Origin of the sequence: Sphingomonas vulcanisoli (assembly GCF_011761305.1) — a bacterium.
GTDB classification, from domain to species: Bacteria; Pseudomonadota; Alphaproteobacteria; order Sphingomonadales; family Sphingomonadaceae; genus Sphingomonas_I; species Sphingomonas_I vulcanisoli.
Window position 1 is genome coordinate 397687 of the sequence record NZ_JAAOZC010000001.1, and the last position, 56279, is coordinate 453965.

53 protein-coding genes, 1 tRNA gene and 2 pseudogenes (2 of these 56 only partly in view) are annotated in these 56279 nt (G+C 64.6%); 27 read left to right on the top strand and 29 right to left on the bottom strand.

Translation table 11 applies throughout. The annotated features are described in order from the left end of the window. From FHS31_RS01835 to FHS31_RS01885, 11 genes and pseudogenes are all read left to right on the top strand, one after another. On the top strand, window positions 1-655 hold the 3' end of the coding sequence (locus tag FHS31_RS01835; RefSeq protein ID WP_167071435.1) for a glycosyltransferase family 39 protein. 941 nt of this gene lie to the left of the window's left edge; only the last 655 of its 1596 coding nucleotides appear in the window; its start codon lies beyond the left edge, outside the window; the stop codon is at window positions 653-655. Then, window positions 652-1779, top strand: coding sequence for a glycosyltransferase (locus FHS31_RS01840; RefSeq protein ID WP_167071436.1), 1128 nt, complete (start codon window positions 652-654; stop codon window positions 1777-1779). Before FHS31_RS01835 ends, FHS31_RS01840 begins: the two co-directional genes overlap by 4 nt. 176 nt (window positions 1780-1955) lie before the next feature. After that, a complete protein-coding gene (gene mdh, locus FHS31_RS01845) occupies window positions 1956-2918 on the top strand; it encodes a malate dehydrogenase (RefSeq protein ID WP_167071438.1) in 963 nt (320 codons plus the stop codon). A 26-nt stretch (window positions 2919-2944) separates the two neighbouring features. Continuing rightward, window positions 2945-3406, top strand: a complete 462-nt coding sequence (locus FHS31_RS01850) for a hypothetical protein (protein WP_167071440.1) — start codon at window positions 2945-2947, stop codon at window positions 3404-3406. Window positions 3407-3409: 3 nt separating this feature from the next. Continuing rightward, window positions 3410-4300: a succinate--CoA ligase subunit alpha gene (gene sucD, locus FHS31_RS01855; RefSeq protein WP_167071442.1), complete on the top strand. Its 891-nt coding sequence runs from the start codon at window positions 3410-3412 to the stop codon at window positions 4298-4300. Window positions 4301-4446: 146 nt separating this feature from the next. Then, entirely contained in the window at window positions 4447-7344 is a 2898-nt protein-coding gene (locus FHS31_RS01860) for a 2-oxoglutarate dehydrogenase E1 component (protein ID WP_167071444.1), read from the top strand. Window positions 7345-7360: 16 nt separating this feature from the next. After that, complete coding sequence (odhB, locus tag FHS31_RS01865; protein WP_167071446.1) at window positions 7361-8653, top strand: 2-oxoglutarate dehydrogenase complex dihydrolipoyllysine-residue succinyltransferase; 1293 nt, start codon at window positions 7361-7363, stop codon at window positions 8651-8653. 51 nt (window positions 8654-8704) lie between these two features. After that, a pseudogene (locus FHS31_RS01870) lies at window positions 8705-8987 on the top strand (GIY-YIG nuclease family protein). Between the two features lie 93 nt (window positions 8988-9080). Then, on the top strand, window positions 9081-10475 hold the full coding sequence (lpdA, locus tag FHS31_RS01875; protein ID WP_167071448.1) for a dihydrolipoyl dehydrogenase: 1395 nt from the start codon (window positions 9081-9083) through the stop codon (window positions 10473-10475). A 97-nt stretch (window positions 10476-10572) separates the two neighbouring features. Then, window positions 10573-13203: a M1 family metallopeptidase gene (locus FHS31_RS01880; protein WP_167071449.1), complete on the top strand. Its 2631-nt coding sequence runs from the start codon at window positions 10573-10575 to the stop codon at window positions 13201-13203. A gap of 87 nt (window positions 13204-13290) precedes the next feature. Next, window positions 13291-13365 (top strand) — tRNA-Glu (locus FHS31_RS01885). A 53-nt stretch (window positions 13366-13418) separates the two neighbouring features. On the opposite strand, the gene FHS31_RS01890 is transcribed toward FHS31_RS01885, so the two are convergent. From FHS31_RS01890 to FHS31_RS01900, 3 genes are all read right to left on the bottom strand, one after another. Then, window positions 13419-13796: a c-type cytochrome gene (locus FHS31_RS01890; RefSeq protein WP_167071451.1), complete on the bottom strand. Its 378-nt coding sequence runs from the start codon at window positions 13794-13796 to the stop codon at window positions 13419-13421. 10 nt (window positions 13797-13806) lie between these two features. Further along, the gene (locus FHS31_RS01895) at window positions 13807-15375 is read right to left on the bottom strand and encodes a flavin monoamine oxidase family protein (protein ID WP_208408486.1); all 1569 of its coding nucleotides are present in this window, start codon (window positions 15373-15375) and stop codon (window positions 13807-13809) included. A gap of 102 nt (window positions 15376-15477) precedes the next feature. Next, entirely contained in the window at window positions 15478-16002 is a 525-nt protein-coding gene (locus FHS31_RS01900) for an acyloxyacyl hydrolase (RefSeq protein ID WP_167071455.1), read from the bottom strand. A gap of 318 nt (window positions 16003-16320) precedes the next feature. Between FHS31_RS01900 and FHS31_RS01905 the strand changes: the two genes are divergently transcribed. Beyond that, complete coding sequence (locus FHS31_RS01905; protein WP_341786261.1) at window positions 16321-17439, top strand: sensor histidine kinase; 1119 nt, start codon at window positions 16321-16323, stop codon at window positions 17437-17439. After that, complete coding sequence (locus tag FHS31_RS01910; protein WP_167071457.1) at window positions 17429-18172, top strand: LytR/AlgR family response regulator transcription factor; 744 nt, start codon at window positions 17429-17431, stop codon at window positions 18170-18172. The genes FHS31_RS01905 and FHS31_RS01910 overlap by 11 nt, the downstream gene beginning before the upstream one ends. 40 nt (window positions 18173-18212) lie before the next feature. Here the strand turns inward: FHS31_RS01910 and FHS31_RS16235 are convergent, their stop codons facing one another. The 5 genes from FHS31_RS16235 to FHS31_RS01935 form a co-directional block, all read right to left on the bottom strand. Next, window positions 18213-18920, bottom strand: a complete 708-nt coding sequence (locus FHS31_RS16235) for a hypothetical protein (RefSeq protein ID WP_208408487.1) — start codon at window positions 18918-18920, stop codon at window positions 18213-18215. A gap of 204 nt (window positions 18921-19124) precedes the next feature. Further along, window positions 19125-19496 (bottom strand): UrcA family protein, encoded by a 372-nt coding sequence (locus FHS31_RS01920; protein ID WP_167071459.1) that lies wholly within the window; start codon window positions 19494-19496, stop codon window positions 19125-19127. Window positions 19497-19816: 320 nt separating this feature from the next. Then, on the bottom strand, window positions 19817-20209 hold the full coding sequence (locus tag FHS31_RS01925) for a hypothetical protein (RefSeq protein ID WP_167071461.1): 393 nt from the start codon (window positions 20207-20209) through the stop codon (window positions 19817-19819). Window positions 20210-20259: 50 nt separating this feature from the next. After that, window positions 20260-21387, bottom strand: coding sequence for a GGDEF domain-containing protein (locus FHS31_RS01930; protein WP_167071463.1), 1128 nt, complete (start codon window positions 21385-21387; stop codon window positions 20260-20262). A gap of 2 nt (window positions 21388-21389) precedes the next feature. After that, on the bottom strand, window positions 21390-22751 hold the full coding sequence (locus FHS31_RS01935) for an HD-GYP domain-containing protein (RefSeq protein ID WP_167071465.1): 1362 nt from the start codon (window positions 22749-22751) through the stop codon (window positions 21390-21392). A gap of 116 nt (window positions 22752-22867) precedes the next feature. On the opposite strand from FHS31_RS01935, the gene FHS31_RS01940 reads away from it, so the two are divergent. After that, the gene (locus FHS31_RS01940) at window positions 22868-23494 is read left to right on the top strand and encodes a methyltransferase domain-containing protein (protein ID WP_167071467.1); all 627 of its coding nucleotides are present in this window, start codon (window positions 22868-22870) and stop codon (window positions 23492-23494) included. On the opposite strand, the gene FHS31_RS01945 is transcribed toward FHS31_RS01940, so the two are convergent. Continuing rightward, entirely contained in the window at window positions 23491-24714 is a 1224-nt protein-coding gene (locus tag FHS31_RS01945; RefSeq protein WP_167071469.1) for a hypothetical protein, read from the bottom strand. The genes FHS31_RS01940 and FHS31_RS01945 overlap by 4 nt on opposite strands. 151 nt (window positions 24715-24865) lie before the next feature. On the opposite strand from FHS31_RS01945, the gene FHS31_RS01950 reads away from it, so the two are divergent. Next, a complete protein-coding gene (locus FHS31_RS01950) occupies window positions 24866-25666 on the top strand; it encodes a glycosyltransferase family 2 protein (RefSeq protein ID WP_167071471.1) in 801 nt (266 codons plus the stop codon). On the opposite strand, the gene wrbA is transcribed toward FHS31_RS01950, so the two are convergent. From wrbA to FHS31_RS01975, 5 genes are all read right to left on the bottom strand, one after another. Next, window positions 25650-26249, bottom strand: coding sequence for an NAD(P)H:quinone oxidoreductase (gene wrbA, locus FHS31_RS01955; RefSeq protein WP_167071473.1), 600 nt, complete (start codon window positions 26247-26249; stop codon window positions 25650-25652). The two genes, FHS31_RS01950 and wrbA, sit on opposite strands and share 17 nt — an antisense overlap. Window positions 26250-26397: 148 nt before the next feature. After that, window positions 26398-27612, bottom strand: a complete 1215-nt coding sequence (gene hemA, locus FHS31_RS01960) for a 5-aminolevulinate synthase (RefSeq protein ID WP_167071475.1) — start codon at window positions 27610-27612, stop codon at window positions 26398-26400. 232 nt (window positions 27613-27844) lie between these two features. Continuing rightward, entirely contained in the window at window positions 27845-28642 is a 798-nt protein-coding gene (murI, locus tag FHS31_RS01965) for a glutamate racemase (protein ID WP_167071476.1), read from the bottom strand. Between the two features lie 2 nt (window positions 28643-28644). Continuing rightward, window positions 28645-29151 (bottom strand): DUF1993 domain-containing protein, encoded by a 507-nt coding sequence (locus FHS31_RS01970; RefSeq protein WP_167071478.1) that lies wholly within the window; start codon window positions 29149-29151, stop codon window positions 28645-28647. A 152-nt stretch (window positions 29152-29303) separates the two neighbouring features. Further along, window positions 29304-30074: a hypothetical protein gene (locus tag FHS31_RS01975; RefSeq protein ID WP_243843203.1), complete on the bottom strand. Its 771-nt coding sequence runs from the start codon at window positions 30072-30074 to the stop codon at window positions 29304-29306. A 135-nt stretch (window positions 30075-30209) separates the two neighbouring features. On the opposite strand from FHS31_RS01975, the gene FHS31_RS01980 reads away from it, so the two are divergent. The 4 genes from FHS31_RS01980 (at window position 30210) to leuC (ending at window position 34983) form a co-directional block, all read left to right on the top strand. Next, window positions 30210-31496, top strand: coding sequence for a serine hydrolase (locus tag FHS31_RS01980; protein ID WP_167071480.1), 1287 nt, complete (start codon window positions 30210-30212; stop codon window positions 31494-31496). 137 nt (window positions 31497-31633) lie between these two features. Beyond that, window positions 31634-31888 (top strand): hypothetical protein, encoded by a 255-nt coding sequence (locus FHS31_RS01985; protein ID WP_341786262.1) that lies wholly within the window; start codon window positions 31634-31636, stop codon window positions 31886-31888. After that, a complete protein-coding gene (locus FHS31_RS01990; protein ID WP_167071482.1) occupies window positions 31885-33501 on the top strand; it encodes a methyl-accepting chemotaxis protein in 1617 nt (538 codons plus the stop codon). Before FHS31_RS01985 ends, FHS31_RS01990 begins: the two co-directional genes overlap by 4 nt. Window positions 33502-33552: 51 nt before the next feature. Further along, entirely contained in the window at window positions 33553-34983 is a 1431-nt protein-coding gene (gene leuC / locus FHS31_RS01995; RefSeq protein WP_208408489.1) for a 3-isopropylmalate dehydratase large subunit, read from the top strand. Here leuC and FHS31_RS02000 read toward each other — a convergent pair. The 3 genes from FHS31_RS02000 to FHS31_RS02010 all read right to left on the bottom strand — a co-directional run bounded on the left by FHS31_RS02000 (window position 34980) and on the right by FHS31_RS02010 (window position 37831). Further along, the gene (locus FHS31_RS02000) at window positions 34980-35408 is read right to left on the bottom strand and encodes an MAPEG family protein (RefSeq protein WP_167071484.1); all 429 of its coding nucleotides are present in this window, start codon (window positions 35406-35408) and stop codon (window positions 34980-34982) included. The genes leuC and FHS31_RS02000 overlap by 4 nt on opposite strands. A gap of 44 nt (window positions 35409-35452) precedes the next feature. Continuing rightward, window positions 35453-36502 carry a 1,9-bis(guanidino)-5-aza-nonane synthase gene (locus FHS31_RS02005; protein WP_167071486.1) on the bottom strand — a complete coding sequence of 350 codons (1050 nt, stop codon included), beginning with the start codon at window positions 36500-36502 and terminating at the stop codon, window positions 35453-35455. A 141-nt stretch (window positions 36503-36643) separates the two neighbouring features. Then, window positions 36644-37831, bottom strand: coding sequence for a type III PLP-dependent enzyme (locus FHS31_RS02010; RefSeq protein ID WP_167071487.1), 1188 nt, complete (start codon window positions 37829-37831; stop codon window positions 36644-36646). Between the two features lie 241 nt (window positions 37832-38072). Here FHS31_RS02010 and FHS31_RS02015 point away from each other — a divergent pair, with 241 nt between their 5' ends. After that, window positions 38073-38963 carry a threonine ammonia-lyase gene (locus FHS31_RS02015; protein ID WP_341786280.1) on the top strand — a complete coding sequence of 297 codons (891 nt, stop codon included), beginning with the start codon at window positions 38073-38075 and terminating at the stop codon, window positions 38961-38963. Window positions 38964-39060: 97 nt separating this feature from the next. Continuing rightward, the gene (locus FHS31_RS02020) at window positions 39061-39855 is read left to right on the top strand and encodes a DUF72 domain-containing protein (protein ID WP_167071489.1); all 795 of its coding nucleotides are present in this window, start codon (window positions 39061-39063) and stop codon (window positions 39853-39855) included. 25 nt (window positions 39856-39880) lie between these two features. Here FHS31_RS02020 and FHS31_RS02025 read toward each other — a convergent pair whose 3' ends face one another. The 9 genes from FHS31_RS02025 to FHS31_RS02065 form a co-directional block, all read right to left on the bottom strand. Further along, the gene (locus tag FHS31_RS02025) at window positions 39881-40126 is read right to left on the bottom strand and encodes a hypothetical protein (RefSeq protein WP_167071491.1); all 246 of its coding nucleotides are present in this window, start codon (window positions 40124-40126) and stop codon (window positions 39881-39883) included. A 65-nt stretch (window positions 40127-40191) separates the two neighbouring features. After that, entirely contained in the window at window positions 40192-41106 is a 915-nt protein-coding gene (cysK, locus tag FHS31_RS02030; protein WP_167071493.1) for a cysteine synthase A, read from the bottom strand. Between the two features lie 5 nt (window positions 41107-41111). Continuing rightward, window positions 41112-42368: an MFS transporter gene (locus FHS31_RS02035; protein ID WP_167071495.1), complete on the bottom strand. Its 1257-nt coding sequence runs from the start codon at window positions 42366-42368 to the stop codon at window positions 41112-41114. Window positions 42369-42454: 86 nt separating this feature from the next. After that, complete coding sequence (locus tag FHS31_RS02040; RefSeq protein ID WP_167071497.1) at window positions 42455-42934, bottom strand: hypothetical protein; 480 nt, start codon at window positions 42932-42934, stop codon at window positions 42455-42457. A 69-nt stretch (window positions 42935-43003) separates the two neighbouring features. Continuing rightward, entirely contained in the window at window positions 43004-43927 is a 924-nt protein-coding gene (locus FHS31_RS02045; RefSeq protein ID WP_167071499.1) for a methyltransferase domain-containing protein, read from the bottom strand. 86 nt (window positions 43928-44013) lie between these two features. After that, window positions 44014-46065, bottom strand: coding sequence for an RNA polymerase sigma factor RpoD (gene rpoD, locus FHS31_RS02050; RefSeq protein WP_167071501.1), 2052 nt, complete (start codon window positions 46063-46065; stop codon window positions 44014-44016). A 17-nt stretch (window positions 46066-46082) separates the two neighbouring features. Then, window positions 46083-47945 (bottom strand): DNA primase, encoded by a 1863-nt coding sequence (dnaG, locus tag FHS31_RS02055; protein WP_167071503.1) that lies wholly within the window; start codon window positions 47943-47945, stop codon window positions 46083-46085. Then, complete coding sequence (locus FHS31_RS02060; protein ID WP_167071504.1) at window positions 47942-48334, bottom strand: GIY-YIG nuclease family protein; 393 nt, start codon at window positions 48332-48334, stop codon at window positions 47942-47944. Before FHS31_RS02060 ends, dnaG begins: the two co-directional genes overlap by 4 nt. Before the next feature lie 65 nt (window positions 48335-48399). Then, window positions 48400-48855, bottom strand: coding sequence for a GatB/YqeY domain-containing protein (locus tag FHS31_RS02065; protein ID WP_167071506.1), 456 nt, complete (start codon window positions 48853-48855; stop codon window positions 48400-48402). Window positions 48856-48991: 136 nt separating this feature from the next. Between FHS31_RS02065 and carA the strand changes: the two genes are divergently transcribed. The 3 genes and pseudogenes from carA to FHS31_RS16825 form a co-directional block, all read left to right on the top strand. Next, on the top strand, window positions 48992-50245 hold the full coding sequence (gene carA, locus FHS31_RS02070; protein ID WP_167071514.1) for a glutamine-hydrolyzing carbamoyl-phosphate synthase small subunit: 1254 nt from the start codon (window positions 48992-48994) through the stop codon (window positions 50243-50245). Window positions 50246-50265: 20 nt separating this feature from the next. Beyond that, a complete protein-coding gene (locus FHS31_RS02075; RefSeq protein ID WP_167071516.1) occupies window positions 50266-50550 on the top strand; it encodes a hypothetical protein in 285 nt (94 codons plus the stop codon). A 43-nt stretch (window positions 50551-50593) separates the two neighbouring features. Further along, window positions 50594-50731, top strand: a pseudogene (locus FHS31_RS16825) (carbamoyl phosphate synthase preATP-grasp domain-containing protein); the annotation flags it as partial. Window positions 50732-50749: 18 nt separating this feature from the next. Here the strand turns inward: FHS31_RS16825 and FHS31_RS02085 are convergent. Both FHS31_RS02085 and FHS31_RS02090 read right to left on the bottom strand, forming a co-directional pair. Continuing rightward, window positions 50750-51163 (bottom strand): type II toxin-antitoxin system VapC family toxin, encoded by a 414-nt coding sequence (locus tag FHS31_RS02085; RefSeq protein WP_167071520.1) that lies wholly within the window; start codon window positions 51161-51163, stop codon window positions 50750-50752. Next, on the bottom strand, window positions 51160-51405 hold the full coding sequence (locus FHS31_RS02090) for a FitA-like ribbon-helix-helix domain-containing protein (RefSeq protein ID WP_167071522.1): 246 nt from the start codon (window positions 51403-51405) through the stop codon (window positions 51160-51162). Before FHS31_RS02090 ends, FHS31_RS02085 begins: the two co-directional genes overlap by 4 nt. Window positions 51406-51462: 57 nt before the next feature. On the opposite strand from FHS31_RS02090, the gene carB reads away from it, so the two are divergent. The 3 genes from carB (at window position 51463) to FHS31_RS02105 (ending at window position 56115) form a co-directional block, all read left to right on the top strand. Beyond that, window positions 51463-54789: a carbamoyl-phosphate synthase large subunit gene (gene carB / locus FHS31_RS02095; RefSeq protein WP_167071531.1), complete on the top strand. Its 3327-nt coding sequence runs from the start codon at window positions 51463-51465 to the stop codon at window positions 54787-54789. Window positions 54790-54864: 75 nt separating this feature from the next. Continuing rightward, a complete protein-coding gene (greA, locus tag FHS31_RS02100) occupies window positions 54865-55341 on the top strand; it encodes a transcription elongation factor GreA (RefSeq protein WP_167071533.1) in 477 nt (158 codons plus the stop codon). Window positions 55342-55488: 147 nt separating this feature from the next. Beyond that, window positions 55489-56115, top strand: a complete 627-nt coding sequence (locus FHS31_RS02105; protein WP_341786263.1) for a rhomboid family intramembrane serine protease — start codon at window positions 55489-55491, stop codon at window positions 56113-56115. Between the two features lie 30 nt (window positions 56116-56145). Here the strand turns inward: FHS31_RS02105 and FHS31_RS02110 are convergent, their stop codons facing one another. Beyond that, a protein-coding gene (locus FHS31_RS02110; protein ID WP_167071537.1) for a DUF4170 domain-containing protein crosses the window boundary here: on the bottom strand, window positions 56146-56279 show its 3' portion. Its footprint extends 85 nt past the window's final position; 134 of the gene's 219 nt are visible here — the last part of the coding sequence; its start codon lies beyond the right edge, outside the window; it ends in the stop codon at window positions 56146-56148.

The following is a 56279-nucleotide window of genomic DNA, read 5'->3' on the forward strand; positions in this document are numbered from 1 at the left end:
GGCTTTGGCCGCGGGGCTGACGGTGACGGTGCTGGCGGCGTTCGTGATCCATGGCTTCAATCCGCTGAAGACCAGCTACAGCATCTGGATGCTGCCGCTCATCGCGCTGCTGATCGGCGCGGCCTGCGCGGGACGCTGGCGGGTGCCGGCGATGGCCGCAGGGGCGCTGCTGATCGCCGCGCTGGTGCCGATGACCGCGCAGTTCGAGGCGCACGGCGACTGGTTCGTCCATGGCCCCGAGCGCGCGATCGGTGAACAGATCGATGCGCCAGGCAGGACCGCAATCGTCTATATCGATGACAATTGGCCCTACGGCTTCTTCCCCTTAGTCTATCGCTATCATGGGCAGCTCGCGCAATATTCGCTGTGGCCCGATGGCAAGCTGCGGCGGATCGGCATGGGCGGCGATCCGCATACGCCGCCGCTCTCGCCGGCCGAACTGCGCCGCTACGATCGGCTGCTGCTCGTGGGCATCGAACTCACGACCTATCATGAGCTTCGCGCGGTCGACGAGGGCGCCGTCGACTCCACGCCACCGCCAAGCGGTGACCTGCTCGGCCCGGCGGCGGGTGGTTGGAATTCGCTTAACACCGTCATAAGATCCGGCGTCTATTGGCTGCGGATGACCCGTTTGCAGAGGACCGACGCCCCTTGAACGCTCCCCTCCGATCGCACGGCGACGTCGGCGAAGGCCTGCCCGCCGAACTCGCGATCGTCGTTCCCGCCTATAACGAGAAATCGAACGTGCCGCTGCTGGTCGAGGCGGTGGCGGCGGCGCTGCCCGATGTGCGCTGGGAGATCGTGTTCGTCGACGATGATTCGCCCGATGGCACTGCGACGGAGGTGCGTCGGCTCGCGCTCGCCGATCCGCGCGTGCGGGTGATCCACCGCTATGGACGGCGCGGCCTGTCCTCGGCCTGCGTCGAGGGCATCATGGCCACTGCGGCGCCGGTCGTCGCGGTGATGGACGCCGATCTCCAGCATGACGAGCGCATCCTGGGCGCGATGTTCGCGCGGCTGGGGCAGGGCGATGTCGATCTGGTCGTCGGCAGCCGCTATGTCGAGGGCGGCGGCATGGGCGAATGGAGCAAGCGCCGCGTCGCGATGAGCCGGTTTGCCACCGCGCTTTCGCAGCGGCTGACACGCACTCCGATCGGCGATCCTATGAGCGGTTTCTTCATGCTCCGCCGCGATATCTTCCTGTCGGCGCTGCCTAATCTATCTTCGGTGGGGTTCAAGATCCTCCTCGATATCGCCGCCTCCACGCCGGAGCCGCTGCGCGTGGCGGAGGTGCCCTACACCTTCCGCACTCGCCAGCACGGCGAGAGTAAGATGGATGCGCTGGTGCTGTGGGAATATCTCCAGCTGCTGCTCGATAAGATGTTCGGCCACATCATCCCGCCGCGCTTCATCGGTTTCGTGATGGTCGGCACGACGGGCGTTATCGTCCACTTCGCGACGTTGTTGCTGCTACGCGAGTTGACCGGCGACAATTTCCGCACAGCGCAGACGATCGCAACCTTGGTCGCGACCTCGAGCAACTTCTTCCTCAACAACATACTGACCTATCGCGATCAGCGATTGAAGGGGATACAGCTCGCGATTGGCTGGCTGACGTTCAACATCGTGTGCAGTGTCGGCGCCCTGACCAACGTAAACATCGCAACCTACCTGTTTGCCAACCATCATACGCTGTGGGTCTCGGCACTGGCCGGGATCGCGGTGACGACGGTATGGAATTACGCGATGTCCTCGATCTTCACCTGGCGGAAGAAGTAGCCGCGCGGCAGTGCGGCATGTTTACTGCCGAGTAGCTTTTTCGGCCAAAGGCGGTTGCCCCTTCGCACTTGCGGCGTTAAGCGGGCGCCGCTGATCCGTGGCCGCGCCTATGTGGCCGCATCCTGACAGTTTTCCCGGCACGATCCGGGGAAGGGTAAACCAGGAAAGGGGGCCAAGTGGCTCGGAAGAAGATCGCGCTGATCGGCGCGGGGAATATCGGTGGCACGCTGGCGCATCTCGCCGCTCTCAAGGAGCTCGGCGATGTCGTGCTGTTTGACGTGGTCGAGGGCGTGCCGCAGGGCAAGGCGCTGGATCTGAGCCAGTGCGGCCCGGTCGAGCGGTTCGATGCCAAGATCACCGGCACCAACGATTATGCCGATATCCAGGGGTCCGACGTCATCATCGTCACCGCCGGCGTCGCCCGCAAGCCGGGCATGAGCCGCGACGATCTGCTCGGCATCAATCTTAAGGTGATGAAGGCGGTGGGCGAGGGCATCAAGGCCAACGCGCCCGACGCTTTCGTGATCTGCATCACCAACCCGCTCGATGCGATGGTGTGGGCGCTGCGCGAATTCTCCGGCCTGCCACACCAGAAGATCGTCGGCATGGCGGGCGTGCTGGATAGCGCGCGCTTCAGCCATTTCCTCGCCGACGAGTTCAACGTCTCGGTCAAGGACGTCAACACCTTCGTGCTGGGCGGCCATGGCGATACGATGGTGCCGGTGCTCGAATATTCGACGATCTCTGGCATCCCCGTCAGCGATCTGATCGCGATGGGGCTTTCCACCCAGGAAAAGATCGACGCGATCGTCAAGCGTACGCGCGGCGGCGGTGGCGAGATCGTGGCGCTGCTCAAGACCGGCTCGGCCTTTTATGCCCCCGCGACCTCGGCAATCGCGATGGCCGAGGCCTACCTCCGCGATCAGAAGCGCATCCTGCCCGCAGCGGCTTACCTGACCGGCCAGTACGGCATCGACGATCTGTATGTCGGCGTGCCCGTGCTGTTCGGCGCGGGCGGCGTCGAGAAGATCATCGAAGTCAGGCTTTCGGACGAAGCCAAGGGCAACCTTCAGGTCTCGGTCGATGCGGTCAAGGAACTGCTGGTGGCGTGCAAGGGCATCGATAGCTCGCTGGCGTGATGAGCGGGTCAGCCTTGCTTGCTTTCATGGCGTTGGCTGCTGGACAACCTATGTCCGGGAGTGAGGTCGGTGACATTCCGGCGAGCGAGACGGCCATTGTCGCGGGTAGCAAAGCCTGCATTGGCGCTACCGTCGATCCAGATGGAGAAGACGGGCGACTGGCCGGCTGGCAAGCCGTGCCGGTGCCGCCCGACGCTCATCCTTTTGGCACCGTCCTGACTCGTGACAATGTACTGCTTTCGGTCAAGAAGGGCGTCGACGGCGGCTGTTTTGTGATGGCAAAGGTCGATGCCGCTTTCGACAAGACCAGATTTCTGTCCCACCTCGGTCAAATCGCTGGGGTGCCGGTGGATGGTCGTCAGCCCGTCAATCTCTCTAACGGCGAACTGATGACGGTGCAGGCCGACCCCGCGCAGGCAGGCGGCTACGTAATGGTCATCATGTTCAATCAGCATAGCAAGCTTTTCATGCATTCTCAGGGGAACTGACGCGTGAGCATCCTCGTCGACAAGAACACCAAGGTCATCACGCAAGGGATGACCGGCAAGACCGGCAGCTTCCACACCCGGGCGGCGCTGGATTATGGCACGCAGATGGTCGGCGGGGTAACGCCGGGCAAGGGCGGCACCATGCATGAGGAGCTCGGGCTGCCGAACTTCGATACGGTGGCCGAGGCCGTTGCCGCGACCGGCGCAACCGCGTCGGTCGTGTACGTGCCGCCGCCCTTCGCCGCGGACTCGATCCTCGAAGCGATCGATGCGCAGGTGCCGCTGATCGTCTGCATCACCGAAGGCATTCCCGTGCTCGATATGGTCCGCGTCAAGCGCGCGCTTTCGGGCTCGAACAGCCGTCTGATCGGCCCGAACTGTCCGGGTGTGCTGACGCCGGGCCAGTGCAAGATCGGCATCATGCCGGGCAGCATCTTCTCGAAGGGCTCGGTCGGCGTCGTGTCGCGGTCGGGTACGCTCACCTATGAGGCGGTGTTCCAGACGACCAACGCGGGCCTGGGCCAGACCACCGCGGTGGGCATCGGCGGCGATCCGGTCAACGGCACCAACTTCATCGATGTGCTGGAGCTGTTCCTGGCCGATGACGAGACCAAATCGATCATCATGATCGGCGAGATCGGCGGCGATGCCGAGGAGCAGGCCGCGCAATTCCTGATCGATGAGGCCAAAAAAGGCCGCAAGAAGCCGATGGCGGGCTTCATCGCAGGCCGCACCGCGCCTCCGGGCCGTCGCATGGGCCATGCCGGTGCGATCGTTTCGGGTGGCAAGGGCGATGCCGAAAGCAAGATCGCGGCGATGGAGGCGGCGGGCATCCGCGTCTCCCCCAGCCCCTCCTTGCTCGGTGAGACCCTGGTCGAGGTGCTGAAAGGCTGATTCCAAGACAGTTACCCCCCGCAAATCCGCGCATTTTATCAGCGCGGTAGAGGGTTGATTAACCATATGGTCGGGCGCACCTGTTAAGCGCGCCGGACAGAACCGGGCGGAAGCGCGCTCCGGGCGCATGAAGTTAGGATTGTGCGATGGGTTTCGAAGGCATGAGCTTCGACGAGCTGGAAGGGGTCAGCCCTTCGTTCGCGGAGGCGCTGTATCGGCAGTTCAAGGCCGATCCGGCGAGTGTCGAGGCCGGCTGGCGCGACTATTTCTCCAGCCTCGAGACCAATGTCTCCGGGCCGAGCTGGGCGCGCAGCAACTGGCCACCGTCGGAAACCGATGCGCTGACCGCCGGGCTGGATCCCACGCAGATGATGCCCGCCGCCAAGCCGGCAAAGGCGCCCAAGGAGGTCGAAGGCGTCAAGACTGCCCCGGTCGCGACCGATGGCAAGACTGTCGAAGCCGCCGCACTGGATTCGATCCGCGCCTCCGCGCTGATCCGCACCTATCGCGTCCGCGGTCACCTGCTCGCCAATCTCGATCCGCTGGGCCTCGCGCATCAGCCCGAGCCCGCCGATCTCAGCCCCGAATATCATGGCTTTACGCCTGCCGACATGGATCGGCCGATCTATCTCGGCGGCCAGCTCGGGTTCGAGCGCGCGACGGTCCATGAGATCATCGCCGTCCTCCGCAAGAATTACTGCGGCAAGGTCGGCCTCGAATATATGCACATTCAGGACGTGGAGGAGCGCCGCTTCCTCCAGGAGCGGATGGAGGGCAAGGATAAGGAGATCAACTTCACGCCGGAAGGCAAGAAGGCGATCCTTACCAAGGTGATCGAGGCGGAGCAGTGGGAGAAATTCTGCGCCCGCAAGTTCGTCGGCACCAAGCGTTTCGGCCTGGACGGCGGCGAAAGCATGATCCCCGCGCTGGAAGCGGTGATCAAATATGCCGGCGCTGCAGGCGCGAAGGAAGTCGTGCTCGGCATGGCGCATCGCGGGCGCCTCAACGTGCTCGTCAACGTCATGCAGAAGCCGTACCGCATTCTCTTCCATGAATTTGCGGGCGGCTCCTCGAACCCCGAGGATGTCGGCGGTTCGGGCGACGTCAAATATCACCTCGGCACCTCGACCGATCGCGAGTTCGACGGCAACCAGATCCATCTGAGCCTCGCGCCCAATCCGTCGCACCTCGAATGCGTCGATCCGGTCGTGCTCGGCAAATCGCGCGCCAAGCAGACCCAGCTTAACGATAATGAGCGCAGCCAGGTGCTGCCGATCCTGATCCATGGCGATGCCGCCTTCGCGGGGCAGGGCGTGATCATGGAATGCTTCGGCTTCTCGGGTATCCGCGGCTACAACACCGGCGGCTGCGTCCATTTCGTGATCAACAATCAGGTGGGCTTCACCACCAGCCCGCAGTTCGCGCGCTCCTCACCCTATTCCACTGACATCGCCAAGATGGTCCAGGCGCCGATCCTGCACGTCAACGGCGATGATCCCGAGGCGGTGACCTTCGCCTGCAAGGTCGCCACCGAATATCGCAGCCGCTTCAAGCGCGATGTGGTGATCGATATGTGGTGCTATCGCCGCTTCGGCCACAATGAGGGCGACGAGCCGGGTTTCACGCAGCCCTTGATGTATGACGAAATCCGCAAGCATGCCGACGTCTCCAGGCTGTACGGCGATCGCCTCATCGCCGAGGGGCAGGTCAGCCAAGAATGGATCGATCAGCAGCAAAGCGCTTTCATCGCCAAGCTGGAAGACGAGTTCGAGGCGGGCAAGAGCTTCAAGGCCAACCGCGCCGAATGGTTCGGCGGGGAATGGTCCGGCCTCACCGCGCCGACCGAGGCGATCTTCGAGCGCCGCGCGGCGGCTTCGGGCGTTTCCGCCGACGCTTTGCAGGCGGTCGGCAAGGTACTGACCACGATCCCCGAAGATCTCACCGTCCACAAGACGCTGACGCGCATTCTCGATGCCAAGAAAGCGATGTTCGAAACCGGGCAGGGCTTCGATTGGGCGACCGGCGAGGCGCTGGCGTTCGGCACATTGCTCACGGAAGGCTATGGCGTTCGCCTCTCGGGCCAGGATGTCGGCCGCGGCACCTTCAGCCAGCGCCATGCGGTGTGGACCGATCAGAAGGACGGCCACCGCTACTTCCCGCTCTCGACGATCGATCGCGGCTTTCAGGTGCTGGATAGCGCGCTCTCGGAATTCGGCGTGCTCGGCTTTGAATATGGCTATGCCGGCCAGGCGCCCAAGACTTTGGTGATGTGGGAAGCGCAGTTCGGCGATTTCGCCAATGGCGCGCAGGTGATCATCGATCAGTTCATTGCGGCTGGCGAAGCAAAATGGTTGCGTGCCAATGGTTTGGTGATGCTTCTTCCCCATGGTTATGAAGGGCAGGGGCCGGAGCATTCGTCCGCGCGGCTGGAGCGCTATCTGCAGCTCTGCGCCGAGGATAATATCCAGGTCGCCAACTGCACGACACCGGCCAATTACTTCCACATCCTGCGCCGCCAGATGCTGCGCAACTTCCGCAAGCCGCTGGTGATCGTCACGCCGAAATCGCTGCTCCGCCACAAAGCGGCGGTCTCGTCGGTCGAGGATTTCCTCGAGACCAGCTATTTCCACCGCGTGCTGCCCGATCCCAAGGCGGGCGCTGACAAGGATGTGAAGCGGCTGATCCTCTGCTCGGGCAAGGTTTTCTACGATCTCGCCGAGGCGCGCGATGCGGCGGGCGATACCTCGACGCAGATCCTGCGCGTCGAGCAGCTCTATCCCTTCCCCGCCGATGCGCTGGCCGAACGGATCGCCAAGATGACCCATGTCGAGACGGTCGTCTGGGCGCAGGAAGAGCCCAAGAACAACGGTGCCTGGTCCTTCGTCGAGCCGCTGCTGGAGGACGTTCTCGCCACCGCCGGCGTCGCTCCGAAGCGTGCCGTCTATGCCGGCCGCGCGGCGTCCGCCGCCACCGCGACAGGCCTCGCCAAGACCCATGCCAAGCAACAGGCGGCGCTCGTCGCCGCCGCGCTCGGCCACGATTGATCAATAAGGAAGACTGATGGCCACCGACGTTCTCGTTCCCACGCTAGGCGAATCGATCACCGAAGCGACGCTGGGCCAGTGGCTCAAGCAGCCGGGCGAAGCGGTGAAGGCCGATGAGCCGATCGCCAGCCTGGAGACCGACAAGGTTTCGGTCGAGGTGCCTGCGCCCGTCGCCGGCGTGATGGGCGAGCTGGTGGTGGCCGAGGGCGCCACGGTCGAGGTCGGCGCAGTCATCGCGCGGATCGCGGCGGGCGCCGAAGCGCCGACCGCCGCCACCCCCGCGGTCGAGAACCGCACCGCGGTCGGTCAGGCCGAAGCCGCCGCGCCGCCGGAGCCCGCCGCCGCGCCCGCCGCTTATGGCAATCATGGCGAGGCCGAAGAGGGCGGCGAGGGTGGCGGAAGCCCGACGCTGTCGCCCTCCGTGCGCCGCGCCGTGCTCGAAAGCCGCGTCGATCCCTCCAGGATCAAGGGCACCGGCAAGGATGGCCGCATCACCAAGGATGACGTCCTGCTCGCCGCCAAGGCCGGGCAGGCCGAAGCGCGCGTCGCCGCGCCCGCTGCAAGTGCGCCGCAAGCCTCAACTTCCTCAACTTCGGCAGTGTCTGATGGCCGCAAGGAAGAGCGCGTCCGCATGTCGCGCCTGCGCCAGACGGTCGCGCGCCGGCTGAAGGAAGCGCAGAACACCGCCGCGATGCTCACGACGTTCAACGACGTCGATATGACCGCCGTGATGGAAGCGCGGAGCAAATATAAGGATCTGTTCGAGAAGAAGCACGGTGTCCGCCTGGGCTTCATGGGCTTTTTCGTGAAAGCGGCGTGCATGGCGCTGCGCGACGTGCCTTCGGTCAACGGATCGATCGAGGGCGAGGAGATCGTCTATCACGATTACGCCGATATCTCGGTGGCGGTCTCCGCGCCGAACGGCCTGGTCGTGCCGGTGATCCGCGACGCGCAGACGATGTCGGTGGCCGAGATCGAGAAGACGATCGGCGATTTCGGCAAGCGCGCCAAGGATGGCACGCTCAAAATGGACGAGATGAAGGGCGGCACCTTCACCATCTCCAACGGCGGCGTGTTCGGCTCGCTGATGTCCACCCCGATCATCAACCCGCCGCAATCGGGCGTGCTTGGCCTGCACCGCATCGAGGAGCGGCCCGTGGTGCGCGATGGCCAGGTCGTCGTCCGCCCGATGATGTATCTGGCGCTCAGCTACGATCACCGCCTGATCGATGGCCGTGAGGCTGTCACCTTCCTGGTGTCGCTGAAGAATGCTATCGAGGATCCGACCCGGCTGCTGATCGATCTGTAAGGCTTAGCGACATTGTGCTCCGGCGCAGGCCGGAGCGTTGGATGGAGTAAGATGAAGCCCGGCTGGGTGTACCTGATTGCCAATCATCGCCGCGGGCAAACCTATCTAGGCGTGACGAGCAACCTCCCACAGCGGGCGTGGCAGCATCGCAACGGCATGATGGACGGGCACGCTAAAGATAAGCGTCTTGCTCGTTTGGTATGAAACGTTCGATGATCTGCAAGAGGCAAGGGCCAGCGAATATCGGATGAAGAAATGGCGGCGGGCCTGGAAGTTGCGCTTGATCGAGGAGCGTAATCCTGAATGGCGCGACCTATATGAGACGTTGTTCTGAGCGGTGCTCCGGCGAAGGCCGGAGCTTTGGCGGCAAGCGATGCACCCTGCTCTCCAACGCTCCGGCCTTCGCCGGAGCACATTGAGGCAAAAAATGGCTGACTTTGATTTCGACGTTTTGGTGATCGGTGCGGGGCCCGGCGGTTATGTCGCGGCGATCCGGGCGGCGCAGTTGGGGATGAAGGTCGCTTGCGCCGAGAGCCGGACGACGCTGGGCGGCACCTGCCTGAACGTCGGCTGCATTCCGTCGAAGGCACTGCTCCACGCTTCCGAGCTGTATGCAGAAGCGCAGAGCGGCGCGCTGGCCAAACTGGGTGTCAAGATCGAGAGCATGAGTCTCGATCTCGATACGATGCACGGCCAGCGCAAGGATGCAGTGACGCAGCTCACCGGCGGCATCGAATATTTGTTCAAGAAGAATAAGGTCGAGTGGCTCAAGGGCCTCGCCAGCTTCACTGGCAAGGATAGCGTGCAGGTCGGCGATCGCACCGTGCGCGTGAAGAATATCGTCATCGCCACCGGCTCGTCGGTGACACCGCTGCCTGGCGTGACGGTCGATCAGAAGGTCGTGGTCGATAGCACGGGCGCGCTGGAACTGCCCAAGGTGCCAGAGCATCTCGTCGTGATCGGCGGCGGCGTGATCGGGCTGGAGCTGGGCTCGGTATGGAAGCGGCTCGGCGCCAAGGTGACCGTCGTTGAGTTCCTCGATCAGATCCTGCCCGGCATGGATGGCGAGGTCCGCAAGGAAGCCAACAAGATCTTCAAGAAGCAGGGCATGGAGCTCAGGCTTTCGACCAAGGTGACTGGCGTCACCGTCTCGGGCGATAAAGCGACGCTGACCGTCGAGCCCTCCGCCGGCGGTGCAGCCGAGACGATCGCGGCCGATGCCGTGCTCGTCGCGATCGGGCGCCGCGCCAATACCGATGGCCTCTCGCTCGACAAGGCGGGTCTCACGCTCAACCAGCGTGGCCAGATCGAGATCGATCATGATTTCGCCACCGCGGTGCCCGGCATCTGGGCGATCGGTGATGTCGTCCCCGGCCCGATGCTCGCGCACAAGGCCGAGGACGAGGGCATTGCCGTCGCCGAGAATATCGCGGGCCTCACCGGCATCGTGAACCATGATGTGATCCCGAGCGTGGTCTACACCGCGCCTGAGATCGCGGGCGTGGGCCTTACCGAAGAGCAGGCGAAGGCGGCGGGCGAGATCAAGGTCGGCAAATTCCCGATGCTCGCCAACAGCCGCGCCAAGACCAATCACGAGCCCGATGGCTTCGTGAAAGTGATCGCCGATGCCAAGACCGACAAGGTGCTGGGCGTATGGATGATCGCCAGCGTCGCGGGCAGCATGATCGCGCAGGCCGCGCAGGCGATGGAATTCGGCGCGACCAGCGAGGACATCGCCTACACCTGCCACGCGCATCCCACCCACGCCGAGGCCTTCAAGGAAGCGGCGATGGCGGTGACGGGCAAGCCGATCCACATCTGATCTTCTGGGCTCCGCCTGGAGCCCAGCATTTCCCTGGTTGCTTGGAAAAGCCGCAAAAGAGCGTATCGCCGGGGGCATAAGCCTTCCGGAGAGATGAATGCGTTCCCTGCTGCTTGCCTGCCTTTGCACCGTTTCCACCGCAGCGATCGCCGCCGATAGTGATCCCGCCGCGCCCAAGGGCCTGCTGCCCGACGCGGCCACGCCCAGCGCCTATCGCCTGACCTTCACGATCGATCCCGATCAACCGCGCTTCTCCGGTCATGCCGAGATCGACGCAACGGTGAAGGCCGCGACGCCCAAGCTCTACATGCACGGGCGCGATCTCCATGTGGCGGACGTCTACGCTACAGTCGGCGGCAAGCGCATCCCCGCGCACTACGCACAGGTCGATCCCACCGGGGTCGTCCGCCTCGATTTCCCGCAGCCGCTGCCCGCGGGCAAGGTGACGCTGACCTTCGATTATGATGCCGCCTTCGGGGACACCGCGGCGGGCCTCTACCGCATCAAGGTCGCGGATAGCTGGTATAGCTGGACGCAATTCGAATCGATCGACGCGCGCTCGGCTTTCCCCGGTTTCGATCAGCCAGGGTACAAGACGCCGTTTGAGATCAAGGTGCTGACCACGCCTGCCAATATCGTCGTCAGCAATGCGCGCGAAGTGTCCAGCAAGAGCGTCGCCGGTGCAAAGCCGATGACCTTGCACACATTCGAGTCGACTAAGCCGCTGCCCACCTATCTCGTCGCGCTCGTCACCGGGCCGTTCCTGCACCCAACCTCGTCTATCCCGGCCGATCCCCAGCGCGCTGCGCCGCTGCCGCTCGGCGCGGTCGCCACCAAGGCGCAGGCGGGCAAGACCGACTACGTCCTCGCCGAGACGCCGCGCATCGTCCAGCTGCTTGAAGATTATTTCGGCCAGCCGTTCCCCTTCCCGAAGCTCGATCAGATCGGATCGCCGATCATGCCGGGCGCGATGGAGAATGCGGGCGCCGATATCTACGGCGACGGCATCATCCTGCTCGATGCCAACGCCTCGACGCGCCAGAAGCAGAGCTTCGGCATGGTCGTCGCGCATGAGCTGGCACACCAATGGTTCGGCGATCTCGTCTCACCCGTCTGGTGGGAGGATATCTGGCTCAACGAGAGCTTCGCCAACTGGATGGGCTACCGCATCGGCAACGCATGGCGGCCCGAGCTCAACATCGGCGTCAATGCGGTCAACGAGGCCTTCACCGCGATGAACACCGATGCGCTGGAGGTCGGCCGCCCGATCCACCAGCCGATCACGCAGAACAACCGGATCGATGCCGCCTTCGATACGATCACCTATGGCAAGGGCGGGCAGGTGATCGCGATGATTGCCGCTTATCTGGGGGATGAGAAATTCCGCGATGGCGTCCGGCTGCATATCTCGCGCCACATGTACGGCAACGCCAGCACCACCGATTTCTTCCAGGCACTCGCCGATGCCGCCAGGGATCCGCGGATCGTGCCGGCGATGCAGAGCTTCGTCGATCAGCAGGGTGTCCCCGTGGTGACCTTTGCGCGGCAGGGCGGCACGCTGGTGGCGACGCAGAAGCGCTACGCCTTCCTCGGCAGCAATCCCGCGCCGTTACATTGGACGATCCCGCTCTGCATGCGGCAGGGCGATGCCAAGAGCTGCCGCCTGCTCGATAAGGACAGCATAGCGGTCCCGGCGACGGGCGGCGTGATCATGCCCAACCTCAACGGCCAGGGCTATTACCGCTTCGATCTCGCCCCCGCCGATTGGCGGGCGCTGATCGCCTCCTCCGCAAGCCTTTCGGGCAGCGAAGCACTGGCGATGGACGATAGCCTCTGGGCCGATTTCCGCGCGGGCACGGTCCCGGCGTCCAGCCTGATCACCGCCGCGAAAACAATGGCGGCCAATCCCGAATCCAACGCCAGTGTCGATGCCGTCGCGCGCTTCGGCTATCTGCGCAGCCACGGCATCATCCCCGAAGGCGCGATGGGCGATTATCGCAAGCTGATGGCGGGCATCTATGGCCCGCGCCTTGCCGCGCTCGGCTTCGATCCGGCGGCGGGCGCCTTCCGCAGCGACGATCCCGATCGCCAGAAGCTGCGCGATTCCCTGGTCAGCGCGATGGCCAACGATGCGCACGATCCGGCGATCCGCGCCAAACTCGCCGCAGCGGGGGATGCCTATCTCGGCGGCGACAAGAAGGCGCTGAGCCCCACCTTCCTGGGCACGGCGCTGGCCGTGATCGTCGAGCGCGACGGCCTGCCGCGCGCCAAGACGCTGATGGAGGCGGCCCTGTCGAGCGAGGATGCGATCTTCCGCAGTGCCGCGCTGCGCGCTGTCGCCGCGAGCGGCAGGCCGGAGGTCGCCGATTGGCTGCTGAGCTTCGATGACAAGCGCCTGCGCGTGCCCGAACGGCTGACGCTCGTCCGCGGCATCGTTGATTCGCCGAAGACGCGGGAGAAGGGCATGGCTTGGGTCACCGCCAATTACGATCGCCTCGCCGCCAGCAACGGCATCTTCTTCGGCAGTCGTTTGCCTGAGATGTTCGCGGTCGAATGTTCGGCGCAAGCCGCGGATGCGATCGAGGCCGGCTTCGGGCCGAAGGTCGCCAAGCTCGGCTTCGGCGAACTCTCGTTCCGTCGCATGGTCGAAAATGTCCGCCATTGCGGCGCGCTGAAGGAGGCCAAGAAGGCCGAGGTCGCCGCGGCGCTCAAGGCAGCGGTAAGCTAAGGGAGGGCAGGGGGCGGGCGCTCTCCGCCCCGCCTTCCCGCTTGACGCCCGCGCCGCGCCCGATTAGTCGCGCGCTTCCGCCAGCACGGCCCCTTCGTCTAGCGGTTAGGACGTCGCCCTCTCACGGCGAAAACACGAGTTCGATTCTCGTAGGGGTCACCAGGCCGGCACTGCCGCCTGACGGTGCTATTTGGAAAGCGAGCTTCGCTTCCCGCTCAATGCCCCGGTGTCGGCTTCGCGGGCACCGGCACGGCGCCGTTGCGGATGGCGGTGAAGGTTTTGGGCGGGATTGGTGGGGCGGTGTTGCCCCAGCTTGATCGCACAGTGCTGATGATCGCCGAAAGCTCATCGTCCTTCAGTTGATCCTTGAAGCTCGGCATGCCGCCACGACCGTTGAGGAGAGTTTCTGCGACGGCCTTGGGATCGCCCTGCACGAAGGCGTTGCCGGCCAGCTTGGGGAAAGCGCCCTCGATGCCCTCGCCATGTGCCTGATGGCAGGCCGAGCAATTGTTGGCGAACAGGCTGGCCCCGTCGGGCGCGGCCAGCGCGGGGGCGGCGAGGAGCAGGGCGGGGGCGAGCAGAGAGAGGCGCATTTCCAATCCTTTACGCTACGGAGGCGCGCTTGTGGAGAGCGGCGATCTGCATCCAGGCGCTTTCGATCCCGCCCGCCTGCCAGCCGCCGATATAGCTGAGATGCTCGCCCGCCAGATAGATGCGGTCGTCGGGCTCCAGCAGCACGGGATAATCCCTGGCGCGGCTCTCATCGCTCCACATCGCCCAGCCGCCGAGATTATATTTGACGCGATGCCAGGCGACCGAGAAGCTCGTCTCGAAGCTATCGCGATATTCGGGGAATACCTTTTCCCCGAAACTGAGCGCGAAATCGGTGCGCTGCGCGTGGGTCAGCGCGCTGACCTTGGCGGCGTTGGCGAAGAATTGATAATAGCCCAGCAACACGCCCTTCGGCCCGAGCCAGCCGGTGGACGGCAGCGAGACTGAGACAATGTCCATATCATCGGTGTAGATATGGCCGCCGTAGATCCAGTGGTTCTCCTCCCAGAAGCGACGCTTCATCTGGAGGCCGATCTTGCCGACCGGCGCATAGGCCGCGCCGTTCATCGCGGTCTGTTTGGGCGCGGATAGCCCGTTGTCGATCGATTTGAGCACCGAAAGCGGAATGGTGCAGATGCAGTAATCGCCGCTGACCACGCTGCGCTGCCCCGTGCCATCGACGACCGAGACATCCACTGTCCTGCCGTTCTGGCGGATCTTTTCGACCACGGTGGAGAAACGGATCTTGTCGCCGACGCCGCCCTTGGTAACGAAGCCGGTGGGGATCATGTACATCCCGCCCTTGGGCTGGAACATCGTGCGCTGCTGATCCCATTCGGACACCGACGCCAACACCCGCCACGCGCCTGAATCGAGCACATCGGTAAAGGCATAGGGCTTCGAGGGTACGCCGGGGTGGAGGCCCGCGCCGGGCTTGGAAATCCAGCCGCGCCCCTCGGTGCCGCGATAGGCATAATCCTTGCCCTCGAGATAGCCTTCGGTCTTGAGATATTCGAGGAACAGCGCCTTGTCGTCGGCGCCGAATTGCTTGTCGAGCGCGCCCGATTGCGTGACCTTGGCGAGGATTTCGGCGGCATTGCCGCGCGCATCGGCGGCCACTTCCATCTTGCGCAGCGGCTTGCGCGCCAGCGGGCCCTTGCCCTGCGTGGTGTAGATATAGCTGTTGTCGTTATCGTTGTTGAACAGCTCCACCTCGATCCCGAACTGCTTGACGTAATGCAGCGTCGATCGGTGATGGAAGGGGATCCGCCACGGGCCGTGGTTGATGTAATAGCCGTCATCGAACTGGCAGGTCTGGGTTTCGCCGCCGAGTTCGGTGAGCTGAAAGCCCTTGCGCGCGGTCTGCGATCGGCCGCCGGCGAAGCTGCGCGCCTCGATTACGGTGACGTCATAGCCCGCGCGGCCCAGCTCATAGGCCGACGTCAGCCCCGCGACGCCCGCGCCGAGGATGATGACCTTCTTGCCCTTGCCGCCGCCCTGCAGCGGCGGTGGCGCGGTCTGCGCCGAAGCGATGCCCATGCCGAACGCCTCCATGCCGGCAAGCAGGAGGCTGGTGCCGCCGATCTGGCCGAGGCCTTCCAAGAAAGACCGCCGCGTCATGTCCATCGCCGATTCCCCTTTTGCTCTTGCAACGCAGCATGGAGGGCGCGGCAAGCGGCGGTCAAGGTGTCTATCTTCCCCCCTTGACGTGAGGAAAAGGGGTCAAAGCTTCAGGTTCACCCGCACGCCGAGATTATCGATGCCGGGGTTCTGCTGGCTGAAGATCTGCGCATGGCTGAGATGCGTGAAGCTCGCTTCGACCCCGATGCGCGGCGCGACCCGGAAGCCGAGCGCAAGCTCCGGTTCGAATACGACGCGGCTGCCGAGATCGGTGCGGATGCCCGCGCTATCGTAACGGCGGTGCGGCCCATCGTGGATCGCGATACCGAGGCCGGGGCGGATATAGAGGCGATGGCCGATCTTGTAGCCCAGGCCCGCGGCGGCAAAATCGGTGCCGCCCCGGCTGTTCACCGATCCGACGACATAGGGTTGCAGGCCGCGGATCGGCCCGGTCGTGAACAGGTGGTTCCAGCGATAGCCGAATTCAAAATCGGCGCCCCCTTCGTGGATGTCCTTCGTGAAGAGCAGGAGATCGTGCCTATAGACGCCGCCGAAAAGATCGTTGGCCGAAGCCGGCACGGCCAGCATGATGGCTGCTGCAGCCGCCGAGCCCCAAACACTGTTCATACGCACTCCCAACGCTTACGCTGATCTACTCTCGCGCATCGCACTTAACTATGGCGGGGTGCGAAGCCCATTAAGGGGCAACGCTAGGGATCGGTGGTGCTCAACCTTGCTGTTCGATGAACGGTCGACGCGGTTCGACGGAACGACGATAGGCGGATTGTGGCTTTGCGGGTGGTCGCGCATGGGAAAGGATCATTTTCGATCTTTCGGAGGCTTGGCTTTTGACGTTGAGATCACGACCGGAAGGGGACGTGCGTGGCCGTGGCTGAGTCGGAGCATTCGGGCCCGGATGACGCCCGGACTGGGGTTTCCGCATGGGTGGCTATCGCATCGATCGTCGGCTTCTGGACGCTCTATTTCGCGATCCTGACGACGCGCGCGCTGGTGATCTACCAGGATCACGCCGGCACGGGATCGCGGGCGATCGTCTCGATCGCGTCGGTGATGATCACCATCCTTTTCTATCTGGCGTTGCGCTGGATCGGCACGACCAAGCTCTGGACCAGCATCATCGTCGCCGCCGTGCTCGCGGCGCCAGCGGCGATCTCCTATGCGGCGATCAACTGGTATGTGTTCAGCCATAGCTGGGTGCAGCCGCAGCCCCGCCGGGTGGTCGTCATGGCCGGGGAGGGCGGGCCGGGGACGGGCCATGCGCCGACGATGATCACCGTCGGCAAGATGAGTTCGGACGACAATATGGCGCCCGTCACCGCGATCGCGGACCAGGCGGCGAACGGCTATTTCTTCTTCGTCTGCTGGGCGGCGCTGTATCTTGCGCTCTGCTACGCCGCCGAGATCGGCGCGCTGGAGCGGCGGGCGGCGGCGCTGAAGCGCGCGGCGCAATCGGCGGAGCTTCGCGCGCTGCGCTATCAGGTCAATCCGCACTTCCTGTTCAACACGCTCAATTCGCTCTCTTCGCTGGTGATGACAGATCGCAAGGCGGCGGCGGAGCGGATGATCGTCAATCTTTCGACCTTCTTCCGCAACAGCCTGACCGCCGATCCGACCGAGGACGTGCCGCTGGACGACGAGATCCGGCTGCAACAACTCTATCTGGACATAGAGGCCGAGCGGTTTCCGGAGCGGCTGGCCGTGCGGATCGATGTCGACGAGGATGTCCGCAAGGCGTGCGTGCCCGGCTTGATCCTGCAGCCCCTGGTGGAAAATGCGGTGAAGCACGGCGTTTCGCGCGCCCGCACTCCGGTCACGCTCCGCATCCGCGCCTATCGCGAGGGGGTCAATCTGGTGGTGCTGGTCGATAATGACGGCGATACGCGCGGTGTCGCACCGGCGCAGGGCACGGGCGTGGGGCTGCGCAACGTGCGCGAGCGGCTGGCGGCTCGCTTCGGCGATGAGGCCAAGGCGAGCTGGGCGACGATCCCCGGCGGCGGCTTCGCGGTACGGCTCGAGATGCCGTTGATCCACAATGACTGCTGAGACCGCTCCGCTCCGCACCTTGATCGTGGATGATGAGCCGCTGGCGATCGAGCGGCTGCAGATCCTGTGCGCGGGAGAGCCGCAGATCGCGCTGGTAGGCACCGCGAGCGATGGCGAGGCGGCGCTGCGGCTGATCGAGGCTTTGACCCCCGATCTGGTCTTGCTCGACATATCGATGCCCGGCCTCGATGGGATGGACGTCGCGCGCGCGGTGGACGGCAAGGCGGCGGCGCCGGCGATCATCTTCTGCACGGCGTTCGATCATTATGCGGTGGCGGCGTTCGATGTCGCGGCGGTGGGCTATCTGCTCAAGCCGGTGACGCCCGATCAGCTTGCCAAGGCGGTGAAGCGCGTCGCGCGGGTGCGGAGCGAGGCGGCGGCGGAGGCGGAGGCAGTGCCCGACTATCTCGACGAATTCTGGGTGACGCAGCGTTCGGAGGTGATCCGCATCGCGGCGACCGATATCGACCGGATCGAGGCCGAGCGCGATTATATGCGGCTGCACGTCGGCCAGCGCAGCTTTCTGCTCCACCAGACGATCAGCGAGCTGGAGCGGCGGCTCGATCCCGCGAAATTTCTGCGGTTGCACCGCTCGACGATCGTCCGGCGCGATGCGATCGCCAAGATGCGCCACAACGGTCTCGGCACCTGGTTCGCCTGCCTGACGGACGGCACGGAGCTACGGATCGGCCGCAGCTATCAGACGGCGGCCAAGGCGGCGGCTAAACTATAACATCCCGTTCGCCCTGCTCAGCACGAGCAGTGGAATTAGATCACCAATGGCGTCGGCGGCCGTAACCCCCGCGCGGGCCATAGCCATAGCCGTAATGGCGGTAATAATAATTGTGATAGGGATAGGGTCGGTAGTTCCAGCGTCCGTCAATAAAGATCCACGGACGATACCATTCGGGCGCGGCGTAATAATAAGGCCCCTGGTCGTAATAGAAGGCCGGCGCACCGCCGCGCGTGACATAGCCGGGCGGGCAGCCAGGGCTGGTGGCGCGCCCGTCAGTGCTGCCGATCGCCGCGCCGCCGGCCGCGCCCGCAATACCGCCGATCACCGCGCCGCCGCCGCGATCATGACGGCCGGCGACGCTGGAGCCGAGCAACGCACCGAACAGCCCGCCGATCACCGCGCCGGCACCGGCGTTGCCGCCCGATTTGACGCAATACCGCTGTGCCCAATCCTCAGCATAAGCCTCGTAATGCCGATCCTGATCGGGGTTGGGCGCGTAGCTGGGATCGGGCTGATAGCCGGGCGGCGGGGGTGGGGGTTGTGATCCGTCATAGCCCGGCGGCGGCGGCGGTGCCTGATAATTGTCGGGCTGCTGGGCATAGCCCTGCGGCGGATAGCCTTGCTGCCCGTAACCTTGCTGCGCCGGTGGCGCGCCATAGGGCTGCTGATAGCCTTGGGGCGGGGGATAATCCTGCGCCAGAACCGCCGTTGCAGGAATGGCTACTGCAACAACGCCTGTCGTCATTTTAAGGGCCAGGGCACGCCACTTCGCTGTCATCGGACCAATCCTCGTCACTCTGTTCTGCCGTCGTTCTACCGGTCGGAGCGTGAACGGCGACTGACGGGAGCGTGTTCCTGCGAATGCGCTCAATGGAGCGTGGCGCGAAAAAAGAGGGCCTTCGGGAGTACCGAAGGCCCTCAAGAGGCACCGAAGGTCATCAGCCCGGGGTCACGAGCCGCTTGCGGTGTTGGGGGCAGCCGATTGCGTCTTGGCTTCGGCGTAGTGCGGTGCGCTACGGGCCATGGCATCGGCGATCTGGGCCTTGGCGCCCTGCATCGCCGCCTGACGGCAGCGGCCATTTTCGAAATTGTCGGGGACGTCGTTGAGGCTGCACACCTCGCCGACCGCATGGTTTACGCGGTTCTGGAGTTTGCGCTGATCAGCGGCGCTGGCGAGATTGAGATCGGTGGTCTGGACGTGCATCTGACGGACGATCGCCGCATTGGTGTCGGACACCGTGATGACGGGAGCGGCGGAAACGGCGGCCGGGGCGATCGCCGTACCGGCGGCCAGCAGAGCGAGCATGCGAGAAACGAACATCGGAAACTCTCCTTGAAAGCCTTGGGGTGGCCTGGTCGATCAGCGGTCAACCGCGACCGCCTCACTCTTCTAGGAGGGTGATTTCGGGTCCGCGCGCCCGGCTCGACCGACGTCACCCAGGTCTCGACATTCCGCCGATCGCACCGACGAACGGTCTAATCGTTTCGGCGAACGACGTGATTAACGGGTGAGTGGCGCGCGAATCGAAGTTGCCGCGTTCCGACGCAGGCCGGAGCGTTGGGTATTTGCGTGCAATGCTGAGTGTTTCAGCGCTCCGGCTTGCGCCGGAGCACGGCGCTCCGAGTGTGCGCTAGGTGCGATTACTTGTCTTTGTCCGGGCGCGGGGGGCGCGCGCCGCCGGGGCGGGGGCCCTTGGGCCTATCGCCGGCGGGATGACGCGGGCGGGTATGCGCAGGCGGTCGGTTGCCGCCGGGGCGCGGACCGGTCGGGCGCGGAGGCGGCGGCGATAAGCCAAGCGGAGTGACCGAATAGCCTTCTTTCTGCAATCGCTGGAAGGCGGTGCGCACGCTTGCCTCGATCGCCTGCTGCAGTTCGGCGGGGACATCCGCATAAGCGGCGTTGACGTGCAGCGCGCCCAGATCGCGCAGCAGATTGTTGGGCAGGCCCTTGGAAGCCTTCTTCAGCGCCTCCACCGCGTCCATCACCGCGGCGAAAAGAATGTGTTGCATCACGTCGGTGGCGGATTTGGTCATGGCTGGGCGCCCTTAGCGCCCCTCCGCGCCGAACGGAAGCGACTCCAGTGTCAGGCGGCGACGCAGGTGCGGCCGCGTCCGGCATTTTTCGCGGCATAGAGCGCCGTATCCGCGCGCTCGATCGTGGCATGGACATCGGCAAGATCGTCCAGTTCGGCGATACCCGCAGAGAAGTTCACCTGCCCCAGCGGCCGGCCGCTATCCTTATCGACCAGCTTGCGTTCCAGCAGTCCGGTGCGGATGCGATCGATCTCCGCTGCGGCTTCCTCCATACTGGTATCCTGAAACAGCAGCACGAATTCCTCGCCGCCGAAGCGTGCCGCAAAACAAAAGTCGCCGGCAATTTCCTGGAACTGCTTGGCGATCAGCTTGAGCACGCGATCGCCCGTGGCATGGCCGTGCGCGTCGTTGATCTTCTTGAAATGATCGATGTCGCACATCGCCAGTACCGGCTTCTGCGAACGCGGCACGGCGGCGGTGAGATCGCGGATATGCTTTTCGAATGCGCGGCGGTTGGGCAGATTGGTAAGGTGATCGAGGTTGGCGACACGGTTCGCGGTGCGCAACGTCGAGCGCAGCGTCTGCGCCTGCTCGCGCCGCTCGCGCAGCTCCTGATCGACCGACCGCGTCTGCGCGACCATCTTGCGTGTCAGCTCGACAACGCGGGACAGCGTCTGCGCCGGCGTGGTTTCCAGCGTGGCGATCTCGCTGGTCAGCGCATCGCCGAATTCCTTCTGCGCGGTGCCCGATTGGCCGATCAAGGCTATGCAGCGGCCGAGCTCGGCCTCGACCGAATTGGCGATATCCTCGAGCTTGCCCGAACCCAGGCCATCCTCCGGCCGCTCACCGTAGAAGCGCTCGATCCAGGCATTGGAGATCGGCTCGCCTTCGAGCAGCGACTTGGAAACGGCGTTGATCAGTTCCTGGTTGATGTCACCGACGACGTCATGCGCCGCGCCGAAGTTGAGTGGGGTCAGCTCCAGCGAATGGCGGAAAAGGAAATCGCCGATGCGATCGTAAAGCCGGCGCGCCGAGCTCACCGTCGCCGGCCGTGGGGGGGCGGGCGCGGCGGCGGGCTCAGCCTCGGCACTCGTTCGGCCAAACCGCGACAGCGCGCCGATCAGACCGGAACGGCGCTGCGGTTCGACATCTTCCGGCGGCGTGTGGACAGTCGCCATTCTCAAGCGCTCCATAGGCTCGGTTGTGGGGCATCATTCTCGAACGGGTGACCGGCCGAGGCGGCGACAAGCAGCCGCGGATCGGGCATGCGCCCGTCAAGGACCAGCGCGCGCAGCACGCTCCAGCCGGTTCCGAACCAGGCTTCACCCGATTCGACGCCGACGATGTTGTCGCCGCGCAAACTCAGCGAACAGGTAAGCTCCTCGAACCGCACAAGTTCGCGTTCGGTGGTCGAATAGAAGGCGCGGACCTTGGGCAGCAGCGGATCGGCGGGGTTGCCGCCGGTGACGATGCCGAGCCGGTTGGTCCGCAGCCGCACCAGCGCGCCGACGGGATAGATGCCGATGCTGTGGATGAACGCTTGCAGGATTGCGGGGTCAAAGTGGCCGTCCCAATCGAGCATTTTCGAAAGCGCATCGGTCGGTTGCCAGCCCGCTTTGTACGGGCGGTTCGAGGTGATCGCATCGTAGACGTCGCACACCGCACCCATCCGCGCATGCAGCGACAATCGTTCGCCGGAGAGACCGAAGGGATAGCCCTTGCCGTCGATCCGCTCATGGTGATGGAGGCAGACATCGAGCGCGATCGGCGGTGCGCCTTCTGCCTCCGCAAGCAAAGCGTGGCCCGCGGCGGGATGATTGCGGATCAAATCGAATTCGTCGCTGGTCAGCGATCCCGGCTTTTCGAGGATCGCGTCCGGCACCGCCATCTTGCCGATATCGTGAAGGAGCCCGGCCATGCCGATATCGTGCGTCGACGAATCGTCCAGGCCGAGCTCGCGGCCCAGGTTGATCATCAGCGCGCAGACCGCGACCGAATGCAGATAGGTGTATTCGTTCTTGTTCTTAAGCCGCGTCACCTTGAGCATGGCGGAGGCATCGCGCTCCACCGATGCCGCAATTTCCTCGACCAGCGGCGCGACATCGTTCGGCCGGATCGCGCGGCCGAGGCGCGCATCCCGGAACATCGCCATCACTGCCTGCTTCGATCGCCGTACCGTTTCGGTTGCGCGCGCGATCTCGCCGGCATCCCCGGGAGCCGACACCCCGCGGACGGTGCGCTTGGGCGTCAGCATCGCCCGCAGCGTTTCGTCGGGTGCCCGCTTCGGCAAGGGGGATGCCGCGCCGATCGGCTGGGGCGCATCGAGTTCCGCGATCGGGCGATCCTGTGACGGATCGGGACCAAGCCCGCGCTCGTCATCGATGAGCACGGCATCGACTTCGGAGTCGGCAATCCGGCGCAACAGCTCCTCATCGTGGACGACGAAGCCCTTGCGCCAGAACGGATGCTTCAGCCACGAGCCTTCGAAGCCCACGACATACATGCCCATCCGTAGCTGGTGGAGTTCGATCCGCCGCTTCATGTCGTGTGAGCCCGCATGGAGGCTCAAATAACGGGACAAGATTAAGAAGCCGTTTCGGCCCCAGCGATTACTTCTCTCCGGTTGCGGTGCGCGGGGAAAGCCCGCAAGGAATGGTGGTGCCTCGGCTCTCCCACTTTCTCGGCATCCCCAATATCAAGCAGCGGCTGAAGGCTCCGCTGGACGAATTGTGGGATCGCCGGTTCGGTGTGCATACCTTCGGCTTCCATCCGGCCAAGGGCGCATACGGGGATCCCGATTGGGGATCGCACTTCGTGCCGCTCGGCTGGCGGGATATCTTCGCCGTGCTGGATGCCGCGGAGTTGGGGCCGGACGACGTCTTCACCGATCTCGGCTGCGGTACGGGCCGGGCGGTGTTTGCCGCCGCACATCGTGGCGTGCAGCGCGCCGTGGGCGTCGAATATGTGCCGTGGCTGGCCAAGGTGGCCGAGGAAAACCGGAAGCGGTTCCCAGGCAAGGACATTGCCATCGTAGAAGGCGATGCGCGCGATGTTTCGCTGGCCGATAGTACGATCGTGTATATGTTCCACGCACTCGGCACCGGCGTGCTGCAGGATGTGCTCGATCGCGCCGAACGCGATCGCGCGGCGGCAGGGTCGGGGCGGTTGCGGATCTGCTACGTCAATCCGGTCTTTGCCGAGATGCTGGATCGCACGGCCTGGCTGAAGCCCTTCACATCACTGCCCGGCGGGGCTTATCCCACGCGCATCTGGGAAAGCCGTTAGGCCCAGAGCGGAGCGCGGGGGCCGAGGAGCGTCGATCGCCGCAGCAGGCCGAACACGCACGCCGCGAGCAACGCAATCAGCCACCACCACAGCGCCTCGCGCGCCATCCATCCCAACAGCGCGACGAACGGGCGGGAATCGGGGCCGATCAGCTTGGCCACATAGAGCAGGCCGCGCCGCCAGCAATCGCTCCACAAAAGCGCGAGGACCAGCGCTGGCGCAGGGTAGAAAAGCTTCGACCCGCCACCCCGCAGCGCAAGCAGCGCGGGCAGCGTCAGCAGCAGGTGGATCGCGCGGTAACCGATGTTCTGCGCCGTGAAGAAGCAGCCCAGCGTGAGCAATCCCCCGGCGAGCAGGAAGGCCCTTTCGCGCAAGGGGAGCGCCGCGATGGCCTCCACCGTCGTGACGCGAAACGAGAGCCGGGCGCCGAGGCCGAGGGCCGCCGCGCTCATCGTCCAGCGGATCAGCGGGATGAGCGGGGGCGCGCCATCGATCAGCGTGCTGATCCCGCCCGCAACCTGGATCGAACCGAACATGCCGCCGAAATAGTCGCCGGTCGGGATCAGGCCTAGCGCGCGCGTGAGATCGCCCCAGGCAAGCGTCACGAACAGCGCGGTCGGCAGGATCGCGGCCGCCGTGATCGCCGCCAGGCGTGCCGGGCGCTCGCGTGCCGCCAGCGCCATCAAGGCCAGCGGATAATATTTGAGCAGGCCCGCAAGTAGCGCAAAGCAATAGCCCAAAATCCTGAACGCCGGCGATCGGCAGGCAAGCGCTGCCGCACATGCGGCGAGCGTAAAAAGCACGACGTCGTTGTTGCCGCGCTCCACCGCGAATGCGGCCACCGTCGATACCGCGCCTAGTGTCATCGCCAGGACGTGCCGTGGCGCGCGCGCTGCTGGGAGCAACGCCACCGCGCCGCAGTAGAGCAGAGCGATCGCGATGCCGATCGGCGTGCCCCATGCGATCGTCACGGGCGCGCGGGCGATCAGCATCCACAGCGGCGAATAATCGTAGACCCGCCCCAGCGTATCACAGGGGTTGGCGACATAGACATCGATCCCCGCCCTCAGGCAGCGCGCGCCTGAAAGCATTGTCTCGGTATCGAGGAACGGGAAATCGAACACATCGACCCCCCAGATGATCAGAATCCGGCGATAGGCACCGGTTGAACGCGCGGCCCACAGCAGCCCCAGCAGGACAGACAGGGTGAAAGCTGCCAAAGCCGGGGCGAACCGCGATAGAGGGGGTTGTCGCATTACGGTCATTTACTGTCATGTGCCGGCATAAAGCGGCGTTCATAAGGAGAGGGCGTTAGCACGATAGCAAGTTTGGTGTGGCAACCTCACCATAAAGGTAAGGGTTAGATGACCGATGATCGACGGTAAAAAGGTTGCAGTGGTATTACCGGCGTACAATGCCGCGCGGACCCTGCGGCAAACCTATCAGGAAATTCCGCACGACATCGTCGATGATGTGATCCTTACCGACGATTGCAGCAAGGACGATACCTTGCTGATCGCGCGCTCGCTCAACATCCACACGCTGCGCCATGAGGAAAACCGCGGCTATGGCGGCAACCAGAAGAGCTGCTACCAGGCGGCGCTGGAGCGCGGCGCGGACATCGTGGTGATGCTGCACCCCGATTATCAATATACGCCCAAACTGGTAACCGCGATGGCAAGCATGATCGCCTCGGGCCACTACGACGCCGTGCTGGCAAGCCGCATCCTCGGTCGCGGCGCGCTGGAGGGCGGGATGCCGCGCTACAAATATATCGCCAACCGCGCGCTGACCTTTTTTCAAAACGTGCTGCTCGGCCAGAAACTCTCCGAATATCATTCAGGCTATCGCGCCTTCAGCCGGGAACTGCTGGAGAAGCTGCCGCTGCTCGCCTGCTCCGAGGATTTCGTCTTCGATAATCAGATGTTGGCGCAGGCGCGGTGGTTCGGCTTCACTACCGGCGAGATCAGCTGCCCGACCAAATATTTCGCCGAAGCCTCCAGCATCAATTTCCGCCGCAGCTGCACCTATGGCCTCGGCGTGCTGGGGACGAGCTTCGCCTATCGCTTGAACAAGCTGGGCCTGAAGCGTTCGGCGATCTTCCACGATCTCGAAGCGCGGCTGCGCACCGAGACCGTGGTCCCAATCGCAAAGATCAAGCAGCGAGCTTGATCGCCAGCCTGGCGACAATCTCGCCCTGGTGGCGCGCGCCTTCGAGTTCGGTTTCCGAAGGCTGGCGGGTGCCATCGCCATTGGCGATCGTCGTAGCGCCATAAGGTGATCCGCCGACCACCTCGTCGTTCCGCATCATGCCGGTATGGCTGTACGGCAGGCCTGCGATCACCATGCCGAAGTGGAGCATGTTGGTGATCAGCGAGAAGAGCGTCGTCTCCTGCCCGCCGTGCTGCGTGGCAGAGGAGGTGAAGGCGCTGCCGATCTTGCCGTTTAGCGCGCCCTTCGCCCAAAGCCCGCCCGCCTGATCGAGGAAGGCCGCCATCTGCGAACTGATCCGGCCGAAGCGCGTGCCCGTGCCGATGATGATCGCGTCATAGTCGGCGAGGTCGTTTACAACCGCGATCGGCGCGGCCTGATCGAGCTTGAAGTGCCCGGCCTGCGCGATCTCGAGCGGCACCGTCTCGGGCACGCGCTTGATATCCACCTCAGCGCCCGCCGCCCGCGCACCCTCGGCGATCGCGCCCGCCATCGTCTCGATATGTCCGTAAGTCGAATAATAGAGCACTAGAACTTTAGCCATTGGTCACTCCTTTGCGTTAAGAGCGGGGATGGCGGGGACGAGGCAGTGGAGCCAGCCGTAAAGTCTAGTCCGAATCGTTCGATAAAGTTGAATGCACACCCGGCGCTTGTAATGGTGAGCGCGTTGCGTCCGATTGATAACCCTGAAGCTAAGCCGCCTGACGCAGTTCCATCCGGCCCCAGATCTCCACCAGCGCTCCCACGAGCTCCTGCATCATCTCCACCGTATGGCTAGGCCCCGGAGTAAACCGAAGGCGTTCGGTGCCGCGGGGGACGGTGGGATAGTTGATCGGCTGGACGTAGACGCCGTATTCGGCGAGCAATATGTCGCTGATCCGCTTGGCCTTGACCGGATCGCCGACCATCAGCGGCACGATATGCGTGACCGACGGCATCACCGGCAGGCCGGCCTCGGCCATCAGCCCTTTGAGCATCGCGGCGGCGGCCTGCTGGCCGTCGCGCTCCTCGGACGATCCCTTGAGATGCTTCACGCTGGCCAGCGCGCCCGCCACCAATACCGGCGATAGGCTGGTGGTGAAGATGAAGCCCGGCGCATAGCTGCGAATCACATCGATGATCGTGCGATCGGTGGCGATATAGCCGCCCATCACGCCGAACGCCTTGCCGAGCGTGCCTTCGATGATCGTGATCCGCGATGCCGCCTCGTCCCGATCCGAAATGCCGCCGCCGCGCGGGCCGTACATGCCGACGGCATGGACCTCGTCGCAATAGGTCAGCGCGTTATATTTATCGGCAAGGTCGCAGATGGCGTGGATGGGCGCGACGTCGCCATCCATCGAATAGACGCTCTCGAAGGCGATCAGCTTGGGCGCTTCCGCATCCTCTGCCGCCAGCAATTCCTCGAGATGCTCGAGATCGTTGTGCCGCCACACCCTTTTCTCGCAGCCCGCATTGCGGATGCCCGCGATCATCGAGGCGTGGTTGAGCTCATCGGAAAAGACGATGCAGCCGGGCAGCACCTTGGCGAGCGTCGACAGCGTCGCATCGTTCGAGACATAGCCCGAGGTGAACAGCAGCGCCGCTTCCTTGCCGTGCAAATCGGCGAGTTCGGCTTCCAGATCGATGTGATAATGGGTGTTGCCGCCGATGTTGCGCGTACCGCCCGATCCGGCGCCGACATCGTGCAGCGCCTCTTCCATCGCTGCGATCACCTTGGGATGCTGGCCCATCGCGAGGTAATCGTTCGAGCACCAGACGGTGATCGGCTTCGGCCCGTTATGCCCGGCGAAGCAGCGCGCGTTGGGGAACATGCCCTTGTTGCGCAGGATATCGATGAACACCCGATAGCGGCCCTCGGCATGAAGGCGATCGATCGCTTGGGTGAAAACGCGGCTGTAATCCAAGACTCTAACCCTTCCGCGGGACCGCGCCCAATACCGATAAGTGTGGAGGGTTTCCAGCGCCATTCCTCGATCAGTCAGATCGAAGCCCGATACCTCTCCCGCCTTCGCGGGAGAGGAGGGGCCCGCTCGCGCAGCGAGTGGGAGGTGAGGGTCTTCTTCTGCCGATCGGGCCGAAAAGAAAAAGACCCTCACCCAATCCTCTCCCGCGAAAGCGGGAGAGGGCTTGAGGGCGTCAAAGCTGCTCGATCCTAGGCAATCCGCGCGCGGCTAGTGAGTCTACAAGGGCGGTCGGTATATCGAGCGAGGCGGTAAACACGATGCTCCCGCCTGTCGGTTCAACGGGCCAATCCTGATCGCGGGTGAGGGTGGCGATGCGCCGCGCGATCCCTGGTGCCCCATCGACGAAGGCAAGCGGACGCGGCGCGATGGCGGCGAGGCGATCGGCGACCAGCGGGAAATGGGTGCAGGCCAGCACCACAATATCCATCGCCTCCCCGCCGGGCTGGGCGAGCAGGCCGGCGAGCGCCTCGGCATAATCGGCATCGGCGGTGGCCTCGCCGCGCAGGCTCTGCTCGGCCAGTTCGACCAGCCGCGCCGATCCGTGGCGCAGCACTGTGCAATCGGCGGCGAAGCGCGCTGAAAGATCGTCGACATAAGGCTGGCGGACGGTCGCCTCGGTGCCGAGCACGCCGATCACGCGCGTTTTTGAGGCCTCGGCGGCTGGTTTGATCGCGGGCACCGTGCCGACGATCGGCAGATCGAGCGCGGCGCGCACCGCCGCCAGCGCGATCGTCGAGGCGGTGTTGCAGGCGATGGTGATCAGTCGCGGCCGATAGCGCTCCGCCAGCCGCCCCAGCAGAGCCGGCACGCGCGCGGCGATCTCGGCTTCGCTCTTGGTGCCATAAGGAAAGCCGCCGTTATCGGCGACATAGATGATCGGCGCCTGCGGCAGGGCTTTACGCACCTCCGCAAGTACCGATAGCCCGCCGACGCCCGAATCAAACAGCAGGAGCGGGCGGCTATCCACCAAGATCAAACACCGCCGAGAAAATCCCGCTTGCCGAGCGGCACACCCTTGTTGCGCAGGATCGCATAGGCCGCGGTCGCGTGGAAGAAGACGTTGGGAAGCACGAAGCCCAGCAGGTAGGCCTGCCCTTTGAAGGGCATTTCGTTACCTGCGATTTTCAGAACGATATCGCGCTCTTCGCTGCCATCGATATCGGTGGCGGAAAGCGTGTTGAGATAAGCGACCGTCTTGGCGATCCGCTCGCGCAGTTGGGCGAAACTGGTCTCGTCATCGGCATAGGCCGGGGCTTCCTGGCCGGCGAGACGGGCGCCGCCGCCCTTGGCCATGTCGGTCATGATCTGGATCTGGCGCGGGAAGGCGAGCATGTCGGGTGCGAGCTTGCCATCGAGCAGCTCCTGCGCATCCAAACCCTGCTCCTCGGCATAGTCCTCGGCCTTGCCCAGGAAGGCGGATACGGCCTCCAGCTGCCTGATCAGTACCGGTACGCTCGCCTGATACATGGAAATCGTCATCGTATGATCCTCCCGGCGCGGACTGGATCGCCGGATGGCGGCCGCGTGACCGTCAATTGGGTGCATTGCCCCGGTTTCGCCAGCCCCTTATTCGCTCAAAATCCTAAACGAGGATCGCAGATCGCAGCGCGTATCGGCGCGCCTTCCAGCATTTAATGCGGGGGGAAAGGCGGAAAGGCGAGGGGTGGAACATTGGCTCCAGGCGATCCAGCAGCCACCGCATTGTAGATGCCGACGCCGACCGCGCTGAAGGTGATCAGGTTGATTGTGAACTGCATCGCCGCGATCGTTGCCAGCCCCCACCACCAGGCAGGGTGAACCCGCCCGGTCACGCGCAGATCGCGGATCACGCCGGCGATTGGAAAAAGGATTACCAGAGCGAATACGGCCTCCCCCGCATAAGGGATCAGGAGAGGCATCGGGATCAGGCGGCCGACGCCGGGGCCGAGCAGGATTGCCATGCCGCAGAACATCAGCCGGCGATGCCATTGCGTCTGGCGCCGCTTGACGATCGCCGCGGCTGCCAGGCCCGCGAACGTAAAGACGGAGAGCGGATCCATGATCAGGAAGTAGCCGGGCTGGAAGAAGAAGGGCGTGTGGCCAAGGCGGACCAGTAATACGGTGACATAAGTCCCCATCGCCACCATCGCCGGTATCCACGCGAGGGACAGCCAGCCGAGACGGCGATGCAGGGCGAGCGAGCCCCGCGCCGCCAAGATATTTTGCGTAAGGTATAGCACCACCCAGCCGAAGAAGATGATCGCGTGGATATGAACGCGCAGCGGCGCGCCGAAAGAGGAGCGGCCCGCCGCGAGCTGGAGCGAAAACCCCGCGACCACAAGCACGCTCATCACGATCGCGCTGATCAGGAAGAATCGTTCTCCGCGCGCAGCCGTCAGCGGCGGTATCACCAGCGTTGCCATCGTCCTGCCCCCTTACAGCCCCGATGCCGCATCATAGCATTTCGGCGGAAACGCGAAAGCGACTCCATTCGTCGCGCGACGAATAGCGCATCCGGCGGTTGACCCGCGGCGCCTGCCCGGCGAGACGCAGCGAACGTGACGCCGCCCAACAAACCCCCTTCATCGCAGCCCAAGCGGCCGTGGCACGCGCCCTGGTTCGTCTGGGCGGCCGGCATCGTTTTGGGCGCGGCATTGCTGATCGAGCTTGCCGTGCTCGGATATCATATGATTGCCAGCGCACCCGTGCGCCAAGGCTTCCGCACCGCCGCCCGCGCCGAGCGGGGTTTGGGCGCCGGACCGATCAGCCAGAAACGCTTTCGTATCGATTATGCGCGGGTCGATGCGCGCGCCAAGGATTTGATGAACCGCAACGACATGGTCGGGCTCGGTCTCGCCGTGATCGAGAACGGCCAGCTCGCCTTCATCAAGGGCTATGGCGAGACCAAGGCGGGTTCGGGGGACAAGGTCAGTGCGCAGACAGTGTTCCGCTGGGCGTCCAATTCCAAGGGGGTGGCATCGACGCTGGCGGCGCTGCTTGCCAGCCAGGGCAAACTCAGCCTCGATGATCCCGTCTCCAAATGGTCGAAATCGATCAAGCTGCCCAAGGGCAACGAGAATGTGGCGACGCTGGCCGATGCGATCTCGCACCGGCTCGGCATCGTCAAGAATGCCTATGACGATCGGCTGGAGGATAATGAGGATCCCGCGCAAATCCGCAGCGAACTCGCCGGTCTCTTCCCGATGTGCCCGCCCGGCACCTGCTTCGCTTATCAGAATGTGGGTTACGATCTGATCCACGAAGCGATCGAGAAAGCGACGCACGAGAGCTATGATCGGGCCGCGCACCAATATATCTTCGGCCCGCTCGGCATGACCAGCGCATCGACCACGCGCGAGGGGTTGGTCGGCGCGAAGAGCTGGGCGCAGCCGCATGACGGGCGGCACACTTTGCCGGTTCAGGAAGCCTATTACCGTATTCCGGCGGCGGGTGGAGTCAACAGCTCGATCATCGACATGGGTATCTGGATGCGTGCGCAGATGGGCGGGGCGCCCAAGGTGCTGCCGCAGAGCCTGCTGTTCACGCTGCACGTCCCGCGCGTGCTGACCCCGCGCAAGGGCCTCGCCGATTATGATCTCGCGCAACACAACAACAGCTATGGCCTCGGCTTTCGCCAGTCCGATTATGACGGCCACCACCTCATCGGCCATCGCGGCGCGGTGAAGGGTTATAGATCGGTGTTTCTGTTCGATCCCGAGGAAAAGGTCGGCGTCGCGATGCTGTGGAACAGCCAATCGGTGAAGCCCACCGGCATGGCGCTGGAGATCCTCGATCAGTTCTATCGCCGCCCGTTTCGTGACTGGATGCAGCTCGGCAAACCCTAAGCGGTTCGGGCCAGAAAAATCCCGAATATGGGGAATTTCGCAGATTAGGCTTAGGCTGGTCTTAACCGTCCTGTCGGCATAGCGCCGGAATGGATCGAATTTCTCGGGCCGGGGCGCTCATCTTTCAGCTGGCGGCCGTGATCACCGCTCTCCTGGTCCTTGCGCTTTGTCCACCCTCCCGCGGGCGGATGACGGTGCTGCCGCTCACCGCCAACGCCGGCGAGCGGGCTTTGCAGACCGCGCTCGATCACGGCGCTGGTCTTATCGGCCGCGGTCCTCTTACCGGTTCCTTCGTCATTTCGGGTGAGCTGTCACGCCTGCGCGCGCCATTACTCGCAAGCGGCGCGATGCTGTTGGCGGCCCCGGCAGGGTGCGGGGAGAGGCGGCTATGAAAGAGGCATTGGTCCGGCTGACGGCGCGGATCGCGGATTTGATCGCCCGCCCCCTCGGCCGCTACGATATTGAAGATGCGATCGATCAGTTGCGGCTGCGCGGCGTAATGCTGATGGCCGTGAATGGCTGGCTCGCCACCGCGATGATGCTGATCGCGAGCATCTGGGTACAGCCCGCCGCGACGGCGCCGCTGTTCTTCATCGGTCTGCTGGCCAACGCCGGCCCAACCTGGATGATGCTGCAGCGGCGGCGGGACGTCTACGCGCGGATGATCGTCGGCACGCTCGCCGCCGCTGTGCCGGCGATGCTGCTGTTCCTGTTGCGTGGGTATAGCTGGCAAACCGACGGCCACATGTTCTTTTTCGTCGCGCTGTCGATGCTGGTGATGTTCTGCGACTGGCTACCGATCGCGCTCGCCTCGGCATTGATCGCGGTGCATCACCTGATCCTCAACCTCATCGCGCCGACCTGGGTCTGGAATGATACCGGCGATCTTCCCCGCGTTTTCTATCACGCCTTTGCCGTGATCCTGCAGTTCGCCGTGCTGGCGCAGGTCACCACCTTGCTCCACCGCTTGCTCAGCAAGCAAAGCGAGGCAATCGCCGAGCAGCGCGCGCTGATCGATCTCGCGGAAAGCGCGCGCGCACGGGCCGGCGAGGCGCTGGCAAGCGCGCAGTCCGCCGGGAACGCCGCCGCCGCCGAGCGTGAACGCCGCCAGAAGGCCGAGCAGCGCGTCGCCATCGAGCGTCAGGCGGAGCTAGTGATCCTGGCGTCCGAATTTGAACGCACCGTGGCCGAGGTCGTTAAGACTATCCACACCTCCAGCCAAGGCCTCGAAGGGCTGGCGATCCGGCTCGATGATGTCGCCGGCGCCGCCGATCGCGAGGTCAGCGCCGCAGCGGCAGGTGCGGCGGATACGATCGGTGACATCCGTCAGGTGGCCGCCGCAATCGGCGATCTCAGCGCCTCGATCCGCACGATCGCGGTGGCGGCGGGACATCAAAACGATCTGACCGAGCGCGCCGCCGGCGATGCCGCCCGCAGCGTCGAGACGATCGCCATGCTCGACGGGCGCGTTGTCGAGATCGAAGCTTTCATCGGTGACATCCACGATATCGCCGCCAAGACCAATCTGCTGGCGCTGAACGCCACGATCGAGGCGGCGCGGGCAGGGGATGCGGGCAGGGGCTTCGCGGTGGTGGCGGGCGAGGTCAAGAGCCTCGCCGCCGATGCTGCGCGCGCCAGCGAACGGATCCGCGATCTGCTGAGCGATATCCGCACCGGCGTTTCCGATAGCGCCGCCAAGATCAACGGAGCCACCGGGGCAGTGCATGACGTTTCGAGCGCGGCGGCGCGCATATCGCATGCGGTGGATGAACAGACCCGCTATGCGGGTGAGATCGACCGCAGCGCGGCGCGTGCCGCCTCCGGCGCGGATCGGATCGAGCGGCAGATGGAGGGCGTCGCTTCCTCGATCGCATCGACCGTCTCGCTCTCGGCGCAGGTGCGGGGCGATGCGATGACACTGGCCACCAGCGCTCGCGATCTGCGCACCTCTACACAGCGCTTCGTCGCCTTTCTGCGCGATGGCGAGGTGAGTGCCGCGGCCTGAACCGCCACGGCTCTTCCCAATTCGCGGCTGCGCCTCTATCTCGCGCCGATCATGGCCACACCCCGCACGCTCTACGAAAAGATTTGGGACGCGCATCTCGTCGCGCGACGCGATGACGGCACCTGCCTTATCTATATCGATCGCCACCTCGTTCATGAGGTGACGAGCCCCCAGGCGTTCGAGGGGCTTCGCGCGGCTGGACGCAAGGTGCGGCGGCCCGATCTGACACTGGCCGTGCCCGATCACAATCTGCCGACCACGGCGCGACGCGATGCCGCAGGCAATCCGCTGCCGATCGCCGATCACGAAAGCGCCGCCCAGCTCGCCGCGCTGCGCCGGAACGCCCCTGAGTTCGGCGTGCCCTATATCGATGCGCTCGCCGCCGAGCAGGGCATCGTCCACGTTGTCGGCCCCGAACAGGGCTTCACCTTGCCGGGCACGACCCTGGTCTGCGGCGATAGCCACACGGCCGCGCATGGCGCGCTGGGCGCGCTGGCGTTCGGTATCGGCACCAGCGAGGTCGAGCATGTGCTCGCCACGCAGACGCTGCTGCTGGCGCCTTCCAAGACGATGGAGATCCGCGTCGACGGCACGCTCGGCTTCGGGGTTTCGCCCAAGGATGTGATCCTCGCGATCGTCGGCAAATTGGGCGCGGCGGGGGGCACGGGCTATGTCGTCGAATATACCGGATCGGTGATCCGAGAGATGTCGATCGAGGGGCGTCTCACCATCTCCAACATGGCGATCGAACATGGCGCGCGATCCGGCCTGATCGCGCCCGACGAGACCACCTTCGCCTATCTCAAGGGCCGTCCGATGGCGCCGCGGGGTGCCGAGTGGGACAAGGCCGTCGCCTGGTGGCGGACGCTGCCGACCGATGCCGGGGCGGTGTACGACAAGCTCGTCACGCTCGATGCCGCAGAGATCGCGCCCAATCTCACCTGGGGCACCAGCCCTGAAGATGTGCTGCCGATCACCGGCGTCGTTCCCGATCCCGAAAGCTTCGCCGATCCCGCCAAGCAGGACGCCGCGCGCAAGAGCCTCGCCTATATGGGCCTGACGCCCGGCACGCGGATGCAGGATGTGGATGTCGAGAATATCTTCATCGGCAGCTGCACCAACAGCCGGATTGAGGATCTGCGCGCCGCCGCCGCCGTCGCCAAGGGGCGCAAGGTGGCGGGCAATGTCCGCCAGGCGCTGGTCGTGCCTGGATCGGGGCTGGTCAAGCGTCAGGCCGAAGAAGAGGGGCTCGATCGCATCTTCATCGAAGCTGGTTTCGAATGGCGCGAGGCGGGCTGTTCGATGTGCCTGGCGATGAATCCGGACAAGGTGCCTGCCGGCGAACGCTGCGCCTCCACTTCCAACCGCAATTTCGTCGGACGGCAAGGACCGGGCGCGCGCACCCACCTGCTCTCGCCGGCAATGGCGGCGGCGGCGGCGGTGACGGGACGGCTGACTGACGTGCGCGAGCTGATCGGCTAAGCGAAGGCCAAGGTCACCGCCCGCACGCTCAACGCCACCAGCGCGGTGGTTGAGAGCGCGAAAAGGACAAATCGCACGATAACGCGGTTGTAGAGCGTCTGCACGAAGCTGTGGACGATGCGCAGGACGACATACGCCCAGGCCGCGAGCGCGGCATAACGCCCGCCGCCACCGAGGATCGCGATGGCGAGTGCCGCAGCGTAGAACAGTGTCGGCTGCTCCATCAGATGGACGTAATTATGCCCCGCCCACAGGCTGCGATCGGGCAGGCGGCCATCGAGCTGATGGCCGCGGCCGCCGACCAGCTTGGTGATGTCGATCCCCGCCTTCCGCATCGCCGGCATCCGCGTCACGACCGTCCAGGCGAGCATCACCAGCGACCACAGAATCAGGATCGCAACGGGCTTCAGAATTTCGGCGTGCATCGGGTCCCCCCTCGTTCGGAGGATCGACCGTATCGTGATTTCGCTCAGCCGAACAGCTTGGCCCAGGCGCGCGGCGCGCGGTCCTTCCAGAGGCCGCGGTGATAGGCGTCCGATGCCAGCAGCGGGATCACTGATCCGGCCTCGGCGAACACCATCTGCTCGATCGCCGTGTTGACCTTGCCCCAGCTCGCCGCCTCCTGAAGCGTGGAGGAGGAGCAGGCGCCGTCGCGGACGTCGGCGACGGTGATCTGCACGGCATATTTGTGCACCTCGACGTCGTGATGGCCGAGGATTTCGGCGCAGACGACGGTGTCCTGGATGAAGTTCTTGGGCACGCCCCCACCGATCATCAGCAGGCCCGAAACGCCCGCCGCGATCTTGATATCGGTGAGCTCGCGGAAGTCGGCAACGCTGTCGATCGTCAGATAAGGCTTGCCCGCCTTCATGCTATCGACCTGATGCTTGACCAGCCCGAAGCCCGCCGAGCTATCGGTGAAGGCGGGGCAGAAGATCGGCACGTCATGCTCATAGGCGAGCTTGACGAGGCTGTTCTCCTTCTTGCCATGCTCAACCAGATATTTGCCCATCTCGCGGATGAAGGCGCGCGACGAGTAGGCCTTGGGCTCCAGGCTCTCGGCGATTTCGAAGATGGTGTGATCGACGTGCTGAAGCTCTTCCTCGTCGATATAGGTATCGTAGATGCGATCGATCAGCAGCGAGCGCAGCGTATCGTCGTCCGGGATTTCCTTGGCCTGGTAATGCTTGTGGCCAAGGCCTTCGAAGAAATCCATGTCGACGATCGTGGCGCCGGTGGCGACCACCGCATCGACCATGTTGTTGCGCAGCAGCTCGGCATAAGCGTCCATGCAGCCTGCGGCCGAGGTGGAGCCTGCGATCACTAGGAAGATCGTGCAATCCTCGTCGCCCAGCATATCGTTGTAGATGCCGGTGGCGCGCGCGAGATCGCGGCTGGTGAAGCTCATCTTGCCCATCGCATCGATGATCGGGCGCGCGTCGAAGCTCTTGATGTCGATATGCTCGACGGTGGTGGAGAGCAGCTCCGCCTTGCGGTTGGTGTTGATCGGGTCGGTCATGGTCTTCCTCATCCCCCTCCCGCTTGCGGGAGGGGCTAGGGGTGGGCGCGCCAAAGGCGCGAACGGCGGAAGTGGCGATGCCCACCCCCGACCCCTCCCGCAAGCGGGAGGGGAGAAGCAGATCTCGCTATTCCTTATTCTTTACAGCGTGACGACGTTCGAGAGGCGTTTCCGCTCCACGGGCGCCTCGACATAGGCGCTCGCCATCGGCTCGTCGGTGACGGTCACCGTCTCGCCGGCGGTGAAGCCGTTGAAGCCGGTGCGCATCGCGCAGCCATAGGCGCCGAGCATGCCGATCTCGATATAATCGCCGGGGCCGATGTCGGCGGGCAGCAGGAACGGCCCGGCCATATGATCGGCATCGTCGCACGTCGGCCCGTAGAAGCTGAACGGCACCAGCTTGGCATTGGATTCTCGTTCGCGCACCAGAGCAACCGGGAAGCGCCACGCGACATGCGCAGCATCGTAGAGCGCGCCGTACGCGCCATCGTTGATGTAAAGCTCGTCATCGCGGCGGCGCTCGACGCGCACCAGCAGGCTGGCATATTCCGCCGACAGCGCACGGCCCGGCTCGGCCCACAGTTCTGCCGAATAGCTGACCGGCAGCGCTTCGAAGGCATCGTGGATCGCGTCGAAATAGGCCTCCAGCGGCGCGGGATCCATGCCGGGATAGATTGACGGGAAACCGCCGCCGACATCGATCACGTCAACCGTCACAGCCGCACCGACGATCGCCGCCCGGACATAGGCCATCGCCTGCAGATAGGCCGCGGGCGACATCGCCTGGCTGCCGACATGGAAGCAGATGCCGAGCGCATCCGCCGCCTGGCGAGCGGCCATCAGCAGCGCTTTGGCCTCATCCTGCGCTGCGCCGAACTTGGATGCGAGGCTGAGCTTGGCATGATCGGAGGGCACGCGCAGCCGCACGCACAGCGTCAGATCCGTGGCCTCGCCCGTGGCGCGGACGATCTTTTCCAGCTCCTCGATCGAATCGAGCGAGAAAGTGCGGACCCCATGATCGACATACGCTTCGCGAATCGCCTCCTCCGCCTTGACCGGGTGCATGAAGCACAGGGTCGCGCCCGGCAGCGTTTCCGCTACCAGCCGCACCTCGGCGATCGAGGCGACATCGTAATGCGTGATGCCGCCGTCCCACAGCTCGCGCAGCAGCGCGGGCGAGGGATTGGCTTTCACCGCATACAACGACTTGCCCTGAAACCTCTCGACGAAGAATCGGGCAGCGCGACGGGCGGCGTGCGGACGAACCATAGTAACCGGTGCTACCGGTTGGGAGGCGGCTAGCCCCAGCGCGTTATGATGCTTGTGCAACTCAAGGGACCTCCAGAAGCCTCACGGCCATCGTTGACGAAAAGCTGCCTTGCGGTTGGAAGTCCCCATGGGGCAGCGAGGGGGGCGATATATGGACGGGTGCCCCCCCTGTAAAGCGGCAAATGCGGGGATTTTTTCGAAGCTTGGCAAGACAGGATAAAGCGTGGAAAATCAGCGGCAAATTGTGGAAAAAGCCCCATCGCATCAAGGCGTTGTCGAAGCCCTTCGGCGGATCGCGGGAATCGTGACGTGCACCCCTTTGCTGCCGTTCGAGGCGCTGGGCCGAAACTGGTGGTTCAAGGCCGAATCGCTGCAGCAGGGCGGCGCGTTCAAGCTGCGCGGTGCGTACAACCGGCTGGCGCAAATTCCGGCCGAGGATCGGCCCAATGGCGTCGTGGCTTTTTCGTCGGGAAATCATGCGCAGGGCGTGGCGCTTGCAGCGAAGATGCTCGGCATGCCAGCGGCGATCGTGATGCCTGCGGACGCGCCCAGGGTGAAGCTGGAGGGCACGCGCGCGCTCGGCGCGGAGATCATCCTCTACGATCGCCACAGCGAAAGCCGCGAGCGGATCGCCGCCGCGCTGGCCGATGCGCGCGGCGCGGTGCTGGTGCCCTCGTTCGACGATAAAAATGTGATCGAAGGGCAGGGGACGGTGGGCCTCGAGATCGCCGCTCAGCTGGGTCATGCCCCGGCGCGCGTGGTGATGCCCTGCGGCGGCGGCGGCCTGGCGGCCGGGATCGCGCTGGCGCTACCGGACAGCGAAATCATCGTCGCCGAACCGTTTGGCTGGGAGGATATGGGCCGGTCGCTGGAGGCAGGCCATATCGTCGAGGTGCCCGCCGATGCACCCTTCACCGCCTGCGATGCGCTGCAGACCAGGCGCGTCGCCGATCAGACCTTCGCGGCGTTGAAGGAAGCCGGTGCGCGCGGGATCGCCGTCACCGAGGCCGAGCATCGCGCGGCCATGCGCTTCGCCTTCGGGCTGGGGCTGGTCGTCGAGCCCGGGGGTGCGGTGGCGCTGGCGGCGGCATTGGCGGGCAAACTGCCGCAGGATGGCGTGGAGACGGTGATCGTCTGTTCGGGCAGCAACGTCGATCCAGTGGCCTTTGCGGAGGTTTTGCGGGAAGCCTGAATCTCCGTTTGCCCTGAGCTTGTCGAAGGGCTGTTCTTCTTTGCGCGGCTGTAAGAAGACAGTGCTTCGACAGGCTCAGCACGAACGGAGAGAAGCGATGACAGGCCAAATCCGCGTCGGCATCGGCGGCTGGACCTATGAGCCCTGGCGCGAGAGCTTCTATCCGCCCAAGCATCCTAAGGCGAAGGAGCTGGAATATGCCAGCGCCCACGTCACTGCGATCGAGATCAACGGCACCTTCTATTCGCGCCAGAAGCCCGCGACCTGGGCCGATTGGGCCAGGCGCGTGCCGGACGACTTCGTCTTCGCGATCAAGGCCTCGCGCTTCGTCGTGATGCGGCGCAAGCTGGGCGAGGGAGCGGAGGGGATTGCGAATTTCCTCGATCAGGGGCTGGTCGAGCTTGGTCCCAAGCTGGGGCCGATCCTCTGGCAGTTCGCGGCGACCAAGCAATTCGATGCCGAGGATATCGCTGCCTTCCTCGATCTCCTGCCGGATGCCGTCGGCGGTCTGCCGCTCCGCCACGCGCTCGAGCCGCGCCACGAAAGTTTTCGCGATCCCCGCTTCGTTGATCTCTGCCGTCAACGCGGCGCCGCGATCGTCATCGCCGATGACGAGAAGCACCCGCAAATCGCCGATCTCACCGCCGATTTCGTTTACGCCCGTCTCCAGCGCCAGCGCGAGGAAGAGCCGACCGGATATTCCGCGCCCGAGATCGAGGGCTGGGCAGAGAAGGCGAAGGCCTGGGCGGCGGGCGATGCACCGGCGGGTCTGGAGTATGCCGGCGCGCCCGCAGATGGGAAGACCGCATCTCGCGACGCCTTCCTTTTCATGATCAACGGCGCGAAGGTCCGCGCCCCCCAAGCCGCGATGGCGTTGATCGATCGGGTTTAATCCTCCCGCTCGCGGGCTGGGGAAATCAATTCATGATCCCGATCGCGGCGATCGCCCCGCCGATCGCAGCCGCAGCGCCCATGATCGTCGCAATGCGCTTCTTCATCGCCTTGCGATAGCGAACGTAGGCCGGAAGATCGATATACCAGCGCTCCGCATCCGCCGCGCGCAGGACATCGGTACGGACCAGCCGATCGAAGATCCTCTGCTGCACGAAACTGCGCGCCTCGTAGGGCACCGCGCTTTTGGGATCGATCGCGTTGGCCGCCATGAAGTGCTCGATTATCCTGCGCCGCGCCGCTGCGACCGCGGCTCCTGCTGCTGTCGCCATTCCACTTACTCCGGCAGGAAGTCGGCGACAGAAAGATAGCGTTCGCCAGTGTCATAGTTGAAGCCCAGCACTTTGGCGCCCGGCTCTTCCTTGAGCTTCTGCGCGATCGCGGAAAGCGTCGCGCCCGAGGAAATGCCGACCAGCAAGCCCTCTTCACGCGCCGATCGCCGCGCATATTCCTTGGCGTCGTTGGGATCGACCTGGATCACGCCGTCGAGCAGCTCGGTATGCAGGTTGGGTGGAATGAAGCCCGCTCCGATGCCCTGGATCGGGTGCGGCGCGGGCTGGCCGCCGGAGATCACCGGCGAGAGCGTCGGCTCCACCGCATAGACGCGCAAGGCCGGCCAGCGCTCCTTCAGCACCTGCGCCACGCCGGTCAGGTGGCCGCCGGTGCCGACGCCCGTGATCAGCATCTGCGGCGGCGCATCCTCGAAATCGGCAAAAATCTCTTCGGCGGTGGTCTGGACGTGGACGTCGATATTGGCCGGATTCTCGAACTGCTGCGGCATCCAGCTGTTGGGGGTCTGGTCGATGATCTCGAGCGCGCGTTCCAGCGCACCCTTCATGCCCAGCGCGCGCGGGGTGAGATCGAACTTGGCGCCGTAGGCCAGCATCACCCTCCGCCGCTCGATCGACATGCTGTCGGGCATCACGAGGATGACCTGATAGCCTTTGACCGCGCCGACCATGGCGAGGCCGATGCCGGTGTTGCCGCTGGTCGGCTCGACGATAGTGCCGCCGGGCTTGAGATGGCCGTCGCGCTCGGCGGCCTCGATCATCGCCAGCGCGATGCGATCCTTGATCGATCCGCCGGGATTGGATCGCTCGCTCTTCACCCAGACCTCGGCATCGGGGAACAGGCGCGACAGGCGCACATGGGGGGTATTGCCGATCGTATCCAGTATCGTCGCCGCTTTCATGGGCCTTACTCCTCTTGGATGGGATGTTCGGGGGGATCGAAGGACTTGGCAAGCCGCAGTTCGGGAAACAGCCACGCCCATAGCAAAGTCACGGCAATCGCGCCCACCCCGCCGAAGATCACCGCCGGCATCGCGCCGACCAGAGAGGCGAGCAATCCGCTCTCGGCCTCGCCAAGTTCGTTCGAGCCGGAGATGAACAGCGAGGAGACCGCCGAGACGCGCCCGCGCATCTCGTTGGGCGTGTGGATCTGGATCAGGCTTATCCGGATAAACACCGAGACCATGTCCGCCGCGCCGAGGATGGCGAGAAAGGCCAGGGCCGGGGCAATCGTCCGTGAGAGGCCGAAGCCCACCGTCGCCGCGCCGAACGTGCCGACGGCGACGAACATCTTGACGCCGACGCCGCGCTCGATCGGCCGGACGCTGAGGAAGATCGCGGTGATCGCCGCGCCTACTGCAGGCGCTGCGCGCAGCGGACCCAGCCCGGCGGCCCCGACATGCAGGATGTCCCGCGCATAGATCGGCAGCATCGCGGTGGCGCCGCCGAGCAGGACCGCGAACAGATCGAGGCTGATCGATCCCAGCACCACGCGGTTGCGGCGCACATAGCGCAGGCCATCGATCATCTGGCGGATCGGATGCGCCTTGGCGATCGTGGTGCGCGGGATCGGGCGGATCAGCATCAGCGCCAGGAAGGCGAGAAAGAACAAGGCCGCGGAGACCGCATAGGGCAGCCACATCGATACGCTGTACAGAAAACCGCCAAGCGCCGGCCCGCAGATCGATCCGACCTGCCAGCTCGCCGAACTGAACGCGACCGCGCGTGGCAGCGTCTCGGGTGCCACGAGATTGGGGGCGAGCGCGCTCATCGCGGGATTCTGGAAGGCGCGGACGATCCCCAGCGCCACGGCGACGGCGAAGATGGCGGGAAGCGTCGTCGTCCCCGTCCAGGCCATCCAGCCGAGCGCCGCGGCGCAGCCGACCTCGATCAGCGCGGTGATCCGCACGATCAGCCGCCGATCGATGCGATCCGCCGTCCAGCCGGTGATCAGGGTGAGCAGCGCCAGCGGCAGGAACTGGAACAGCCCGATCAAGCCGAGCTGGAAAGCCGCGCCCTTCACGTCCATCGTGCGGCGGGCGATATCATAGACCTGCCAGCCGATGATCACGACCATCGCGCTTTGCGCCAATACGTTGGAGAGGCGCGCGACCCAATAAAAGCGATAATCGCGGAAGGTGAAGGGGTGAGGGGCGGCCGCCATTGCCATCCCTTTAGGCGGCCCGAAGCCGACCCGGCAACGCCAGCTTCGCTTTTCGTCGGCGCAGCGCAGCTATCGCCGCGGCGGGCTCAGCGCAGACGGCAAAGCTTCACGTTGCGCACCGTCATCGAGACCGCGCCCTTGCTGTGGAATTCCACCTGGAAAGGCTGGCCGGTGGTGGTGACGGGGCGCGAGAAGCTGCTGGAGCCGTCGTCGCCCTTGGCGACCTTCACATCGAAATCGCGGCCGGGAATCGCGCTCGTCGCCCCGGTGAGCGTGAACAGGCCATCGTCCGAGAGATGCTTGACGTCGAAATCGGCGTTCAGCTGATAGACGCCGGCGGGCCCGGCATCGACAGTCATCGCGAAGGCGGTGGGCGCATCCTTGCTCTTCTTGTCGGGGGTGAATTCCAACACGGTGGATTTGTCGGCGGCATTGGCCGTCGCACCGCCCTTGCCCGTGCCGCTGTAGGACCAGACGCCCGCGCTGACGCAGGTCGGCGCGGCGGGTGTCTGCGCGAAGGCCGGCGAGGCCGCGGTCAGCGCGGCGAAGACTAGAAAGCGCATCATGATCTCCCTCCCGTTTGGAACGGAGGCGTATCGTGTGCTGCGGCGGAACACAATCGGCCGCGGCTCCCGTCAGGCTGTGGCGGCCTTCTCGGCCACCAGAACAGCGAATTCGCCGCGACCGATACCGATCAAGGTCTTCAAGGCACTGATCTTGCCCGCATGGCGACCGGCCTTGGGCGGGGTACGGCCCGATCGTTCGGCAATCTGGGACGAAAGCTCGATCATGAAAGGCAGCATATCCACCAGCGCTGCGAAGGCGTGGACGCGGACAAAACCCGCCTCTTTGGCGACACGCGCCAACGTCCGCGGTGCGTAAAGGATGAGGTGACGGGGCGTTTCCAGCCCGCGCCAGTCAGGGCCGAAGATGGCGTGCCCGGTCGAATCGAGATTGGGCGTTATCAGTACGAGCCGTCCGCCGTCCTTGAGCAGGCGTTTCGCCTGGCCGAGAACCGCGGCGGGTTCCTGGAGATGCTCGAAGACATTGTTCATCACGATCGCGTCGAATGACGCGGGTGGATAACCGGCGTTGGCAAGATCGCTGACCCGCGCCGTTACGCCCGGGATCTGATTAGCGGCGTTGACTGCCTTTTCGTCGAAATCGATGCCCTCGGCCTTCCAGCCCGCGGCCCCCGCCTGGCGCAAGAATTGACCCGCGCCGCAACCGACCTCCAGCAATCGGCCGGGCGGGAGATCCTCGAGGTGGAACAGGCCGGTTTTGAACTGGGCGCGGCGCCAGGGCATCAGGCGCGCAAGCCACTTCTTCAGCTGGGCCTTGCGTGATCCGCTGTCGTTATCGGTTGTAGTCGGTAGCTCGGCGGTTGCGGCATTCGCCTCGGGCGCATGGGTGTAATATGTGGCATAGAGCTTGCCGATCTCGCCGGCCGTGGGCTGGGGGTCAAGCCACCCCGCACGGCATCCTGCATCGGCGCAGCGTCGGATCGACCAGGTGCCGGGCGCACCGAATAGCCGATCGCGCAGCCCGGAATGCAGCACGGGGCCGGCCTTGCCGCAGACGGGACACAGCGGCGCAGCTAAGCACCCAATTCCCTCATTATCGATCGCCGCCCCCAACGCTTGCGCTATTGATCGAGGAAGCTGCGCATCTTCCGCGAGCGGCTGGGGTGCTTGAGCTTGCGCAGCGCCTTGGCTTCGATCTGGCGGATGCGCTCGCGCGTCACGCTGAACTGCTGGCCGACTTCTTCCAGCGTGTGATCGGTGTTCATGCCGATGCCGAAGCGCATGCGGAGCACGCGCTCCTCACGCGGAGTCAGCGAGGCGAGCACCCGCGTCACCGTTTCCTTGAGGTTGGCCTGGATCGCGGCATCGACTGGGATCACCGCATTCTTATCTTCAATAAAGTCGCCCAAGTGCGAATCTTCTTCGTCGCCGATCGGCGTTTCGAGGGAGATCGGCTCCTTGGCGATCTTCATCACCTTGCGGACCTTCTCGAGCGGCATCGACAGGCGCTCGGCCAGCTCCTCCGGCGTCGGCTCGCGGCCGGTCTCGTGGAGGAACATCCGGCTAGTACGGACGAGCTTGTTGATCGTCTCGATCATGTGGACCGGGATGCGGATCGTGCGCGCCTGATCAGCGATGCTCCGCGTGATCGCCTGCCGGATCCACCAGGTGGCGTAGGTGCTGAACTTATAGCCGCGGCGATACTCGAACTTATCCACCGCCTTCATCAGGCCGATGTTGCCTTCCTGAATAAGATCAAGGAATTGCAGCCCACGGTTGGTATATTTTTTAGCGATCGAGATGACGAGGCGGAGATTGGCCTCGACCATCTCCTTCTTGGCGATTCGCGCCTCGCGCTCGCCCTTCTGCACCATGTTGACGATACGGCGGAATTCGATGAGCGCCATGCCCGTCGCCTGCGCGATCTCGCTGACCTCGGCGCGGATACGCTCGACGCCCGCGCCTTCCTCGGCGGCGAAAGCGGCCCACTTCTTGTCGTTCTTGGCGTTGGTCTCGAGCCAGCCTTCCTCGGTCTCATGGCCGACGTAGCGATCGAGGAAATCCTTGCGGGTCACGCGATGACGCTCGGCCAGGCGCAGCATCTGCCCGCCCAGCGTCGTCAGACGGCGATTGTAGGAATAGAGCTGATCAACGAGATATTCGATCTTGGCCGCGTGGAACTTGACACTCTCCACCTCGGCAGTGAGGTCTTCGCGCAGCTGCTGATATTTGGCTTCCTGCGCCTTGGGGAAATCGTCGCCCACGCTCATCGCGGCGACGCGCGCGCCCTGCACCTTGCTGAAGCTTTTATAGAGATCGGTGATCGACGCGAAACGCTCCAGCGCGGCGGGCTTGAGCTGCTCCTCCATCTGCGCGAGGCTGAGGGTGTTGTCCTCTTCCTCATCGTCGGACGGACGCGGCACGCGCCGCTCGGTCATCGATTCCTCATCTTCATCGTCGGAAGCGGCGGGGGCCTCCTCGGGCTCCTCCTCTTCCTTGAAGGTTGGGCCGGCGTTGGTCTCGCTGATCTCGCCGGTATCGTCCTCGGCGCTGGCTACCTGCTCGGCGGTCGGGCCCTTGGAGACCATCGCCTCGAGATCGAGGATCTCGCGCAGCTGCATCGTGCCTTCGTTGAGCGCGGTGGACCAATCGATGATCGCGTTGAAGGTGATCGGGCTTTCGCACAGCCCCAGGATCATCGTATCGCGGCCGGCCTCGATGCGCTTGGCGATGGCGATCTCGCCCTCACGGCTGAGCAGCTCGACCGCGCCCATCTCGCGCAGATACATGCGGACGGGATCGTCGGTGCGATCGACCGTTTCCTTCTTGGGCGCAGCGGTGAAGACCGCATCGCTATCATCGGCGGCGGCGACTTCCTCGTCGTCCGCGTCGTCCTTTTCTTTCTGCGATTCGGTATCTTCGCCGGCGTCTTCATTCTCGACGACGTTGACGCCCATCTCATTGAGCGCGGACATCACGTCCTCGATCTGATCGGTGGACATCTGGTCCTGCGGCAGGGCCTCGTTCAGCTCATCGACGGTGATGTAGCCGCGCTTCTTGGCGCGGGCGATCAGCTTCTTGAGATTGCCCTCGTTAAGATCGAGTAGAGGCGCGTCGGAGTCTGCGCCACCGTCGCCGTTCAATCCCATTTCCGCCGTGTTGGTCTTCGCCATCTGAACCCTTCACACTCCTAACGCTCTGCATCCGTTTCCGGCTGCAACAGCGCCATCAATCTCTGTTCCGCACGCGCCCGTTCCTGCGTCAGCCTTTGCTGTTCGGCGAAGGCATGATCGTCGGTGGTGGCACGAAAGGCTTGTGTAGCCTCCGCGAGCGCGGCGTCGATCGCCGGCCTCGCCGCCATCACCTCGATCGCCTCCACCAGATCACGCCGCGCACGGATAGGGTCCGCATCGCCGCGCAAGAAGGAAAAGGCAAGGCCGTTCGCGCCATCGAGCGCCTCCGCCGCCTGGGAAAGGTCGGCCTCGTTCAATATGTGCGCGACTCGGAGCTTTTCAAGCGGGCCCTGCTCGATCGCCGCGTTGACCAGACAATCGCGGACGCGGACCAGCATCGGATCGGCGATCGGGAGGGCGGCGACCGCCTCGGCCTGTTCGGCGATCAGCTCGGGATTGCGCACCAGCCCGGCGACGATTGCGCGGGCGAACGCGCCATCGATCCCGCTCTGGCCGATCGCTTTGGCGTTGGGGGAGTTGGGCCGATGGACGCGGGCAGGGGGCATGCCGCGCCGAAACGGTGGTCGATCGCCCTGCTGCTGGCGGGTCGGGGCGGCGAACAGCGCATCGAAGCGGCGGCGGAATTCCCCGAGATATTGATCGCGGACATTGCCATCGGCGATCGTCTTGGCGTGATCGATCAGCCGCTGGCGCAGACCCGCGCGGCCCTCGGGCGTGGCGAGCGAGGCGCCATCGACCTCGGCCTGCCAGAGCAGATCGACCAGCGGCCGGGCGCCGGTCAGCGCCGCCTCGAACGCCTCACGCCCGCCCGCCTTGATCAGATCATCCGGATCCTTGCCGTCGGGCAGCGTCACGAAGGCGAGGCTGCGGCCCGGCGTCACCATCGGCAGCGCGCGCAGCGCCGCGCGCACCGCCGCTTTCTGCCCCGCCTTGTCGCCATCGAGACACAGCACCGGCACTTCGGCCAATCGCCACATCCGCTCAAGCTGCGCCTCGGTGACGGCGGTGCCGTTGGGCGCCACCACCTCGTCCACGCCCGCCTTGGCGAGCGCGATCACGTCCATATAGCCTTCGACGACGATCAGCCGATTGGCCTTGCGCGAGGCGGGGCCTGCGCGATCGAGATTGAAGAGCGTGCGGCCCTTGTCGAACAGGGGCGTGTCGGGCGAATTGAGATACTTCGGTTCGCCGGTGTCGAGAATGCGCCCGCCGAACGCAATCGCGCGCCCGCGCGCATCGCGGATCGGGATCATCAGCCGCCCGCGAAACCGATCGTAGGGCTCTTTTTCCGAGCCATAGTCTTTTGGCTCGATCAGCAGCCCGGCCTCGATCAACGTCTCATTGCCGAACGAGGCCAGCGCGCTCTTAAGCTTGCCCCGCGCATCGGGGGCGAAGCCGATTCCGAACGCCTGCGCCAACGCATCGTTGATCCCGCGCTTCTTGAGATAAGCGCGCGCCTCCGCCCCCCCGATCCCCTTCAATTCCTCGGCAAACCATTTCGCCGCCGCCTCGTTCGCCGCCGCCAGCCCCGATTGCCGCTCGGCCTGTTTGGCGGCGCGCGGATCGGGCGCGGGCATCTCCAGCCCGGCGGCGGCGGAGAGCTCCTTCACCGCATCAATGAACGGCAGCCCCTTGGCCTCGGTCAGAAACCGGATGGCGTCGCCATGCGCCGAACAGCCGAAGCAATGGTAGAAGCCCTTGTCATCGTTGACGTAAAAGCTCGGCGTCTTTTCGTTATGGAACGGGCAGTACCCTTTAAATTCGCGGCCTGCCTTGGTGAGCTTCATCGAGCGGCCAATCAGCGCGGAGAGCAAGGTCCGCGCGCGGAGCTCGTCGAGGAATTGCGGGGTGAGGGTCATAGGGAGGAGCGCCCCTCGACTTCGCTCGGGACGATCGGCTTTCCTAGCTGAGTATCGTCATCAAGCGAATTTCCCACCTCCGCTGTCCCGAGCGAAGTCGAGGGACGTTCCAACGGTGGCTTTGCGAAGTACGAAAGCCGCGCCCAATCGCCATCGATCAACGCTTGCTTCTTGGCCCGCGACCAAGGCTTGATCCGATGCTCTGCTTCAAGTGCCTCAATTCGAGTGGGAAAGTCCTGCGACCAAACCAGCTCAACCGGACGGCGGCGGCTCGTGAAATCACAAAAGCCGCCATGCTGATGCTCGGCTAATCGCCGTTCGATATCGTCAGTTTGCCCAGTGTAGAAACGTCCGTCCCGACAGCGCAGAATATAGGCCCAAAACGCCATTTTCGTTCCCGTGGCACGTCCCTCGACTTCGCTCGGGACAGGCGGATTTAATAGTTATCCGCAGACTAGCCCGCCAACCGCGCCTTCACCAGCGCGCTCGCCTTGCTCATGTCCATCTTGCCCGCGAACCGCTCCTTCAGCGCCGCCATCACCCGGCCCATGTCCTTGACGCTCGCCGCCCCCAGTTCGGTCGCCAAAGCATCCACCGCCGCGGTCGCCTCCGCCTCGCTCATCTGCGCGGGCAGAAACCGCTCGATCACCGCCACCTCGGCCGCCTCGATGTCGGCCAGCTCCTGCCGCCCGCCCTTCACATACATGTCGATCGATTCGCGGCGCTGCTTGATCATCTTCTGCAGCACTTCCACCGCCATCACGTCCGGATCGGGCTGCGCGGAGGCGGTGCGCAGCTCGATCTCGCGATTCTTGATCGCGGCGTCGATCAGCCGGGTCGCGCCCACCGTTGCCTTGTCGCCGCTCTTCATCGCGGCGATCTGCGCCGCCTTGAGTTCGTCTCGGATCATTATCTGTCTCGAATATAAGGGAAGCGGCCAGATAGTCCGACATGGGCCGATTGGGTAGTGTTGACCCTTGGCCGCGCCCCGTCTAGCGGACGCGGCTTAGCGACATCGCTGCTGTCCCCAAAGGAGCCCGCCGTTCATGGCCGACGCCACGCCCACTGCTGCGCCCGCTGGAGCGACCGGCGTCCTGGTATTGGGCGACGGCACGGTGATCTGGGGCCGCGGCTTCGGCGCCGAAGGGTCCGCGGTGGGCGAGGTCTGCTTCCACACCGCGATGACCGGCTATCAGGAGGTGATGACCGATCCCTCCTTCGCCCGGCAGATCATCACCTTCACCTTCCCGCACATCGGCAATGTCGGTGCCAACGCCGAGGATATCGAGGCGATCAACCCGCACGCCCTGGGCTGTATCGTGCGCGAGGATGTCACCGATCCGAGCAATTTCCGCGCCGCGCAGGGCTTCGATGGCTGGCTGCGGAACAATGGCCGGATCGGGCTGGCGGGTGTCGACACCCGCGCGCTGACCCGCGCGATCCGCATCCAGGGCGCCCCCAACGGCGTGATCGCGCATTCGGCGAGCGGCATGTTCGATATCGAGGCGCTCAAGGCCCAGGCGCGCGAATGGCCGGGCCTGGAGGGCATGGACCTCGCCAAGGAGGTTTCGACGCTCCAGACCTACGGCTGGGACGAGGGGCTGTGGACGCTTGGCGAGGGCTACGCGCCGGGTGTCTCGACTTCGCTCGACACCAACGGAAATGCGGGAACTGCCGGGTCAAACAAAGACCCGTTTGTCCCGAGCGAAGTCGAGGGACGTGCCGCGCCTGACGATCGCCCGCACGTGGTCGCGATCGATTATGGCCTCAAGCGCAACATCCTGCGCAATCTCGTCGCCGCCGGCGCGCGCGTCACGGTGGTGCCCGCCACCGCCACCTTCGATGAGATGATGGCGCATGCGCCCGATGGCGTCTTCCTCTCGAACGGCCCCGGCGATCCCGCCGCCACCGGCACCTATGCCGTGCCGGTGATCCAGAAGCTGCTGGAGGTCGCCAAGCCGATCTTCGGCATCTGCCTCGGCCACCAGCTGCTCGGGCTCGCGGTGGGCGCCAAGACCTTCAAGATGCACCAGGGCCACCGCGGCGCGAACCACCCGGTCAAGCGCAGCGACGATGGCCGCGTCGAGATCACCAGCATGAACCACGGCTTCGCGGTCGATACCGAAAGCCTGCCCGCCACGGCGGAGGTGACGCACGTCTCGCTGTTCGACGGCAGCCTCGCCGGCCTCCGCCTCACCGACAAACCCGCCTTCAGCGTCCAATACCACCCCGAAGCCAGCCCCGGCCCGCAGGACAGCCACTATCTGTTCGAACAGTTCGTGGGGATGCTCAGGTCGTGAAATCAGTCGCTCCGTCAACATTGCTGCCCGCGCTGTTGCTTGTCGCCGGCTGTGTCGCGCAATCGCGCGAGAAACCATTTCTGACACCCAAGGCATTCGTTCGTGCCTCCGCCAACTGCCATGTTGTTTCGAAGGGCGTACACCATTCGCTCGGCAGCGAGGTTCCTTACGCACAATATTTGATCCCGACGGCAACGGGTGAAGCCCGTTCGGACGAAGGTCAAAGCCGGCTGTGCTTGCAAAGGGCGTTGAGCCACTACCGATACGATTTCCTTGGCGAAGAAATACCGAAAGCTCAGCAATGATAACCGCGATCCTAAAGCATTCTACCATAGCGGTTATCGCCTGATGCCAAAGCAGTGCACCGACATCTCCTCCATCCTCATCATCGGCGCCGGCCCGATCGTGATCGGGCACGCATGCGAGTTCGAACATTCGGGGACGCAGGCGCGCAAGGCGCTGCGCGAGGAAGGCTATCTCATTCTGGGAAGCGGTCTTTGAGCTTCATGTTGTCCATGGATCGATCAGCTCGATGCCGAGCCCCGCGAAGTGCTTCACGTTGCGCGTCGCCAGCCGCATGCCGCGCGCCAACGCCGTCGCCGCGATCTGCGTATCTGCCGTCCCCGGATTGCGCCCGGCCCGTTCCTGTTGAGCAAGAACGGTTCCATAAAAGCGGGCGGCATCCAAATCGAACGGGGCGATCCGCTCGCGGTAAGTTGCTATCAATTCGGCGTAGCCGCCGAGCAACGCCTGCTTGCGCTTGCCCTCCGGCAGCAGTTCGGCGCCCGACAGCAGTTCGCCTATCACAACGGTCGAAAGATAAAGCTGATCGGCTGCGGTCCGAGCCCATTCGACAACCGAAGGATCAGGCTCGGGACGAAATGCTTCGCTCCAGACGTTGGTATCGACCAGGATCATTCGTCGCTGAGATCAGGGATGCGAGCGCGGCTTCGGGGTGGGATCGGCAATTCCAGACCGGGGCGGCTTGCCTCGAACAGGATGTCGAACATGCCTTTGCGCGCGGGCTCCTTCGGCAATTGTGTCGCTCCGATGATCAACTGACGGCCTTCCTCTTCCATCGATCGCCCGTTCGCGGCGGCCCTTTGATGAAAGCGGCGCTTCACATCATCGGGAATGTTTCGGATCGTCAGGCTGGCCACAAGCAACCTCCATTGATTGCATCGCAATCAATGTATGCAATGAGATCGAATTAGACAATGCCCAAGCGCACCGACATCTCCTCCATCCTCATCATCGGTGCCGGCCCGATCGTCATCGGACAGGCGTGCGAGTTCGATTATTCGGGGACGCAGGCGTGCAAGGCGCTGCGCGAGGAGGGCTATCGCATCATCCTCGTCAATTCGAACCCCGCCACGATCATGACCGATCCGGACATGGCGGACGCCACCTATATCGAGCCGATCACGCCCGAGATCGTCGCGCGGATCATCGAGAAGGAGCGGCCCGATGCGGTGCTGCCGACGATGGGCGGCCAGACCGCGCTCAACACCGCGCTCGCGCTGTTCCATGATGGCACGCTGGAGAAATATGGCGTCCAGATGATCGGCGCCGATGCCACAGCGATCGACAAGGCCGAGGACCGGCTCAAGTTCCGCGATGCGATGGACAAGATCGGCCTCGAAAGCCCGCGCAGCCGCATCGCGCATACGGTCGAGGAGGCGCTGGAGGCGCTCGATTTCGTCGGAATGCCGACGATCATCCGCCCGAGCTTCACGATGGGCGGGCAGGGCGGCGGCATCGCCTACAATCGCAAGGAATTCATCGAGATCGTCACCAACGGCCTCGATCTCTCGCCCACCACCGAGGTGCTGGTCGAGGAATCGGTGCTGGGGTGGAAAGAATATGAGATGGAGGTCGTGCGCGACCGCAACGATAACTGCATCATCGTCTGCTCGATCGAGAATGTCGATCCGATGGGCATCCACACCGGCGATTCGATCACCGTCGCGCCCGCGCTGACGCTGACCGACAAGGAATATCAGATCATGCGCAACGCCAGCATCGCGGTGCTGCGTGAGATCGGCGTGGAGACGGGCGGCTCCAACGTCCAGTTCGCGGTCAATCCCAAGGACGGCCGGCTGGTGGTGATCGAGATGAACCCGCGCGTGTCGCGCTCCTCGGCGCTGGCCTCCAAGGCCACCGGCTTCCCAATCGCCAAGGTCGCGGCCAAGCTGGCGGTGGGTTACACGCTGGACGAGATCACCAACGACATCACCGGGGCCACCCCTGCCAGTTTCGAGCCGACGATCGATTATGTCGTCACCAAGATCCCCCGCTTCGCCTTCGAGAAGTTCAAGGGCGCGTCCGATCATCTGACCACCGCGATGAAATCGGTGGGCGAGGTGATGGCGATCGGCCGCAGCTTCCCGGAGAGCCTGCAGAAGGCGCTGCGGGGGCTGGAGACGGGGCTCTCCGGCCTCAACGTCGTCGATCGCCTCGTCGGCGCGCCGCGCGCGGAGATCGAGGCGGCGCTCGCCGAGCCGACCCCCGATCGCCTGCTGATCGCTGCCCAAGCCCTGAGGGAGGGCTTCCTCGTCGAGGAGGTCTGCAAGATCGCCAAATATGATCCCTGGTTCATCGAACGGCTCGACGAGATCGTCACTGCCGAGGAAGGCGTCTGCGCCAACGGCCTGCCCAACGATGCCGCCGCGATGCGCAAGCTCAAGGCGATGGGCTTTTCCGACAAGCGCCTCGCCTGGCTGTCGCTCAACAGCGCGCACCTCGCCGGCATGAAGCGTGCGCAGGCGCGCGGATCGGGCATCGTCCATGATGCGATTCGGGGCATGACCGGCGGCGTTACCGAGACCGAGGTGCGCGCGCACCGCCACAAGCTCGGCGTCCGCCCCGTCTTCAAGCGCATCGACACCTGCGCGGCCGAGTTCGAGGCCAAGACGCCCTATATGTACTCGACCTACGAAGCGCCGAGCTTCGGCGAGCCCGAGAATGAGAGCCAGCCGACCGACGCGCGCAAGATCGTCATCCTCGGCGGCGGCCCCAACCGGATCGGGCAGGGGATCGAGTTCGATTATTGCTGCTGCCACGCCTGCTTCGCGCTGAGCGATGCCGGGTTCGAGACGATCATGGTCAACTGCAACCCGGAGACGGTGAGCACCGATTATGACACCAGCGATCGCCTCTATTTCGAGCCGCTGACCGCCGAGGACGTGCTCGAGATACTCCATTGCGAGCAGCAGAACGGTACTTTGGTCGGCGTCATCGTCCAGTTCGGCGGCCAGACCCCGCTCAAGCTGGCGCAGGAACTGGAGAATGCCGGCATCCCGATCCTCGGCACCTCGCCCGATGCGATCGATCTCGCCGAGGATCGTGAGCGCTTCGCGGCGCTTGTGGAAAGCCTCAAGCTCAAGCAGCCCGCCAACGGTATCGCCCGCAGCCGCGAGGAGGCGCTGCTGGTCGCCGAACGCATCGGCTATCCGGTGCTGACCCGCCCCTCTTACGTGCTCGGCGGCCGCGCGATGGAGGTGGTCGATACGCCCGCGCAGCTCGAACATTATATCGAAACCGCGGTGCAGGTGTCCGGCGACTCGCCGGTGCTGATCGATCGCTATCTGCGCGATGCGATCGAGGTCGATGTCGATGCGATCGGCGATGGCGTGGATGTCGTCGTCGCGGGCGTGATGCAGCATATCGAGGAGGCGGGCGTCCATTCGGGCGACAGCGCCTGCTCGCTGCCGCCCTACAGCCTCTCCAAGAAGATCGTCGCCGAGATCGAGCGCCAGACCGACGCGCTCGCCCGCGCGCTCAAGGTGAAGGGACTGATGAACGTCCAGTTCGCGATCAAGGAGGGCGAGGTCTTCCTGATCGAGGTCAATCCACGCGCCAGCCGCACCGTGCCATTCGTGGCCAAGGCGGTGGGCGCGCCCGTCGCCAAGATTGCCGCGCGCGTGATGGCGGGCGAGATGCTCAAGGATCTGCCCACGATCCCGCGCGAGACCGATCATATCTCGGTGAAGGAAGCCGTCTTCCCCTGGGCGCGCTTCCCGGGTGTCGATCCCGTCCTGTCGCCGGAAATGAAGAGCACCGGCGAAGTGATGGGAATCGATAGTGACTTTGCCACCGCCTTCGCCAAATCCCAGCTCGGCGCCTCCACCGTGCTGCCGAAGAGCGGCACCGCCTTCATCTCGGTCAAGAACAGCGACAAGCCGGTGATCGAGCCTGCGGTGCGCGGCCTGATCGAACTCGGCTTCACCGTGATCGCCACCGGCGGCACCGCCGATTATCTGCGCAGCGTCGGCCTCGATGTGGAGACCGTCAAAAAAGTGGCGCAGGGCCGCCCGCATGTCGTCGATCGGCTAAAGGATGGCGGCGTCCAGCTCGTGCTCAACACCACCGAGGGCTGGCAGTCGCTTCAGGACAGCAAATCGATCCGCGCCTCGGCGATGCTCGCACGCATTCCCTATTTCACCACGGCGGCTTCGGGTGTGGCTGTGGTGCAATCCATGGCGGCTTTGGCGAAGCGCCCGCTTGAAGTGCGCTCACTCCAATCTTATCATAGCAAGCTGTAGTTTTCCCGACATCGCAATTTGCGGGCGTCGTCTCCAGGCGGCGCGGGGAAGCTGTTTCAGTTTGAAGGGGTTATGATGGCGACCGAAGAGAAGCAGCCGATGCTGGTTGAGGGCTATGACATGCTCAATACCGAGCTGTCGCGCCTCAGGATCGAGCGGCCGCAGATCATCGACGCGATCGAGGATGCGCGCGCGCACGGCGATCTGTCCGAAAACGCCGAATATCATGCCGCCAAGGAGCGCCAGGGCCAGGTCGAGGCGATGATCGCCGATATCGAGGACAAGCTCAGCCGCGCGCTGATCATCGATCCCAAGACGCTCTCGGGCGACAAGGTGGTGTTCGGCGCCACGGTGACCTTGCTCGACGAGGATGACAAGCCGGTGAAATATCAGCTTGTCGGCCAGACCGAGGCTGACGCCAAATCGGGCCGCATCTCTTACAATTCGCCGCTTGGCCGCGCGCTGATCGGCCGCCGCGTGAAGGATGACGTGGAGGTGACCGTGCCCTCGGGCGATCGCTATTACGTCGTCGAGAAGATCGAGTTCATTTGACGTGAAAGTTCCTCCCCGTAACGGGGAGGGGGACCAGCCGCAGGCTGGTGGAGGGGGCTCTCAACAAGCGGTACGCCTCGTCGATAGCCCCCTCCACCACCCGCTTCGCGGGCGGTCCCCTTTCCCATGCTGGGGAGGAGTTGCGCTGTGAAGACCGCCCGTCCCGAAACCACGATCGCGGTGGCGGCGGTCACCGTTATTGCCTTTTTCCTCGTCCAGGCGACAGGGCAGGTGCCGCTTGCCGATATGCTCGGCGGCTTCGTTTCCGCACGCTTCGATGGGCTGGTCATTCCGCGCGCGCTGCCGCTGGTGCTGACGCCGCTCAGCGCGACCTTGTTGCATGCCGGGCTGATCCACCTGGGCGTCAATCTGCTGACGTTGATCTTCTGCGGGCGGGAAGTGGAGGTGGCGCTCGGCCGCTGGCCGACTTTGCTGCTCTACGGCATCGGTGCTTATGCCGCCGCCGCGATGCAATTTGCGGTCGGGCCCCATTCGACCGTGCCGATGATCGGCGCGTCGGGCGCGATCTCGGCCTTCGTCGGCGCTTATGCGATGTTGTATGGCCAGCGCCGCGCATCGAACCTTTCGCCCGCGCTGGCGCGCTGGGTGCACATCCTGTGGCTGGCGGCGACCTGGATCGGCCTGCAGCTCTTGCTGGGCATCGCGATGCTGGCCGGCGGCATTGCCGTCGCCGCTGCCGCGCACGTCGGCGGTTTTTTCGCGGGAATATTGCTGGCGCGGCCGCTGCTTCGCTGGCGCTACCGCCGCGCCTGATCCTCCCCTTTGTGCGGAGGATCAGAAGGCTCAGGCCTGCAGATCGGGTTCCAGCAGACGGTGGAGGTGGACCACCACATAGCGCATTTCGGCATCGTCCACCGATCGCTGCGCCGCCCCGCGCCAGGCTTTTTCGGCGCTGGCGAAATCGGGATAGAAGCCGA

What these genes read in the sequence shown, in the direction of transcription:
- FHS31_RS01850 (WP_167071440.1), top strand. Translation starts at nt 2,945, where the DNA reads ATGGCGTTGGCTGCTGGACAACCTATGTCCGGGAGTGAGGTCGGTGAC.
- FHS31_RS01860 (WP_167071444.1), top strand. Translation starts at nt 4,447, where the DNA reads ATGGGTTTCGAAGGCATGAGCTTCGACGAGCTGGAAGGGGTCAGCCCT.
- odhB (WP_167071446.1), top strand. Translation starts at nt 7,361, where the DNA reads ATGGCCACCGACGTTCTCGTTCCCACGCTAGGCGAATCGATCACCGAA.
- lpdA (WP_167071448.1), top strand. Translation starts at nt 9,081, where the DNA reads ATGGCTGACTTTGATTTCGACGTTTTGGTGATCGGTGCGGGGCCCGGC.
- FHS31_RS01880 (WP_167071449.1), top strand. Translation starts at nt 10,573, where the DNA reads ATGCGTTCCCTGCTGCTTGCCTGCCTTTGCACCGTTTCCACCGCAGCG.
- FHS31_RS01890 (WP_167071451.1), bottom strand. Translation starts at nt 13,796, where the DNA reads ATGCGCCTCTCTCTGCTCGCCCCCGCCCTGCTCCTCGCCGCCCCCGCG.
- FHS31_RS01895 (WP_208408486.1), bottom strand. Translation starts at nt 15,375, where the DNA reads ATGACGCGGCGGTCTTTCTTGGAAGGCCTCGGCCAGATCGGCGGCACC.
- FHS31_RS01900 (WP_167071455.1), bottom strand. Translation starts at nt 16,002, where the DNA reads ATGAACAGTGTTTGGGGCTCGGCGGCTGCAGCAGCCATCATGCTGGCC.
- FHS31_RS01910 (WP_167071457.1), top strand. Translation starts at nt 17,429, where the DNA reads ATGACTGCTGAGACCGCTCCGCTCCGCACCTTGATCGTGGATGATGAG.
- FHS31_RS16235 (WP_208408487.1), bottom strand. Translation starts at nt 18,920, where the DNA reads ATGACGACAGGCGTTGTTGCAGTAGCCATTCCTGCAACGGCGGTTCTG.
- FHS31_RS01920 (WP_167071459.1), bottom strand. Translation starts at nt 19,496, where the DNA reads ATGTTCGTTTCTCGCATGCTCGCTCTGCTGGCCGCCGGTACGGCGATC.
- FHS31_RS01925 (WP_167071461.1), bottom strand. Translation starts at nt 20,209, where the DNA reads ATGACCAAATCCGCCACCGACGTGATGCAACACATTCTTTTCGCCGCG.
- FHS31_RS01930 (WP_167071463.1), bottom strand. Translation starts at nt 21,387, where the DNA reads ATGGCGACTGTCCACACGCCGCCGGAAGATGTCGAACCGCAGCGCCGT.
- FHS31_RS01935 (WP_167071465.1), bottom strand. Translation starts at nt 22,751, where the DNA reads ATGAAGCGGCGGATCGAACTCCACCAGCTACGGATGGGCATGTATGTC.
- FHS31_RS01950 (WP_167071471.1), top strand. Translation starts at nt 24,866, where the DNA reads ATGATCGACGGTAAAAAGGTTGCAGTGGTATTACCGGCGTACAATGCC.
- wrbA (WP_167071473.1), bottom strand. Translation starts at nt 26,249, where the DNA reads ATGGCTAAAGTTCTAGTGCTCTATTATTCGACTTACGGACATATCGAG.
- FHS31_RS01970 (WP_167071478.1), bottom strand. Translation starts at nt 29,151, where the DNA reads ATGACGATTTCCATGTATCAGGCGAGCGTACCGGTACTGATCAGGCAG.
- FHS31_RS01975 (WP_243843203.1), bottom strand. Translation starts at nt 30,074, where the DNA reads ATGGCAACGCTGGTGATACCGCCGCTGACGGCTGCGCGCGGAGAACGA.
- FHS31_RS01990 (WP_167071482.1), top strand. Translation starts at nt 31,885, where the DNA reads ATGAAAGAGGCATTGGTCCGGCTGACGGCGCGGATCGCGGATTTGATC.
- leuC (WP_208408489.1), top strand. Translation starts at nt 33,553, where the DNA reads ATGGCCACACCCCGCACGCTCTACGAAAAGATTTGGGACGCGCATCTC.
- FHS31_RS02000 (WP_167071484.1), bottom strand. Translation starts at nt 35,408, where the DNA reads ATGCACGCCGAAATTCTGAAGCCCGTTGCGATCCTGATTCTGTGGTCG.
- FHS31_RS02005 (WP_167071486.1), bottom strand. Translation starts at nt 36,502, where the DNA reads ATGACCGACCCGATCAACACCAACCGCAAGGCGGAGCTGCTCTCCACC.
- FHS31_RS02020 (WP_167071489.1), top strand. Translation starts at nt 39,061, where the DNA reads ATGACAGGCCAAATCCGCGTCGGCATCGGCGGCTGGACCTATGAGCCC.
- FHS31_RS02025 (WP_167071491.1), bottom strand. Translation starts at nt 40,126, where the DNA reads ATGGCGGCCAACGCGATCGATCCCAAAAGCGCGGTGCCCTACGAGGCG.
- cysK (WP_167071493.1), bottom strand. Translation starts at nt 41,106, where the DNA reads ATGAAAGCGGCGACGATACTGGATACGATCGGCAATACCCCCCATGTG.
- FHS31_RS02035 (WP_167071495.1), bottom strand. Translation starts at nt 42,368, where the DNA reads ATGGCGGCCGCCCCTCACCCCTTCACCTTCCGCGATTATCGCTTTTAT.
- FHS31_RS02040 (WP_167071497.1), bottom strand. Translation starts at nt 42,934, where the DNA reads ATGATGCGCTTTCTAGTCTTCGCCGCGCTGACCGCGGCCTCGCCGGCC.
- rpoD (WP_167071501.1), bottom strand. Translation starts at nt 46,065, where the DNA reads ATGGCGAAGACCAACACGGCGGAAATGGGATTGAACGGCGACGGTGGC.
- dnaG (WP_167071503.1), bottom strand. Translation starts at nt 47,945, where the DNA reads ATGACCCTCACCCCGCAATTCCTCGACGAGCTCCGCGCGCGGACCTTG.
- FHS31_RS02060 (WP_167071504.1), bottom strand. Translation starts at nt 48,334, where the DNA reads ATGGCGTTTTGGGCCTATATTCTGCGCTGTCGGGACGGACGTTTCTAC.
- FHS31_RS02065 (WP_167071506.1), bottom strand. Translation starts at nt 48,855, where the DNA reads ATGATCCGAGACGAACTCAAGGCGGCGCAGATCGCCGCGATGAAGAGC.
- carA (WP_167071514.1), top strand. Translation starts at nt 48,992, where the DNA reads ATGGCCGACGCCACGCCCACTGCTGCGCCCGCTGGAGCGACCGGCGTC.
- FHS31_RS02085 (WP_167071520.1), bottom strand. Translation starts at nt 51,163, where the DNA reads ATGATCCTGGTCGATACCAACGTCTGGAGCGAAGCATTTCGTCCCGAG.
- carB (WP_167071531.1), top strand. Translation starts at nt 51,463, where the DNA reads ATGCCCAAGCGCACCGACATCTCCTCCATCCTCATCATCGGTGCCGGC.
- greA (WP_167071533.1), top strand. Translation starts at nt 54,865, where the DNA reads ATGGCGACCGAAGAGAAGCAGCCGATGCTGGTTGAGGGCTATGACATG.